We start from the raw sequence: 57,671 nt of genomic DNA, 5'->3' as shown, positions 1-57,671 counted from the left end.
TAGTTCGAACGTATTCCATTCCCCCGGGATTCCGCACCATGGCCAGCCATTCCGTCGAAGACATCAAGCGCAGCAGCCGACTCCTGCGCGGCACCATCGAGGACAGCCTCGCCGACGCCGTGACTGGCGCCTTGAGGGACAGCGACCAGGTGGTCCTGAAGTACCACGGCAGCTACCAGCAGGACGACCGCGACATCCGCGAGGAGCGCCGGCGCGCCAAGCTCGAACCCGCGCACAGCTTCATGATCCGCACGCGCACGCCGGGCGGCGTCATCACGCCGGAGCAGTGGCTGAAGCTCGACGCCATCGCCACCACCTATGCCGAGCGCGGCCTGCGCATCACCACCCGCCAGGCCTTCCAGTTCCACGGGGTGATCAAGCGCGATCTGAAACCCACGATGCAGGCGATCAACGCCGCGCTGATCGACACCCTGGCGGCCTGCGGCGACGTCAACCGCAATGTCGCGGTGGCCGCCAACCCGCTGCTGTCGGCGCTGCACGACACGGTCTACCGTCAGGCCGCAGCGCTGTCGGAGCACCTGCTGCCCAACACCCGCGCCTACTACGAGATCTGGCTGGACGAGGAGCGCGTCGCCGGCGACGAGGGCGAGCCCATCTACGGGGCGACCTATCTGCCGCGCAAGTTCAAGATCGGCTTCGCGATTCCGCCGTACAACGATGTCGATGTGTTCAGCCAGGACCTCGGCTTCATCGCCGTGGTCGAGAGCGGCGAACTCGCGGGCTACAACCTCACCGTCGGCGGCGGCATGGGCAGCACCCATGGCGACGCCGAAACCTACCCACGCCTCGCCGACGTCCTCGGGTTCATTTCTCCCCACGACGTGATCCCCGTCGGCGAGGCCGTGGTTACGGCGCAGCGCGATTTCGGCAACCGCGCCACCCGCAAGCGCGCGCGTCTGAAGTACACGATCGACGAGCACGGGCTCGACTTCTTCCGCAGCGAGGTCGAGCGTCGCTCAGGCGTGACGCTGCAGCCGCCGCGCGCCTTCGAGTTCGTCCACAGCGGCGACCGCTTCGGCTGGGTCGAGGCCGACAACGGCCGCTGGCATCTGACCCTGCGCATCCGCGCCGGGCGCATCCAGGACAGCGCGGATCACCTGCATCTCACCGGCCTGCGCGAAGTCGCCAAGGTCCATCGCGGCCACTTCCGCATGACCCCCAACCAGAACCTGGTGATCGCCGACATCGCGCCCGAGCGCCGCGCCGGCATCGACGCCCTGCTGCGCCGCTACGGCCTGCTCGATGCACTCGAAACCAGCCCGCTCAAGCGCGAGGCGCTCGCCTGCGTGGCCCTGCCGACCTGCGGTCTGGCGATGGCCGAGGCCGAGCGCTATCTCGACGAAGCGCTGAACAAGGTGCAGGCCCTGCTGGATCGGCACGGCATTGGCGGACAGTCAATCCTGCTGCGCATTTCCGGCTGCCCCAACGGTTGCTCGCGGCCGTACCTGGGCGAGATCGCGCTCGTCGGCAAGGCCCCCGGCCGCTACAACCTGATGCTGGGCGCGGACCACCGTGGCCAGCGCCTGAATCGTCTGTACCGCGAGAACATCACCGAGGCCGAGATCCTCGCCGAGCTCGACCCGCTGATCGCGCGCTACGCCGCCGAACGCGCCGAGGGCGAACATTTCGGCGACTTCCTGCTGCGCGTCGACCTGCTGCCGCCGGAACCCCTGCGGGTGCGAAAGGTGCTGGCGGCATGAGCGCGCAGTCCATCCATTTCGAAGCCACGCCAGCGGATCTGGATGCGCTGGTCGCCGCGGCCGCCGACGACGACGGCGCCGCGCTGGACCGTCTGAACCAGTGGCTGGAAGGCCTCGATGCCGACGCGCGCATCCGCTTCGCACTGGAGCACCTGCCCGGCAACCGGGCGCTGTCCTCGAGCTTCGGCGCACAGGCAGCGGTCAGCCTGCACCTGCTGAATCAGCATGTGCCCGGGCTGCCGGTGGTGGTCGTCGATACCGGCTATCTGTTCGCCGAGACCTACCAGTTCATCGACACGCTGACCGAGCGCCTCGGCCTCAACCTGCACATCGTCCGCAGCGCGCGCTCGCCGGCCTGGATCGAAGCCCGCCACGGCCGCCTGTGGGAGCAAGGCCTGGACGGCATCGAACGCTACAACCGCATCCACAAGGTCGAGCCGATGCAGCGCGCCCTGCGCGAGCTGGGCGTCGGCACCTGGTTTGCCGGCCTGCGCCGCAGCCAGTCGCAGAGCCGCAGCAGCACGCCCGTGCTGCAGCGTCGCGAAGGCCGCTTCAAGCTGCACCCGATCGTCGACTGGAGCGACCGCGACGTCGGTCGCTACCTCGCCCAGCACGGCCTGCCGTACCACCCGCTGTGGGAACAAGGCTACATCTCGATCGGCGACACCCACACCACCCGCCCCCTGCTCGACGGCATGCGCGAGGAGGACACGCGGTTTTTCGGACTGAAGCGGGAGTGTGGGTTGCATGAGTGAGAGCCGGGATTGGGGATTCGGGATTCGGGATTCGCAGAGCGCTCCGAGCCGCTCGCTTGAGCCAGCGGTCGAAGCCGCGCTTCGCTCCCCTCTCCCGCCGGGAGAGGGGTCGGGGGAGAGGGGCCGGGCGGAGCACCTGCTTGCGCCTCGCGACAGCCATGCTCTAGAGAATCCCTACCCGGCCCTCGCGCACAGCGCTCGGGCGTTCGCCGACGCACGCGGCATGCCGCGTGGGCGCGTCGCCTCACCCCCAATCCCCAATCCCGGCTCTCAAGGCGTGAAGGGCAGTGCGGAGCGCGCACCCCACAGCAGGCCCGAACCCGCTCTACAAATCCCGAATCCCGAATCCCGAATCCCGGGCGGCCCATCCGAGCTCGACAACGCAAGCGCGGGTGCCACTGCACCTCTTTACCCCCTCTTCCTCAACCTCAAGGGCCGCCAGGTCCTCGTCGTCGGCGGCGGCGAAGTTGCGGCGCGCAAGGTTCTGCCCCTGATCGAATGCGGCGCGATCGTCCGCGTCGGCGCGCCCCAACTCAACGAAGCGCTGCAGAAGCTCAAGGCCGAGGGCCGCATCACCCACCTCGAAGGCGAGTTCCAGGCGCACTGGCTGGACGAGGTCTTCCTCGCCATCGCCGCCACCGACGAGGTCGAAGTCAACCGCGCCGTCGCCGAGGAAGGTGCTGCGCGCAGGCTCTGGGTCAACGTCGTCGACGACACCGAGCTGACCCGCGTGCAGGTGCCGGCCGTGGTGCGCCGCGGCCCGCTGACCGTCGCCATCAGCAGCGGCGGTGCCGCACCAGTACTCGCCCGACAGCTGCGCGAGAAGATCGAACAGTCGGTGGACGAGAGCTTCGGCCAACTGGCCGAGCTGTTGCGCATCCACCGTGCCCGCCTCCGCGCCCGCTTCCCGCACGTGCCCAGCCGTCGCAAGTTCATGGAATCCCTGTGGCCGGGCGAGGTCGGCGAGCTGCTGCGCGCCGCGCGTTTCGACGACGCCCGCGCGCGGCTCGTCGAACTGATCGAAGCCGGCGAACCCGAAGGCTCCCGCGAAGGCTTCGTCAGCCTGGTCGGCGCCGGCCCCGGCGACCCCGGCCTGCTCACGCTCAAGGGCCAGCGCCGCCTGCAGGAGGCCGACGTGATCCTGCACGACCGCCTGGTCAGCCGCGCCGTGCTCGAACTCGCGCGCCGCGACGCCCAGTTCATTGAGGTCGCCAAGGAAGCCGGCACCCACCACACCACGCAGGAAGGCATCCACGCCCTGCTGCTCGAACACGCGCGCCAAGGCAAGCGCGTGGTGCGCCTGAAAGGCGGCGACCCCTTCATCTTCGGCCGCGGCGGCGAAGAGCTCGAACACCTGCGCGCGCACGGCATCGCCTACGAGGTCGTGCCCGGCATCACCGCCGCACTCGCCTGCGCGGCGCACGCCGGCATCCCGCTCACCCACCGCGACCACGCCCAATCCGTCCGCTTCGTCACCGCCCACTGCCGCAACTCGATCGACGCGCTCGACTGGCGCGCGCTGGCGCAGGAGAAGCAGACCCTGGCCGTCTACATGGGCGTCAGCGGCCTCGACACCCTGCGCGAACGGCTGCTGGCTCACGGCCGCAGCGGCCACACGCCGGCCGCGCTGATCGAGAACGGCAGTCGCGCGGAACAGCGGGTGATCCACTGCGATCTGACCAGCCTGCCGGAGACGGCCAAACGCGAGGCGGTGAAGTCACCGGCGCTGCTGATCCTCGGCGAGGTGGCAGCGCTGGGGCGGACGCTGGCGTGGTTTGGGGCGGATGCGCGGACCGTCGCCCAGAGCCGACCCTGCGTGACGCAGGCAAGCGTGCCGCTGCGGATCGACATGCGGGCGTGAGCTTGGTAGTCAGCGCTCCCGCGCGACGCACAGCGAAGGGCCGCTTCGGCTAATCGCAGCGGGGCTGCGCCCCAGGAACCCGCTCGTCGGTGCCGAGCGTCGACCAGTGCCGATGCAAGGGGTTCTCTTCCCAGCCCATGACGTCCCGCTCGTAGCGCCGAAGGGTCGCTTCGTCCACCAGAGTCGGCAAGGGCACACGCAGCAGGGCGTCGCTGGTGCGCAAGGCGTGGCTGAGCCGGATATCCACCGGTGCTTCAGAGCTTCCTTGCTCAAACACCACCAGTCGTCTCGGCGAAGGGATGCCCAGCGCCTGCAGGTCTGCCCGCTGGCCTTTGTCCAGCTCGAACAGATAGGGAGAGTAGCGATTGTCGCGATGACAGCGCCGGAGGAAGTCCAGCCATGCCTGCTGCTCGGCGCTCAGCTGCAGATCCATCCACTCGGCATTCGAGCTTCGACGGTGATCCGTGGCGAGCGACACCGAGGTCATCCCGACGAGCATCCAGAAAGCGAAAAGCACCCAGAGCATCCGCTTCATGCAACTAGACCTTGCGCTGGTGGAGCAGGAGGATCAGAAGCCAGCCGAGCAAAAGCAGGCCAGGCATCAGGATCAGTGTTTCGATGAGCCAGTAGTAGCCGAACAGCAGTGGCGAGCCCTGACAGCTCCCGCAGTCCATGCCGCCATTCTTCACCACGAAGCCGACCCGCAGCAGCCATTTCACAGCCAGGGGCACCAACGCCAGAGTCACCAGAACCATTGCGGGTTTCAACGCACGCAAACTCTCCAACAGAGCGAAGGCGCCGAGCAGTCCGATCGTCGCCAGCGCGAGGGACGCAGCACCAGGTTCTTTCGATCTAGACAAGGCCAGAGAGTACGGCAGCGCGCTCACTACGATGATCCAGATCGCGAAGAGCAGACGCGCCAACCAAAGTGACGCCGGAACGTAGGGTTTCATGGATGAATGCTGCGGCCGAACTGGAAAGGCGGGGTCACCCGCTAAGCGGTGTGACAAGGCAGAAGCGTCAACGACGATTGAGGCAATTCGCGGGCGAGGCATGACGTTTCGCAGCGAGGTGACAGTTTTGTCGACGGCCTAATGGGCGCAGGTCCAGTGCTCAGGTGCCCAGGTGCCCAGGTGCTCACGACGCCCCCGCGACCGATGCGCCGGGCCTTGTCGGGTACAGCGAGATCCCGCCCTTGTGCCGGAGCAGGTCGCGTGTGCGGCCGCGCGATTGCCGAAGCTTTCGATCCGTGAAGACCGGAACCCCTTCGCTCGGCATCCTGTCTGGTCACCCGCAAGCCCCTTCCGGTAACGTACCCGCGCCCCGGAGGAACCCCTTGGAACACACTGCCGCCATCACCGCCCTGCTGCACGCCTGGCGCACCGGTGCTGCCGATGCGGCGCCGCGCTTGAATGCGCACATCTACGATCGGCTGAAGCAGATGGCGCGGCAGCGCTTCCAGGGCGCCGACGTGGTGCTGAGCCCGACCGTGCTGGTGCATGAAGCCGTGGCGCAGATGCTGGGCGCGGAGGTCGACTGGGATTCGCGGGCGCACTTCTTCGCGCTCGCCGCGCTGCAGATGCGCACCGTGCTGGTCGACCATGCGCGCCGCGCCGCCTCGGCCAAGCGCGGCGGCGATGCGGTGGCGGTGACGCTCGACCCCGAGCGCGCGGCGACCGACGACGGTGTGGGCGTGCTCGAAGTCCACGAGGCGCTGGAGCGGCTGGCCGGTGAAGACACGCGCGCCGCGCGTGCGCTGGAACTGACGTATTTCGGCGGACTGGATGCGCGTCAGGTCGGCGGAGTGCTGGGCGTGTCGGTGGCCACGGTCGAGCGCGACCTCAAGTTCGGCCGCGCCTGGCTGCGCGAGGCGATGTCGTGAGCACACCGGGTGCGCTGCGCGCGCTGTTCGAGCGCGTGCAGGGGCTCGGGCCGGCGCAGCGCGAAGCGCTGTATCGCGCTGAAGGCGTCGACGCAGCGCTTGCCGCGCGGGCGGAGGCACTGCTGTGCGCCGCCACCGCGGCCGATTCAAGTCAAGTCGCGCACAAGGACGCGATCGCCGAACGCGTGCGCGGCGCTGCCGCAGCGGCGCTGCGCGGCGCCCTGCCCGAGCGTATCGGCCCCTGGCGGATCCTCGATCTGGTCGGTGAAGGCGGCATGGGCGTGGTGCTGCTTGGCGAACGCGACGACGGTGAGTACGACCGGCGCGTCGCGCTGAAGCTGGTGCGCGGCTATGTGTCGGAGCGCGTGCGCGAGCGTTTCCGCCGCGAGCGCCAGCTGCTGGCTGCGCTGGAGCATCCGCACATCGCCGGGCTGATCGACGGCGGCACCACCGAGGCCGGCGAACCCTGGCTGGCGATGCCCTTCATCGAAGGCCTGCAGCTGCGCGAGTGGCTGCGCGGCGAGCATCCTCCGGCGTTGCGCGAACGGCTGATGCTGTTCGCCACCCTCTGCCGCGCGGTGCATCACGCGCACCAGCGGCTGGTCGTGCACCGCGACCTGAAGCCGTCCAACGTGATGGTGCGCGCCGACGGCGGCCCGGTGCTGCTCGACTTCGGCATCGCCAAGCTGATCGACGACACCGAGGGCGGCGAAACCCAGACCCGCGCGATGACGCCGCGCTACGCCAGCCCGGAGCAGCTGCTGGGCCTGCCGGTCACCACGGCCACCGACGTCTATGGGCTCGGCCTGCTGCTGTACGAGATGCTGGCCGGCGAGGTGCCGGAGCGCGGCGAAGGCGCGCGTGCGGCCAGCACCGAGCTGCCGGCGGCCTCAGCGGCCGCACTGTCGAGCTCCGCCGGGCCGTGGCGCGCCGAAGCGCCGCGTCTGCGCGGCGATCTGGACCGCATCGTCCACCGCGCCGTGCGCACCGATCCCGCCGCCCGCTACCCTTCGGCGCTGGCGCTGGCCGAGGACGTCGAAGCCTTTCTCGAAGGTCGACCGGTACAAGCCGCCGGCCGCCATCGGCTCTACCTGCTGCGCCGCTTCATCGGCCGCCACCGGCTGGGCGTGGCCGCGGCGACCATCGCCGTGTTCGCCGTGGGCAGTGTGTCGCTGCAGTGGAAGCAGGAGCGCGACCGCGCGCTGGAAGCCGAGGCAGCCGCGCACCGCGAAGCTGCCGCCGCGCAGGGCGTGACCGCGTTTCTCGAGGGCCTGTTCAGCGAGCTCGACCCCGGCGTGCATGGTGGCCGCGAGCTTTCGGCGCGGGCGCTGCTGGCGCTGGGACGCGAGCGCATTCCGCCTGCCGCGACTGCCGGCGTTGAGCTGCGCGCGCGGCTGCAGGCCAGCATCGGGCGCATCTACGCGAACGCTGGCGAGACCGACGCCGCGATCGCCCTGCTCAGCGAGGCCGACCCGGTGCTCCAGCGCAGCGCGGATGCGCCGACGCGCATGGCCGCACGCAAGTCCCTGGCCAACGCGCTGAACGTCGCGGGGCGCCATGCCGAAGCCAATCCGCTGGCGGTGACGCTGGCCGCCGACGCCCTGGCGCAGACTCCGCCCGATCGGATGATGGCCGCCCATGCGGGCACCGAGATCGGTATCTCGGCCGAACAGCTCGGCCGCCGCGACGAGGCCATGGCCGCCTTCGCGCGCTCGGAAGCGCTGTTCGCCGCCGAAGGTGCGCAAGGCGAACTGGGCGCGATGCTGCACAACCGCGCCTGGCTGCTGGAGCGCTCCGGCGACTACGCCGCGGCGCTGGCAGGGTACGAGGAAGCAGCGGCACGCAAGATCGCCGTCTACGGCCCCGAGCACCCGCAGGTCGAACCCAGCCAGTACGGCCGCGCCAAGATGCTCTCGCTGCTTGGGCGCTATCGCGAGGCCGCCGACCTGATGCTTGAGACCCTGCCGATCGTCGAGAAGGTCAGCGGCCCACGCTCGGCGCCGATGAGCTTCACCCTGTCGATGCTCGGCTCGATCCACCTCGATCTCGGCGAATTCGCGCAGGCCGAAGCCTTCTACCGGCGCGGACTTGAGGTCGATCGCGCGATGGCCGGCGGCGAAGCCTCGTCCGATGTCGCTCACGCGCTGAACAGCCTCGCCGCCCTGCTTGAAGAACGCGGCGACATGGAGGCCGCCGAAGCGCTGTACCGCGAGTCACTGGCCCTGCGCCGCGAACTGAACCCACCGCGCCATGCCCGCATCGCGGGGCCGCTGCAGAACCTCGCGCGGCTCAAGCTTGAGACCGATCGCCTGGACGAGGCGGCTGAACTCTGCGCGGAAGCGCAGGGCATCCGCCGGCAGGCGCTTGGCGACGCACATCCGCAGAGCCTCGCGGCGCAGCTTCTGTGCGCCAGCATCGATGCACGCGCTGGCCGCGTCGTCGAAGCGGCCGCTGCGATCGGCAGCGTGCAGACCGCGCTGGCCGCCCTCGATGAAGTGCCCGTGCCGCAGCGGCTCGCCCTGCTGCAGGCGCAGGCCGTACTCGCGCAAGCCCAGGGGGACGGCAGCGCCCATCGGCGGCTGCGGGGCGAGGCGCTGGCGCTGGTTGAATCCCTGCATCCGGCAGCGCATCCACGCAGGGCTCGCGCCCAGCTGGCCTTGGCCGAAGCGGACGCCGCAGCTGACGACATCGCGAGCGCTCGCGCCAGGCTTGCCGAGGCAGAGCCGGCGCTGCGCGCCGCCCTGCATCCGCGCAGCCCCACCTTGGCGAAGCTCGACGCCCTGTCGGAACGACTTGCCTCCCGGGCCGCCAACGCAGGCTAGCTCTGCACGCTCGCCATCCCGGAGCACGGGAAATCCGGCGCCCGCGGTGGCGCCAGCAGTTCGTCGCAGGCCTTCTGCAGGACAGGTTCTCACCGCTCTCTGTTGCAGCGCATGGTGACAGTCCCACAGGAGGGTGGTATCACGCCTCTGCCGAAAGCTGATAGCGCTATCAATTAGAGCGCTTTTGTTTGAGCTGGCGATGGTAGCGCTCCCATCCAGTGTGGCAGCGGGGTCGCGAGGCCCCTGCTGGGTTCACCGGCGGCCTGCGCCCGCGCTCAAGGGTTTCCGGCCAGGGCCTGCCAAGTGAAACGTTCGCGCCGGGGGCGGGAGCGAGAGGGCTTTGAGTGTCACCGAAGTGGAGCGCGTGGAAGCCCGCTGATGGCGACCCGGCCGGGACAAGAAGCCGGGCGCTCGAAGAAGGTTCTGTCGCGTAGAGATCAGGCTGCCTGGAGGTGGCCTGAGCGTTCGAGGAGGTCGGGCCGCCGTAGGCGACCCGAGGGGGAGCCCCGGTTGCAAGACGGGGGCAACGCAGCGTTCTCTAGCCCAATGGGGAGTGACAAGAAATGATGATCTGCAGTCGGCAACACCTGTCGGCAGCCCGCCGTAGCGCATGGACTCGAGCTGGTCAGTGCCTGCCCGCTCGGCTGATGGAGGTCTGCCAATGAACCTCGACAGGAAGCGCTTCCGTTCACGCGCCCTTTTCACCTTCGTGAGTGGCGTGCTGGTGATCAACCCGCTCTACGCACAGAGCGATGCCGAGGACGACGACGCGACACGCCTTGACGCCATCGTCGTCAGCGGCATGCGCGGCTCACTCGAGCAGTCGATGGGCGTGCGACGCGACTCCACCGGCATCGTCGATGCCATCACATCGGAAGACATCGGCAAGTTTCCAGACACCAATCTTGCGGAATCGCTGCAGCGCATCACCGGCATTTCGATCGAGCGCCGCGACGGTGAAGGCGCGCAGGTCACCGCGCGCGGCTTCGGCCCGCAATTCAATCTGGTGACCCTGAACGGGCGACAGATCCCAGGCGCGGATGCCTTTGGCGCTCCCGGGCAGGTGCCCATCGGCGGCGTCGATGGCGGCACCCGCGCCTTCAATTTCGCGCAGCTCGCGTCCGAGGCCGTCAGCGGTCTTGAGGTCTACAAGACCGGACAGGCGCATGTACCGAGCGGTGGCATCGGCGCCTCGATCAACATCCTCACCGCGCGCCCCCTGGATCGTGAGGGCCTGGTGGCCAATGCCGGGCTCAAGGGCATGTACGACGAGTCGGCGCCGTTCGACAGGGAGATCACCCCGGAAGTCTCGGGCATCTTCAGCTACGCGAACGACGACAAGACCTGGGGCGTGAGCCTGAGCGCCAGCTACCAGGAGCGTCAGGGCGGCTCGATCCAGGCGACCGAGAACGGCTGGAACGTGCAGCCGTGGACCGGAACCGAGGCCGCCCTGCGCCCGGGTGCGAGCGTGGTCAACCCGCCCGCGATCGGCCAGCTGTACGGCATGCCGAACGACATCCGCTATGCGTTCGCCGACTTCCAGCGCGAGCGCCTGAACGCGCAGGGCGTCCTGCAGTTCGCGCCGACCGACAGCCTCACGCTGACCCTGGACTACACCTACGGCAACAACGAGATCACCGAAGACCGCGGCGAGCAGACGCAGTGGCTGCAGCGCTCCAACAGCTTCACCCATCTCGAGTTCGACACCGGCCAGGCGGTCGCCACGCCGATCTACCTGCGTGACGTGGTCGGCCTGAAGGACTTCGGCCTGGAGCAGCAGCGCAGCATGCAGAAGTACCGGCTGGACTCGCTGGGCTTCAATGCGGTCTGGCGCGCCAACGACGACCTGCGATTCACCGTCGACACCCACCAGTCGAAGTCGCGCAGCCTGCCGAATGATCCCTTCACCGGCGGAGGTTCCACCTTCTTCAGCCTGGCGGGCACCAACAACTGCCAAGCCGGCGGACCCTACTGCGGTGGCGGCTGGGCGCAGGAATTCCGCTTCAACAGCGGCCTGCCGATTGCGTCGCGCACCTGGTATCCGACCATCGCTGACGCGCTGGCCGGGTCCAATGGGGTGCTCAACCCCGATTTCCCCGCCTCGCAGCTGGGCTCGCAGGTGCTGCGCATCAACGCGCAGGCGCAGGAGTCGCGGGTCAAGGCGGGCAAGATCGACGGTGAGTGGATGTTCGATGGCGGACGCTTCCAGTTCGGCGTGGATTCGTCCGACACGCGCATGACCCGTCGCCAGAACAGCGAGATGTACGCAGCGCTCGGCGACTGGGGCGTGGCCAACGCGGGCAACGAGTCGGGCATGACCGACCTGCTGACGCCCTTCAGCATCACCCGTCTGTTCAATGACTTCGGCACCGCCGGCATTCCCACCGGCGCCTGGCGCGGCGACGCCAGTGAGCTGGCGAACTGGGCCGCACAGCGCTACGGAGCGAGCACCCGCGTCAACCCGCAGCTGGCCGCGGACAACGAGATCAACGAGTCCGTGGACGCCGCCTATGTGCAGATCGAGCTCGACGGCGAGCTGGCGGGCAGAACGGTCAACAGCCGCTTCGGTCTGCGCTACGAGCGCACCGACATCACCTCGACTTCGGTGGTGGCGATCCCCGGCGCCATCGAATGGCAGGCGAACAACGATTTCCGGATCGTGCGCTCGGACGCGCTGCAGCCCTTCAGCGAGAAGGCGAAGTACAGCCACCTGCTGCCGAACATGGACTTCAGCATCGACCTCCGCGAAGACCTGAAGGGCCGCGCCTCGTTCAGCCAGACCATGTCGCGGGTGCCCTACGGCAATCTGTACGCGGGGCCGAGCCCCAACCAGCCCACCGGTTCGATCCTGATCAATCCCTCGACGCGGGCCACCGGCAGCGCGCAGAACCCGGCCCTGATTCCGCTCGAAGCGGACAACCTCGACCTTGCGCTGGAGTGGTATTTCGCGCCGTCCAGCTACGTCACCCTGACCTACTGGAACAAGCGCGTCGACAACTTCGTCGGTAATACGGTCGTGCGGGAATCGCTGTACGACCTGCGCGATCCTTCCTCCGGGCCCGACGCGCGGGCGGCGCTCGACTTCCTGCTCAGCGCCAACTGCCGAACCCAGGTGGCCGCAGGAGGCGGGGATGTCGACGCTGCCTGCTCAGCGAACGACACCGCGTTGTTCACCGCCCTGGCCCTGCTCCGCAATCCGGGCACAGGCGGCCTTGCGGCGTACAACGGCACGGTCGCCCAGGTGCTGCAGATGGAGTTCGACTTCGACCTGGTGGGTGAGGCGGACGACCCGCTCTATCTGTTCGACGTCAATCGTCCCGTCAACCAGCGCAAGGCCAAGCTGAGCGGCTGGGAGCTCGGTGGCCAGTACTTCTTCGGTGAAACCGGCTTCGGCGTGTACGCCAACTACACCATCGTCAAGGGCGATGTCGGCATCGACGATGCGGGCGATCCCACCGTGGATCAGTTCGCACTGCTGGGTCTCAGCGACACCGCCAACGCGATGCTGATGTACGAGAAGTACGGCTGGTCGGTGCGCCTCGCCTGGAACTGGCGCGACGAGTACCTGATCCTCGCCAACCAGGGCGGCAGCCGCAATCCGTTCTATGTCGAGGAATACACCCAGTGGGATCTCAGCACCAGCTACCGGATCAACGACCGGATGTCGGTGTCGCTGGAGGCGATCAATCTGACCGGCGAGGACATCCGCTGGCGCGGGCGTTCGTACAACCAGTTCATCAAGCTGCTCGACCAGAGCCCGCGCTACATGCTGGGCTTCCGCTACACCTTCTGAGCTGAGGCCGAGCCGGTTCCGGGCATCCTCGCTGGCGGCAGCGAGGATGCCCGGAGCGCTGCCGAAGCGCGCAAGCGACCGGCATAGCGCAACGCCGGACGCGCTTGCGGGAGCCGGGCCTTCGGTGAGACTTTCAGCCTGCTCGCATCGCCGAGGGAGCCTGCAACTGCAATGGCGCGCTATGAAGTCCTGAACAACGTCGAGCACGCGGATCTTCGCGTGGTCACGCATTTCGGCGCTGCGTATGGCGACTCGGTCGGCATGCTGCCGGCCTTCCCGACGGAGTTCGCCGAGCTGCAGCGCGAGTATCCGATCTTCCTGAAACAGGACGCCGGCTCCGGCGAGTACCAGCCGGTCATCCTGCTGGGCTTCGAGCCACGCGAGAACCTGTTCCTGCATGAGGGGCGCTGGGCGGCGAACTACCTGCCGGGGGCGGTGGCGCGCGGCCCCTTTCTGATCGGCTTCCAGCAGCGCGGCACGGCAGGAGAGCCGGAGACCGAGCCGGTCATCCACGTCGACATGGAGCACCCGCGGATCGGCGCGGATCACGGCGAGGCGGTGTTCCTTCCACACGGCGGGCACAGCCCCTACCTGGAGCACATCATCACCGTGCTCCGCGGCATCCATGGCGGCGCGCAGGCCAGCCGCGTCATGTGCGCGGCCTTCAAGGCGCTGGATCTGATCCAGCCCGTGCAGCTCGACGTCCGCTTCGACAGCGAGCACGGCGTCAAGGTCGGCGGGCTGCACGGTATCGATCGCCAGCGACTGGCCGCTCTGGCACCGACCGAGCTGCACGCGCTGCACCAGGCGGGCTGGCTGGAGGGCGCACACCTGATGCTCGCCTCGCAGCACAACGTGCGTCGGCTGCTGGCCGAGAAGCAGCGCAGGCTGCGCACGCCCTCGTCTCCTTCGTCCACAGCGGAGCGCGTCGCCTGATGCGGACGGCTGGCCCATGATCGAAGGCGCCATCGAACTGCGCTCTGTTGCTGCGGTGTCTCCGGCAGAGCTGCCGGTGGGCGCCCTGCTGGCGGCCGGCGAGCCGGTCGTGCTGCGCGGTCTGGTGAGCAACTGGCCCCTGGTGCAGGCCGGCCGGAGCTCGACCGCGGATGCCTTCGCCGCGCTGCTCGCCCACTACAACGGGCGTCCCGTCCAGTACTCGCACGCCGGGCCGGAAGCGCGCGGCCGACCCTTCTACAGCGAGGACTTCAGCGCACTCAATTGCGAGGTGCGGCGGGGTGATCTTGCGGCCGTGCTGGAGGCCATCGCGGCTGGACTCGAATCCGATGCGCCGGACATGTACTACGTGGCCTCGCTGCCCGTGGACGCCTGTTTCCCGGGCCTGCGCGCGCACAACGATCTCGACTTCGCGGCTCAGGGCGTGGATGCGCCACCGAGCATCTGGATCGGCAATCGCGTGACCGCGTCCTGCCACTACGACGCGCCCAACAATCTGGCCTGCTGCGCCGTCGGGCGTCGGCGCTTCACCCTGTTTCCGCCAGACCAGATCTGCAACCTCTATCCCGGCCCACTCGACCCGACGCCGGGTGGCCAGGCGGTCAGCGTGGTCGACTTCGCGGCGCCTGATCTGCAGCGCTATCCACGCTTCCGCGGGGCGATGGCGGTGGCGCGCTCGGTCGTGCTCGAAGCCGGCGACGCGCTCTTCATTCCCAGCCTGTGGTGGCATCACGTCGAAGCGCTGGACGGCTTCAACGTGCTGATCAACTACTGGTGGAGCAGCCATCCCGCCTGGATGCCAACGCCCATGCATGCGCTCTACCACGCGCTGTGGACGCTGCGCGATCGCCCGGAGGCCGAAAAGCGCGCCTGGCGCGAAGTCTTCGACTACTACGTGTTCGGCCCCGCCGATCGCGCCGGGGCGCACCTGCCGCCAGCGGCCCGCCATGTGCTGGGGCCGATCGACGAAGCGCTCGCGCGCCAGCTGCGCGCGATGCTGATCAGCAAGCTCAACCGATGACGGCGACGCCGTCCGCGAGTCGCCTGCCGCAATCGCGCGCAGCCCGCCTTCGACTGGAGTGCACCGATGGCCGATGAAGCGCGCAGGGTCCGCAGGGTCGTGATTGCCGGTGGCGGCACCGCCGGCTGGGTCGCAGCCTGTGCCTTGAGTCACCAGTTCCGCGATCTGCTCGACATCACCCTGGTCGAATCCGAGCAGATCGGCACGATCGGCGTGGGCGAGTCCACCATTCCGACCATCCGCACCTTCCATCGCCTGCTGCAGATCGACGAGCGCGAGTTCATGCGCGCCACCGCCGCCTGCTTCAAGCTGTCGATCAAGTTCAGCGACTGGGGCCGCGAGGGCGAGACCTATATCCACCCCTTCGGCCGCACCGGGCTCGGCACATGGGCCTGCGAGTTCCATCATTTCTGGTTGGACAGCCTGCGCCGTGGCCAGCGCTCCGATCTCGCTGACTACTGCCTGGAGGCGGTCGCCTCGCGCGCGGATCGTTTCGCCTTGACCGGTGCCGCCCAGGGTAATGCCGCGAGCTGGTCGACGCGCTGGGAGTCCGCGCAGTCGGGCCCCGGGCAAGGGGAGCTGAGCTATGCCTACCATCTCGATGCCGCGCAGTACGCCGCCTTCCTGCGGCGACGCGCCGAGCGGCAGGGTCTGGTGCGGGTGGAAGGCAAGATCCGCGAAGTGCGCCAGCATGCGAGCAGCGGCGACGTCGCCGCCCTCGTGCTGGACAGCGGCCAGGTCATCGAGGGCGATCTGTTCATCGACTGCACGGGCTTCCGCGGGCTGCTGATCGAGCAGACCCTGAAGACCGGCTACGAGGACTGGACCCATTGGCTGCCCTGCGATCGCGCGGTGGCCATGCAGACCGAGTCCGTCGGGCCCGCCGTGCCCTACACCCAGGCCAGCGCGCACGGCGCCGGCTGGCGCTGGCAGATCCCGCTGCAGCATCGCGTCGGCAACGGCTGGGTGTTCTGCAGTCGCTACATGTCCGACGACGAGGCCGGCGCGCGCCTGCGGGCGGCAACCCAGGGCGCCGCCCTGCGACCGCCCATGGTGGTGCCCTTCGTGACCGGGCGCAGGCGCCAGGTCTGGAATCGCAATGTCGTCGCCCTGGGGCTGTCGAGCGGCTTCATCGAGCCGCTGGAATCCACCAGCATCCATCTCGCCCTGAGCGGCGTGGCGCGACTGATCCACATGTTCCCCTTCGCCGGCATCGAGGACTCCCTGGTGCGGCGCTACAACGAGGCGAGCCGGGCGGAAGCCGAGCACGTGCGCGACTTCATCATCCTGCACTACCACGCCAACCAGCGCGACGAGCCGATGTGGCACGAATGCCGCGCCATGGGCCTGCCGGATTCACTGGCACATCGCATCGCCCTGTTCCGCGATCGCGCCCACGCTTGGCAGGGCGAGGATGAGCTGTTCCGGGTCGACTCGTGGACGCATGTGATGCTCGGGCAGGGCATCGTCCCGCGCGCGCACCACCCGCTCGCCCGCGCCCTGCCCGATGCGGACCTCGCTCAACTGCTGGCGGCGATCCGACAGCCGATCCAGCGTCGCGTCGACTCGATGCCGAGCCATCAGGCCTTTCTTGAGCGCTACTGCCCGGCCGAGCGACTGCGCTGAGCCTCGCGCGGCCGCAGGCAAGATGGCCTGCGCGCCGCGCGCTGCGCAGATGGCTGCGTCAGTGTTTGATCAGGGCCGCATGCGGCCCCAGCATCGCGCCCACGAAACCGCCCGCGACATCGGTGCTGAGGATGCGGCCGTCCTGAACGTCGCCGATCGGCACCGGACCTTCGCCGAGGTCATAGGTGAACCGGTAGTCGGCATCCTCGCCTGCGACCTGCAGCAGCAGCGGCTCACCCTCGGCAAGCTCGACCTCGGCCACCGTGCGCGTTTCGCCGGCCGCGCGCTTCTGCAGCTGCAGCCTGCGGCCGGCCTCGCTCCGACGCAGACTGAGGTAGTACCAGTGATCCTCGTTCTGGAAGGCCAGCAGCCCGGCCGAGATCGCGGTGCTTTCCGGAGTGGCGATGCGCAGCTCGGCCTCGAACGCCAGATGCTGCTGGCGGCGGCCCAGAAAGGCAGGCCGGCCGCTGCCTTCCAGCCGGTCCGACTGGGCACTCAAGCGCAGCCAGCCCGACTGATCCTTCAGTGAGGCCCAGTCCTGACTGGGGCCGCGCAGGCTGAGCCAGGCGCGGTCCATCTGCGGGCCGTCGAAATCGTCCCGCCATTCGAAGTTGCCGCTGAGCGGCGCCTGCCTCGTCGCGCCCTGCATCGCCTTCGGCGCGGGCAACACGCTGGGAATCGGCCTGCCTTCGGGCAGGATGTGCGGCCAGCCCTCGCGCCACTCGACCGGCAGCAGGAAGGTCTCGCGACCGGTGTTGTAGTGCACTTCGCCATAGGTGCGGCTCGACAGGAAGGTCGCCCACCAGCTGCCGTCCTCCATCTGCACCAGATCGGCATGACCGGCATTGGTGATCGGGTGCGGGCGGGCCGGATCGAGATCGCGCTGGGTCAGGATCGGATTGTTCTCATAGGGCACATACGGCCCCCAGACCTCGCGACTGCGCAGCACGACCTGCGAATGCTGCGGGCCGGTGCCGCCCTCGGCGCAGACCAGGTAGTACCAGCCGTCCACCCGGTAGATGTGCGGCCCTTCGATCCAGATCGGATTGGTCGAGGGATCGACGCCGCCGTCGATCAGCACCCGGCGCGGGCCGAAGGGCGTGTTCGTCTTCAGGTCGAAGGCCTGCATCCAGATCGCGCGATGGCCGTCGTAGCGCGGTTCGCCCTCGGGCGGACCGTTGTTGAGCACATAGGCCTGGCCGTCGGCATCGACGAACAGCGAGGGATCGATGCCTTCGATGCCGGGCAACCAGATCGGATCCGACCACGGCCCTGCTGGATTCTTGGCGGTGACCAGAAAATTGCCGCCGTTGTCGACCGCGGTGTTGAAGACGTAGAAGGTGCCCTCGTGGTGTTCGATGGTCGGCGCGAACACGCCGCGGGAAACGCCGAGTCCACTGAAGTCGAGCTGTTCCGCGCGATCGATGACGCTGCCGATCTGGGTCCAGTGCACGAGATCGCGGCTCTCGAACACCGGAATGCCGGGGAACCAGACAAAGGTCGAGTGCACCAGGTAGTAGCGGTCACCGACGCGGGTGATGCTGGGGTCCGGATGGAAGCCGGCCAGGATCGGGTTACGGAAATGGCCCTCGGGCAGCGGCTGCTCGAACACGGCGTCGCGGCCGACGTAGCGGAAATGGTCGAACAGGGCGGACTGCGCGGCGGCTGACTGCGCGGCGATCAGCGCCACACAGGCCGCCAGCAGCGTGCGCATGCGCGTGGGTCTACGAAGACCGGACGAGGCGTGGTCGGACAGTGTGTGCATGGATTCATTCCTCGGCGGCGTCGAGCGTGATCGGCAGTTCGAAAGGCTGCGCAGGCAGGCCCGCGCTGTCGAACAGGGTGATGACCGGGTTGTCGGCCCAGGCATGGCGCACATGGGTGGCCTGTGCGGCGTTGGCGGCGCGCAGATCGCGCAGATGGAGGTGTGTGCCGTGCACCCCGGCCTGCGCGTAGCGGCACTGCAGCGGGGCCCGGTCGAGTCGCAGGTCCGTCTGCGGCGCCGCCGCGTCGCTGCTCGCCGTGCACAGCTCGAAGCCGATCGGATGCTCGGCGCCATGGCTGAGCAGCGCGCCGCTGACCTGGCCGAACTGCAGGCGCACGTGGCCATCCTCACGCCACGCGCGGACCGGCTGCGGGCCGCTCGGCGCAAGTGCGCTCTCGGCGTAGACGAGATGTCGCGCCAGCCGCGCCAGCCGCCGCCCCAGCTCCTGTTTGTTCGGCGGATGAATGTCGTAGCGGTCGCCGAGATCGACCGCGGCTGCGATGCCGTAGCGCGGGTCGCTGGCCGCATGGCGACGCTGCACCTCGCGCAGTTCGGCCCAGCCGCTGTCGGCGGGCGCCGTCGGCGGCGCACCGAAGCCGGCCAGCTGCACATTGAGCCAAGGCAGCGGCGCCTTGAAACGCTGCCGCCAGTCGGCGATCAGCGTCTTCAGCAGGTCGGCATAGGCCGCGGCCTCGAAGGTGTTGGACTCGCCCTGGTACCAGACCACGCCGCGCAGTCCGTAGGCGCCAAGCGGCGCGATCATGCCGTTGTAGAGCGTGGACAGTCCGGCCGCGCTCTGCCAGGGCGCGCGCGGCGGCGAGCCGGCGGCGCTCGCCTTGCGCCAGCGCCAGCCGCGATCGAGCGCCACGCGCGTGCCGTCCTGGAGAACCAGGGCGTGGGCGCTGGCGGGCCCGGCCAGGCCGCCGTCCCGCCAGGTGTCGAGCACATTGACGACGATGCGGTTCTCGCCGGCGCGCAGCAGACCCGGCGGCAGCGCGTAGCGACGCCCTTCGCCGGGTGCGTACAGGCTGCCCACCACGCGACCGTTGACCCAGGTGACATCGGTTTCGTCGGCGGCGCCAAGCTCCAGCACGGCGCGCTGGCGGGCCTGCGCGCGCGTCAGCCGCAGGCCGCTGCGATACCACAGCATGCCGTCGTAGGCGGCGAGCTCCGGCACGCCCCAGCGCTCCCAGGCGCCGAGCTCGGCGGGCGCATCGGCCCAATCGGCGTCTTCGCGGAAGCTGGTCGACCACGGCGCATCCGTCGGCCCCCGGCTGCCGTGCCGACGCCACCACCCGGTCCAGCGTTCGCCCCAACGCGCAGCGCCTGCGGCCGGGTCCACGGCATAGCGCTGTAGGGCGTCGAGTTCATCGTCGTGCTCGCCCTGCGCCGACAAGGCCTCCGCGCTGATCCAGGCCTGGATGCGCGAGCCCCCCCACGCGGCGACGATCAGGCCCATCGGCACGTCGACCTGCCTCTGCAGCTCGCGGGCGAAGTAGTAGCAGGCCGCCGAGAACTCGCCGACCGTCTCGGGCCGCGTCAACTGCCACGCCGCCGAGTGCGTGAACGTGTCCGCGGGGCGGAGCGACGCCGCCTCGGGCACCGTGAACAGGCGGATCCGGTCGTTCCGCGCCTGTGCGATCTCGCTGTCGGCGTCCAGACTGCGGCGCACCGGCAGCACCATGTTCGACTGGCCCGAGCACAGCCAGACGTCGCCGATCAGCACATCCTCGATGCGCTGCACGCGAGCGCCAGATCGCACTTCGAGCGCGTGCGGCCCACCGGCCGGCAGTGCGGGCAGCTCGGCCCGCCAATCGCCCTCTGCATCGGACTCGACCTGCAGGGTGCGCGCGCCCAAGCGGATCTGCAGCGACGCGCCCGCGTCCGTGTGACCGTACAGCCGGATCGGCGCATCGCGCTGCAGCACGGCGTGGTCCTGGAAGATCGGCGCGAGCAGGCTATCGGCGGCAGCGTCCGCGGCCGCTGCGCTCACACAGGCGCACAGGGCCAGCAGCACGGTCGGCCAGCGCGTGAGCACCCATCCGCGGCCATGGCATCCTGGCGCTGCGGTCGGCGCGAACGACACCGCATCGCTCGCGCCCTGCCCGCCGTCGCCGGGTTCCATCGTTCTCGCTACCATGAGAAAACGCTCCCGCAGCACCGGCTCGCCCCGCTGCAAAGAAGAAGCGAGGCCTGGGCCACCCACGGCGCAGGCCACCCTACCCACAGGACATCGCGTTGCAGACCAAACGTTCGATCCGGCGCAAGAGCAGTGCCGTCACCATCGACGAGGTGGCGCGGCTGGCGGGGGTCTCGCCGATGACCGTCTCGCGCGTCATCAACGGCCACGGCAGCGTGCGCGACAGCACGCGCGAACGGGTGCAGCGAGCAATCCAGCAGCTCGACTACACGCCGAACCTCGCGGCGAGCTCGCTGGCCACCGCGCAGGCCACGCGCATCGCGCTGATCTACTCCAACCCCAGCACCGCCTACCTGAGCGAGCTGCTGATCGGCGCGCTGCGCGCCGCCGCGCGCACGGCCGCGCAGCTGGTCATCGACACCTGGGCCGACCATGACGCGGCCGCCGAGCAGGCCGCCGCGCGCGCGCTCGCACGCACGGTCTCGGGCGTGATCCTGCCGCCGCCGCTGTGCGAATCGCTGCTGGTCGAAACCGAGCTCGCCGCGGCCGGCGTACCGGTGGTGGCGATCGGCTGGGGCGCGGAGGGCCTGGACATGCCGCGCGTGCGCATCGACGATTTCGAGGCCGCGCTGGAGATCGTCCGCCATGTGATCGGCTTCGGCCATACGCGCATCGCCTGCATTCTCGGTGATCCGAACCAGATCGCCAGCCGGCGCCGCCAGGAAGGCTTCGAAGCCGCACTCGCGCAGGCCGGCATCGCGCTCGATCCGGCCCTGGTGCGGCAGGGTTACTTCACTTATCGCTCCGGCCTCGATGCGGCCGAGTACCTGCTGTCGCTGCCGCAGCCGCCGACCGCCATCGTCGCCGCCAATGACGACATGGCTGCGGCGGTGGTCTCGGTGGCCCACCGTCGCGGCCTCGACGTTCCGCGCGATCTGTCGGTGGTCGGCTTCGACGACAGCTCGGCCGCCACCACGGTCTGGCCCGAGCTGACCACGGTGCGGCAGCCGATCGCCGCGATGGCGGATGCCGCGCTCGAGGTGCTGCTGCGCCTGCTGCGCCAGCGCGAGGGCGAGCCGCGCCGGGCTGAAGACGTGGTGCTGGCGCATGAGCTGATCGTGCGCGGCTCGGTGGCCGCACCGCGCAGGCCGGCCGCGGGCTGATGCCGGCGCTTCGCTTCCGCTGCGGCAGCCTCGCGCGGCCGGCATCGGCCTAGCCGAGCAGGAACTGGTTCAAGAGGTTCTCGTAGCGCTCCTGCTTGCCGCTGCGCTGCACGGGCTCGCCCAGTTCGCCCGCCAGCCCCGCGAGGTCGGCCAAGCCCAGGCGCCCCTCGGCGAAGTCACGACCGCGACCGCTGTCGAAGCTCGCATAGCGCTCGGCGCGCCAGCTCTCCCAGGGCGAGCGCGTGAGCAGCGCATGCGCCACTTCAAGCCCGCGCGCGAACGCATCCATGCCGCCGATATGGGCCAGGAACAGATCCTCGGCATCGGTCGACTCGCGGCGCACCTTGGCGTCGAAGTTGAGCCCGCCCGCGCCCAGCCCACCCTGGCGCAGCACCACCATCATGGCGCCGACCGTGTCGTAGAGATCGACCGGAAACTGGTCGGTGTCCCAGCCGTTCTGCGCATTGCCGCGGTTGGCGTCGATGCTGCCAAGCAGGCCGTGATCGGAAGCCACCTGCAGGTCGTGCTCGAAGGTGTGTCCGGACAGGGTTGCGTGGTTGGCTTCGATGTTGAGCTTGAAGTCGCGCTCCAGGCCATGGCTCTTGAGGAAGCCGGCCACGGTCGCCGAATCGAAGTCGTACTGGTGCTTCATCGGCTCCATCGGCTTGGGCTCGATCAGGAACACACCCTTGAAGCCGATGCTGCGACCGTAGTCGCGGGCGGCCGCGAGGAAGCGCCCCATATGGTCGAGCTCGCGCTTCATCTGGGTGTTGTGCAGGCTGGCATAGCCCTCGCGACCGCCCCAGAACACGTAGTTCTCGCCGCCGAGTTCAACCGTGGCGTCCAGTGCGGCCTTCACCTGCACGGCCGCGCGCGCGACCACCGCGAAGTCCGGATTGGTGGCCGCGCCATTCATGTAGCGCGGGTGCGAGAACAGATTGGCGGTCCCCCACAGCAGCTTGACCCCGGTCGCCTGCTGGCGCTGCTTGGCCAGCTGCACCATGTGCTGGAGATTGGCCCGGTACTCGCCGATGTCATCGGCATCCGGCGCCAGGTCGATGTCGTGGAAGCAGTAGTAGGGCACGCCGAGCTTGGTCACGAACTCGAAGGCCGCATCCAGTCGCGCTTCGGCCCTGGCCATGGCGGTGTCGGCCTGGTCCCAGGGATAGCGGCGCGTGCCGGGGCCGAAGGGGTCATGCCCGGCGTTGCAGAAGGAGTGCCAGTAACAGACGGCGAAGCGCAGATGCTCGGCCATGCTGCGACCACCGATCAGGCGCGTCGCGTCGTAGTGCTTGAAGGCCAGCGGATTGTCCGACTGCCGACCCTCGAAGGGGATGCGGCCGATGCCGGGGAAGAACTCGCGGGCGCCGACGTAGGGGCTGTGCATGGCGGATGTCCTTGGGGCTTGAGGAAGAGAGCGCCGCGCTTCAGGGTCGGGCGTCGCTGGTGGGCGTGGTCGCATGCATGCGGCGCATGCAGTCGAGCCATTCGAGATAGCGGCGATAGTGGCTGCGATACGCCTCGCTCGCTTCCGCCTGGGGGCGCGCCGAGCGCTGCGGATCCAGGCGCACGTGCTCCTGCACGGTCGCCACGAGGCTGGTCGTGCTGTCACCCTCGGCGCGGCGCTGCGACCACAGCGCCTGCAGCGCCGCGCCAAAGGCGGCGCCCTCGGACTGCTCGGGCACATCGACCGGGAGGTCGAACACGTCGGCGACCATCTGTCGCCACACCGGACTGTTGCTGCCGCCGCCGGTCAGCCGGATCGAGTCGAAAGCGAGGCCCGCCGCATGCAGGGCGTCGAAGCCGTAGCGCAAAGCGAAGGTCGCGCCCTCCATGGCGGCCCGGTAGGCGTTGGCGGCGTCCAGATTGTTCGCGTCCATGCCGAACAGGGCGGCGCGCGCCTGCGGCAGATCGGGCGTGCGTTCACCGTTGAAGAAGGGCAGCAGGGTCAGGCCGTTCGCGCCGGGCCGGGTGGCGGCCAGCAGGGCATCGCCATCGCGCGAGGAGAAGCCGAAGGCGCGTGCGATCGACTCGGTGGCGAGCGTGCAGTTCATGGTGCACACCAGCGGCAGCCAGCCGCCCGTGGAGGAGCAGAACGCCGCCCAGCCCGCTGCGTCGTCCACCACCGGGCGCTCGGCGCAGGTGAACAGCGTGCCCGAGCTGCCGAGACTCATGCTCAGCACGCCGGGCGCCACATTGCCGGTGCCGATCGCCGCCATCATGTTGTCGCCGCCGCCAACGCTGACCCGAACGTGCCTCGGCAGACCGAGTTCCTCGGCACTGGTCGGCGCGAGCGGGAAGCCGGCGTCCGGCGGCAGCAGGGGCGGCAGGCAGCGGCTCAGGTCGCGCTCGGGCGCTGTCGCCTGCAGCAGGGCCTCGGACCACGTGCGTGTGCGCACGTCGAGCCAGCCGGTGCCCGAGGCATCGCCGAATTCCATCCAGCGTTCGCCGGTCAGCCAGAAGTTCACGTAGTCATGCGGCAGCAGGATCGTGTGGAGCCGCGCATAGGCCTCAGGGCGATGCTTGCGCGTCCAGCTCACCTTGGATGCGGTGTAGCCGGCCAGGATCGGATTGCCGGCCAGCGCCACGCAGGCGCGGGCACCGCCAACCGCCTGCATGATCTCGGCGCACTCCTGCTGCGTGCTGGTGTCGCACCACAGCTTGACCGGCGCCAGCACCTTGCCGGCGGCATCCAGGGCCACCAGGCCATGCTGCTGCCCGGACACGCCGATCGCTACCACCCGCCCGCGCACGGACGCCGACAGACGGGAAAAGCAGGCGCGGATCGCGTCGATCCACCATTCGGCGCGCTGCTCGCGGCTGCCGTCCTCGCCCGCGCTCATCTGCAGGGGCTGGCCATGCAGGGCGAGGATGCGCCGCGTCTGCGGCTCGAAGACGAGCAGCTTGACGCTCTGGCTGCCGACATCCAGGCCGACGTAGAGCTCACCCTTCGCTGCCGTCATCGGTGCACGCTCCTGCGCTCGGTGCTAGCGCTATCATTTCTGGTCGAACAAAAGAGCGCCGGAACGACATGGGCGCCCCTGCCGAGTTCGGCGATTTGGAGGGAAGCCACGCTGGGTCTCATGCCTGCGCCCATGACCAGCGCATCCAGGCGCGCAGGCGTCCGCCGGCAGGCAGGTGACAGCGCTGCGGCTGCAGGTTGAAAGCGTCCGGCGGGCCCGTCTGCGGCTCCACGCAGGTCGCCTGCGGATGGCCGTCGTAGATCACCCAGTGGTCGCAGTCGGACTCGATCTGCAGACATTGCCCCTGACGCTCGATGCCGATCGGCCCGCGATGGACGAAGCAGTCATCCCAGGGCGGCGGCGGTGCGGGCTGCAGCGGCAGGGTGGCGATGCCATCGGCATCGCGCGGGTAGTAGCGCTGCGGAACGAACTGCAGATGCTCCGGCTTGAGCAGCCACGGGTGCCAGCCGATCACGGCCGGCAGCGCGCGCTCCTCCGCCGCGAGTTCGAGTTCGAGCCGCAGGCTGTCGCCTTCGATCCGGATCCACTGCCGCGCCTGTCCGCCGAAGGGCCAGCGCGCGTCGCGCGGCAGCTGCAGGCCTAGGCTCAACGCGCCAGGCTGCAGTGACAGCACTCGCCATGGCAGGGCGAAGCCAAGCCCGTGAATCGCATGGGCATCGAAGTTGCGTGTGAGTTCGATGCGGCGATCTTCGAACTGGAAGGCGCCACCGCGCAGGCGGCCCGCCCAGGGCAGCATCGGATAGCAGCCCCAGCCGATCGTGCTGTCGTTGTCCGGCGCGTGCCCGTGCAGCCATTCGCGCCCCTGCCATCGCACACTTGCGATGCGCCCCCCTGCCTCTGGCGCGATCTGGACGCGCAGCTGGGCGTCGCCGATCTCAACCAGCGCGCCCGGCGGCATCGGTGCACGCGCATCGAACCGATCGAGCGGATCGGGCAGCGCGATCATGGCCGGCTCAGCCCGGGCCATACGGGTGCACCGTGCGGATGCGGCCGTCGGGGAGATGCTCGAGCTCGGTGCACTTGATGCACCGCAGGTGATCCACGCCCTCCGACAGCGAAGCATCGTGGTAGTACAGCCACCAGCGGCCCTCGAACTCGACGATTGAGTGATGCGTCGTCCAGCCCAGCACCGGCGTCATCAGCACGCCCTGCCAAGTGAAGGGGCCGTAGGGTGAATCGCCGATGGCATAGCAGAGGGTGTGGGTGTTGCCGGTCGAGTAGGACAGGTAGTACCGGCCGCCGTGGCGATGCATCCACGGCCCTTCGAAATAGCGGCGCGCGTGGTCATCGGCGCGCAGTGCCCGGCCGTCGGCATCGAGGATCCGCAGCTCGCGCGGCGCTTCCGCGAACTGCAGCATGTCCTCAGTCAGACGCGCGATCCGCGGCCCCAGGGCCGCCGCTGCGCCCATGGGTTCAGCATGCAGGGGCGAGTGCTGGTTGTCGCGGTACTGCTGCAGCTGACCGCCCCAGACGCCGCCGAAGACCATGTAGTGCGCGTCGTCGACATCGCGGAATACCGCCGGGTCGATCGAATAGCTGCCGCGGATCGGCTCGGGCTCGGCGATGAAGGGCCCTTCCGGGCGATCGCTGCAGGCGACGCCGATCTGGAACAGGCCATCGGCGCGCTTGGCCGGGAAGTACAGGTAGTAGCGGCCGTCACGCTCGGCGGCATCCGGCGCCCACATCTGCCGATCCGCCCAGGGCACATCGCGCACATGCAGTACGCAGCCGCAGTCCACCGCCTCGCTGTCGGGCGAGTCCTGGCGGAAGACGTGGTAGTCCTCCATCGCGTACTGGTCGCCGAGATCATTGGCGGGCACGCCCGCCTCGATGTCGTGCGAGGGATAGATGTAGACGCGTCCTTCGAACACATGCGCCGACGGGTCCGCCGTGTAGACATGGCGCACCAGCGGTGCCGAGATGGCCTTAGCGATCAGGTCTGCAGGCGGTCGGCCGGTCGGATTCGTGCTCACGCGGCCCCCTGCGCCAGCGATTCGCGGGCCGTTCGCTGCTCGACCAGCTCACGCTCGATCCGTGATTCCAGGGTCTTGTCGATCTTGTAGAAGTAGAGCAGGCCCACGCAGATCAGGAAGGGCGTTGACGCCAGCACGCTGACCGCAAGGCGGATGCCGTCGACGGTCTGCTCGGACTGCTCGGCCGCCCCTGCTTCATAGCCGTAGGTGGCGAGGATCGCCGCGACCAGGGCGCCGCCGACGCTCAGGCCCACCTTGAGGCCGCACAGCATCGCCGAGAAGATGATGCCGGTGGCGCGGCGACCGTTGCGCCACTCGGAGTAGTCGGCGACATCCGCGATCATCGCCCACAGCAGCGGTATCGTGATGCCGTAGAAGAAACCGTGCAGGATGTGCGAGACGAAGACCAGGGCGATCGCGTCGGGCGGAAACGCCACGAACACCAGCAGGAACAGGGTCGACACGAACAGCGCCGCGCCAAACACGTTGCGCTTGCCGAAGCGGTCGGCCAGCCGACGCGAGAAGCCGATGCCGATGATCATGCAGAGGATGCCGCCGGCATTGAACAGACTGAAGGCCGAGGTCGCCGAGTCTTCGGGCCACTGGAAGCCGACCAGGCCGAGGTCGATCAGCAGGCTGTTCAGGCCCGCAATCACCGCATTGAAGCCGATCGACTCCAGAAAGCACGCCTGTGCTGCGGCATCCAGGTAGTACTGGAAGTAGTAGACGTAGGTGCCGCCCTTCAGTGCCAGGGTGATGAACACCAGCACGGTCAGCAGCAGCATGATCATCCACGGCTGGTTGCGCAGCAGATCACCAAGATCTTCGCGCACGCTGGAGGCCTGCTCCGGCGGCGGCAGCACGCGCTCGCGGGTCAGCAGAAAGGTGAGCAGGAAGAACACGGTGCCGACCACGGCGAAGATCGCCATGACCTTCTGGAAGCCTTCCACCCGATCGCCGTCGCCAAGGATCAGCACCAGCGGCAGCAGCAGCACCTGGATCACGAACTGGGCAATCATCACCGCCACGAAGCGGTAGGACGACAGGCTGTTGCGATCGCTCATGCTGCCGGTGAGAACGCCCGACAGCGCCGAGTAGGGCAGGTTGTTCGCGGCATAGACCAGCACCAGCAGGGTGTAGGTGCTGAGCGCGTAGATGACCTTGCCGGTCTCATCGAAATCGGGCGTGCTGAAGGCGAGCAGGGACAGCACGCCGAACGGCACTGCCGTCCACAGGATCCAGGGCCGGAACTTGCCCCAGCGCGAGCGCGTGCGATCGGCCAGCAGGCCTACCATCGGGGTGAACACGAACGCGCCCAGCAGACCGACGAAGAAGATGATGCTGGCCGCCGTCGAAGCGGGTATCCGGTAGACGTCGGTGTAGAAGAAGGCGAGGAAGGTCACCAGGGTCTGGAAGATCAGGTTGGCCGCCAGGTCGCCCAGGCTGTACCCCAGCTTCTCGCGGACGCTGAGCGGTTCGGTCGCCGGGTGGGTCTGCATGTGGATCCGTTCTCCCCTTGCGTGCGGCAGCTGTGGCGATGGGCCGGAGCGAGTCGGCGCTCTGCGTCAGGCCCAAGGCCCCCCGCAGCACGGCCCCCACCAACCTGCCCCACCGACACGCTGGCCGCAGGCTGCCCGGCGCGAGGCCAGACCGATCATCGCCGAGCCATCAAAAAAACCGCGAGTGAGGCCTGTACGAAAGCGCTGTGCAGGCCCACTCACGGACGGGGAGCGGAGGGGCGCTCACTAAAGTCACGGGCCAAAGGTAGCGCTACCATTCCCGCGGCGCACGCTGCGCAGCAACATGGAAAATGGCCGTTACTGTGCTAATGGTAGCGCTAGCATCGTGCGGACCTTCAGGCGGCCACGTGGGTCAGCGAGCGACTGCCTGCAGGTGTCCGTCCGAACCTGCAACCCGCAGACAGCAAGCGGCCACGGAGCGCTGGGGTCGGCTCGCCGTCGCGGGCCTAGACCGCGCGCTGGGTCCCGTTGACGCAGCGGGCCCGCCTTGGCACGGGAGCCACCGATGAGCCTGCCTTCAAGCCCTGACATCCGCCTGCTGGCCCGATTGTTCCTTGGCCTGTGGCTGCTGGCGCTGCCGCCGGGAATCGCCGATGCACAGCCTCTGGCCCAGGATCAGGCGAAGTTTCTGGGCGCCGCATTCAGCCCGCCCCAGCGCGAGGGCTTCGCGCAGTACTGGAACAAGCTCAGCCCCGAGAATGCCGGCAAATGGGGTGAAGTCGAGGCCGTGCGCGACGTCATGGACTGGACGGCGCTGGACGAGGCCTACCGGTATGCACGCCAGCACGGCATGCCCTTCCAGTTCCACGTGCTGGTCTGGGGCAACCAGCAGCCGGAGTGGATCCGTCATCTGCCGGGCGACGAACAGCGTGCCGAGATCGAGCAGTGGTTCGCTGCGGTCGCCGAGCGCTACCCCGACATCGAGATCGTCGAGGTGGTGAACGAACCCCTGCACGACCCGCCCTGCAGCGATGACGTCGACGGCGGCAACTACTGCGAAGCCCTCGGCGGCGCCGGCGAGACCGGCTGGGACTGGATCATCGAGAGCTTCCGGCTCGCACGCCAGCACTTCCCGCGTGCGCAGCTGCTGTTGAACGACTACAGCATCACCAACAGCCCCGACAACACCCGACGCTATCGGGAGATCGTCGATCTGCTGCAGGCGCGCGGGCTGATCGACGCGGTCGGCGTGCAGGGCCATGCCTTTTCGACCAGCTGCGAGACGCCGGTCGAGGTGCACCGCGCCGCGCTCGATCTGCTGGGCGCAAGCGGCCTGCCGCTGTACGTGACCGAGCTCGACATCGACGGCCACACCGATGCCGACCAGCTGGCGCACTACCAGCGGATCTTCCCGCTGTTCTGGGAACACCCCTCCGTGGCCGGCATCACCCTGTGGGGCTTCCGGCCCGGTCTGTGGCGACAGGAACAGCGGGCTTATCTGATCGATGAAGGCGGCCGTGAGCGCCCTGCCCTGCGCTGGCTGCGCGATTACGTGGCCGGCAGGGTGCAGGCCAAACCCGAGCCCTGCCCCGCGCCCGCCAGCGTGCTCGATCGCCCCATCACCGGCGCACTCGCTCTGATCGAGAACGGCCGCCCCTTGCCGCTGCTGATCGACGCCGAAGATGTTGAAGCCGTGCAGCGCGCGGGGGCGGCGGTGCGCAGGGATCTGCAGGCGCTGGCCGGCGCTGAACCGCTCGCCGACTCACCGCACGCGATCATCGCCGGCACCCTGGGGCAGAGCCCGCGCATCGATCGCATGGTGGCCGCCGGCAAGCTCGAAGTGGACGACCTGGCGGGACGCTGGGAAGCCTATTCGCTGCAGGTGGTCTACCAACCCGAGGACGGCATCGAGCGCGCCCTGGTCATCGTCGGTGCGGATCGGCGCGGCACCGTGTTCGGTCTGTACGAGCTGGTGCGCAGGCTGGGTGTATCGCCCTGGACGTTCTGGGCCGACGTGCCGGTTCCTCAGCGTGCACAGGCCTGGGTGAGCCCGGGCCGCCTGCTCGATGCACCGGCCGTGCGCTACCGCGGCATCTTCATCAATGACGAGGAGCCCGCGCTGGGCGAATGGACGCGCGCCACCTACGGCGGCAGCAACCATCGCTTCTACGAGCGCGTGTTCGAGCTGATCCTGCGGCTCAAGGGCAACTATCTGTGGCCGGCGATGTGGGGCCGCGCCTTTTACGATGACGACCCGCAGAACGCCGCGCTCGCCGAGGCGATGGGCGTGGTCATCGGCACCTCGCACCATGAGCCGATGATGCGCGCGCACGTCGAATGGGCCCGCTATGGCCAGGGCCCATGGGACTACACGCGCAATGACGAGCGCCTGCGCGGCTTCTGGCGCGAGGGTATCGAGCGCCTGCAGGGGCGGGAGGCGGTGGTCACGCTAGGCATGCGCGGCGATGGCGACGAAGCCATGAGCGATCACACCGCCACCGACCTGCTGGAACGCATCGTCGCCGACCAGCGCAAGATCATCGCCGAGGTCAGCGGCCGTGCGCCCGAGCACACGCCGCAGGTCTGGGCCCTCTACAAGGAAGTTCAGGACTATTACGACGCCGGCATGCGGGTGCCGGATGACGTCACCCTGCTGTTCGCCGACGACAACTGGGGCAACATCCGGCGCCTGCCGACACCGGGCTCGACCCGCGCCGGTGGTTACGGGGTCTACTACCACTTCGACTACGTCGGCGACCCGCGCAACTACAAGTGGCTCAACACCAATCAGATCGAGCGCAGCTGGGAGCAGATGCGCCTGGCCTGGAGCCATGGCGTGGACCGGCTGTGGATCGTCAACGTCGGCGACATCAAGCCGATGGAGCTGCCGATCAGCGTCTTCCTCGACCAGGCCTGGGCGCCGGAGCGCATGGATCTGCAGGCGCTGCGGAGCTATCCGGCGCGCTGGGCGGCTGAGCAGTTCGGGCCCGAGCATGCGGAGGAGATCGGCGAGATCCTGAGCCGCTACGGACAGTACAGCGCGCGCCGCAAACCCGAGCTGCTGGATGCCGACACCTACAGCCTCCTGCACTTCAACGAGTCCGAGCGGGTGCTTGGCGAATGGGCCGATCTGGTCGCTCAGACGCAGCGCATCGCTTCCAAGTTGGCGCCCTCGCAGCGCGCCGCCTGGTATCAGCTCGTCGAGTACCCGGTGCTGGCCCTCGACAACCTGCATCGGCTGTATGCGGCGGTGGCGCGCAACCGGCTGTATGCCGCCCAGGGTCGCGCCTCGGCCAATGCCTGGGCGGAAGAAGCACGACGTCTGTTCGCCCGCGATGCCGAACTCGCGCGCGTGTACGAGCAGGACATCGCCGAGGGCAAATGGACCGGCATGATGTCGCAGGCGCGCATCGGCTACACCCACTGGCAGCAGCCCGAACGCAACGTGCTGCCGGCGCTGGCGACGGTCGATGTGCGCGCGTCGGGCACCCTGGGCGTGCAGGTCGAGGGCGATCCGCGTGGCTGGCCGCAGCCGGCGCGCCGCGCCGTGCTGCCGGCGCTCGATCCGTTCACGGCGCGCACGCGCCGCGTCGAGGCCTTCAACCGCGGCGCGCAGGCGCTGCGCTATACCACGTCGAGTTCGCAGCCCTGGCTGCGCATCCATCCCGAAGCGGGGGCGATCGAGGATGTGGTGGCCCTGAGCGTCGAGGTCGACTTCGCCCAGCTGCCGCCCGGCGAGCACCGTGGCCAGATGGTCGTGCGCGGCGACGAGCTGACCGCGGTCACGATCGAGGTTCCGGTGCAGGTGCCGAGCGGAATCGATGAAGCGCGCGGATTCATCGAAGGCGATGGCCATGTCGTCATCGAAGCCGCCCACTTCGACCGCGCGACAGCCCCTGCGGGGATGGCCTGGGAGGTGATCCCGAACCTCGGCCGCACCCACGCCGGCGTCACGACCGTGCCGCCGAACGCCGCCGCCGTACAGCCCGGCGGCGACAGCGCGCGACTGGAGTACGCAGTGCATCTGCATGCCGAGGGCGAGGTCGACGTTCGAGTGCATCTGTCGCCCACGCTCGACCTGCAGGGCAGCGGCGGCCTGCGCTATGCGGTGTCGATCGGCGACGAGCCGCCGCAGATCGTACGCCTGCAGCTCGAACCCAGCCCCGGCCATCCGCACTACCTGGCCTGGGAGCAGGCCGTCGCCGACAACGTCTACGTCGGCCGGAGCCGGCACCGGGTCAAGGCGGGGCCGCAGATGCTGAAGCTGTGGCGGGTCGATGCCGGCCTGGTGTTCCAGCGCATCGAGCTGTGGCGCGGCGCGCCGCCTGCGAGCTGCCTCGGCCCGGTCGAGAGCCCGCGTCTATGAGCAGGCCAGCAGCGTGGGAAGTGCTGGAGCGTCTTGATGCGCGTGGAGTGCAGCCATGAATCCAAGGGTTTGGATTGCAGTGCGCGCGGCGCTGCTTGCAGCCTGCCTGTGCGTGCCGCTGCTCACGCATGCCGAGGCTCGGGCGACCTCGGAGTCGATCTCCGCGCCGACGCTGCGAGAGGCCTATGCCGGAGCCTTCAAGCTCGGCGTTGCGGTCAATCACGCGATCGTCGCCGGCGAGGATCCGCATTCGCGTGCCCTCATGCTTGAGCACTTCAACGCGCTGACCGCCGAGAACGTGATGAAGGCCGAAGTGCTGCAGCCGCGGCCCGGCGAATTCGACTTCGCCGCGGCCGACGCCTTCGTCGAGTTCGGCGATGCGCACGGAATGTTCCTGGTCGGCCACACCCTGGTCTGGCACAACCAGACGCCAGCCTGGTTCTTCGAGAGTTCGGAGGGTCTGCCTTTGCCGCGGGCGCAGGTGATCGGCCAGCTGCAGGACTACATCGCCACCGTCGCCGGCCGCTACGCCGGGCGCGTGCAGGCCTGGGATGTGGTGAACGAAGTCATCGCCGAGGATGGCAGCTATCGCCGGACCCGCTGGGTCGAGGCGATCGGTGATGGCGACACCCTGGTGCGGCTGGCCTTTGCCGCCGCCGCCGAGGCTGCGCCCGAGGCCGAGCTCTACTACAACGACTTCAACACCTGGCGACCCGAGAAGCGCGCCGGCATCGTGCGCATGGCGAAGATGCTGCAGGACGCCGGTCTGCGTATCGACGGCATCGGCATGCAGGGCCACTGGGGCCTCAACTACCCGCCGCTCGAAGAGATCGAAGCCTCGATCGAAGCCTTTGACGCGCTCGGCCTCAAGGTGATGATCACCGAACTCGATATCGACGTGCTGCCGCTGACCCGCGAAGGCCAGGTCATCGGCACTGTCCTGCAGCACCCGCAGTTCCAGCTGCCCGAGTTCAAGCGCTATCTCGACCCTTGGCCGCAGGGGCTGCCACCCGAGGTCGAACAACAGCTCGCGGATCGCTATGCCGAGCTGTTCGCGCTGTTCCTGCGGCACGTCGACGCGATCGATCGGGTCACCCTGTGGGGCGTGCACGATGGCATGTCCTGGAAGAACGACTACCCGATCCCGAATCGCCGCAACTACCCGCTGCTATTCGATCGGAAGCGGCAGCCGAAGCCCGCGCTGTCGGCCGTGCTGCAGGCCGCAGGCGCGCGGCTGCCGCCTTGAGCCCGCTCACCCCGTCGGATCCGAAGCCGACTGCTGCAGCCAGGTCCGCGGCGACATGCCCATGATCTGCCGGAACACCCGCGACAGCGAGCTGTGGCTGGCATAGCCCAGTTCGTCGGCAAGCAGGCCCAGCGGCCGCCCCTCACGCAGTCCTCGGCAGGCCAGCGCGATGCGCCAGCGCGCGAGGTAGTCGGCCGGGGTCTGCCCGGTCACGCGGTGGAAGCGCTCGGCGAATGCGCTGCGCGACAGCTCGGCGGCGGCGGCCAGACGCTCCAGATTCCAGGCCGCGCCCGGCTGCTCGTGGATTGCGGTCAGCGCGCGCGCCAGCCGTGGATCGGCGAGACCCGCGAGCAGGCCCACCTGGATTCCGCCGTGATCGATCAGCCAGCGCAGCAGCTGCAGCAGCACGACCTCGAACAGGCGATCCGCCAGCAGGCGGTGTCCGCAGCGGACCTGCTCGGTTTCCCTGAACAGCAGGGCCAGGCTGTCCTGCAGGCCATCGACGCGCTGCAGCGGCAAGCACAGGAAGGGCGGCAGCGCCCGCACCAGCGGATGCGCCTCGCCGCCCTCGAACGCCAGCTCGGCGCAGACGAAGTCGCTGCCTTCTGCGGGTGTGGCGAAGCGATGCGCGAGCGGCCGCGGGTAGAACAGCAGGCTGGGCTGCTCGACCCGCAGTCGCGCCGGCGCACCGCTGCCGCGCGCATGCAGCACCTCCAGCGCACCGGCCCGCAGTACGTGCAGGAAGCCGCGCCCGGGTTCGGGCTCAAAGCTGGACAGCCCGCACAGCGCACCTTCATGGAACAGGCGGGCGCGCACGCGGAAGCGCTCCAGCAGGGCGGACAGACGGTCGACGGGCGGCAAGGCGCGAGCGGAGGACATGGAGCGAGGCTATCCAGACTGATTGCAACAAAGTGTGGATGATCTGCCCCCTCTTGCCGCCAGCCCGGCCCCACTCTTTCGCTGGCGCACCGGGTCCGCAGTCCACGGCATCTGCCCGGTGGCTTTCGTTCTGACCAGGGAGACGCACCCATGCGACGGAGCACCCGCGCCGGACATCGGCTGGCCGGCCTGTGGCTCGGCCTCGCCAGCAGCGCCACGGCGGGCGCACAGCAGCTCTTCGATGACGGCTTCGAACCCGGCCCCGTGCGTGTGGTACCGGCCACAGCAGTCGCGCCCTGGCCCGTCCTGCATGTGGTGGACGCCCTCCACTTCAGCCAGCGCAGCGGGCTGTCGACCGTCTGGGGCAGCTACTGGGAAACCAGCGAATCGATCTTTGGCGTCGACCATGTCGAGCAGAGCCAGGAGCTCGGCAGTCCGCTGGCGGCCAACGAAGTGCGCTACGCCGACCTTGACCTCGGCGACGGCGTGGATTCGCTGATGCTGCGCATCTCGCTGCCGCAGGGAAGTACTTCCGGTGCGCGCGTGGAGGTCCGCGCGGGCAGCGCCGAAGGTAGCCTGCTGGGCCGCTGCGCGCTGGCGCCGACGGGTGGCGCCGAAAGCTATCGAACGGTTGGCTGCGCGCTCGATCCGACGCTGGCCCGCGGCCGCCAGCCTCTGGCATTCCGCTTCCTGCAGGCGCCAGCCAGCCTGCGCTTCAACTGGTTCGGCTACTACGCCAGCGGCACGCTGCAGGCGATCGACACCCTGCAGAAGCGCCAATCGCAGGCCATGCAGAACGCCCCGGCACCGGTGCTGCCACAGGCCGGACAGCCGGTGCGCAGCCGCGACCAGCTGCCGCCGGCAGCGCAGCCGCGCGCACACAGTTTTGGCGCGTGGTCACCGGGCCGGAGCTGGGAGTGCCCGCAGTGGATGCACGACAGCTATTGGGTGGCCGGCGCCGACGGCAAGGTCTACCCGACCTGGCACCCGCCGGTCGACTTCGATCCCGACAGCGGCCGCTACTGCAGCTACGGCCACGAGCACGGCGACGACCCGCGCGGGTCCGAAGCCTTCGCGATCGGCGGGCTGCCGCCGTTCGGCTATGTCGCCGAGCAGCATGCGCCGGGCAACCCGGCGCAGCAGCGGCGCGAGGACCACGTCGGCCACAAGGTGCTGGTGGCGAACAACTGGCAGATGTACCGCGCCAGCGATGGACGCGGCGAGCGCTGCGACGTGGTGGTCAAACTGCACATGGGCACGCATTCGCCCGATGCGCTGGTCAACACCGCCCACGAAGTGTTCGTGTCCGGACAGTGCGAAGGCCAGCAGCCCTTCGATGTCCGCCACTTCGCGCTGTTCGGCGCCGCCGGCAGCTTCAAGGAGGCCGAGGCCCCGGGCTGTGGCCAGCAGATCGTGCCGGCGCTGGCGCCGCAGCCGGGCAATCAGCCGATGGGCGGCATCCATCGCGCCATTCCCACGCGCGACTGTTTCCTGCGGGGCGCAGCCGGCGATCAGGCCCAGCATGTGGGTGCGCGCACCGTCGAGTTCTGGCTGAGCAGCCTGCTCGGTGGCGACCTGTACGCGGCCGTGCACAACCCGGCGCGGCTGTATGACCCCGGCACGCCGGCACGGATCAGCCGCACGGTCGAGCTCTGCTACCTGGCGAACCACCCGCTGGCAGCGACGCTCGCTTGCCAGGCTACGGTGGCTGCGAGCCCGTCGCCCGTGGCCTGGGACGATCCGCGCTCGTTCTTTCGCGGCAGCCGCCACTTCGGCCACCATTTCTCGGCCCTGCGCTTCGCCGATTCGGCCAACGGCGTGCTGTACACCAACGTCTACGGCCAGAACGCACGCGCCGCACCCGACCCTGCACAGGGCATCACCGTGCGCCAACGCGTTCCCACCAGCGGCTTCTACTTCCGCGTCGACGGGCAGCTGAGCCTGTTCCCCGATGTCGACTACGGCGCCGGCGGCCGCAACGGCGTGCGCGCGCCGAACTGAGCCCGATGCCGGCAGCCTCACGCTCCATTGGCGCAGCCAGCGTCGGCCCGCAAGCCGTGCGGCGACGCCTGCTGATCGCCCTGGGTCTCTGGCCGTGCTTCGCGGGCTGCGCCCGGCAGGCAGCGACACTGCGCGCGCGCTTCGCAGTTCCGGGCTGGGGCGAGGTCACGCTCGATGCGCGCCGCGGCGGCGACTTCCGTCTGCACGCCGCCCTGGGCGGAGTCGAGACCTGGGTACTGGGCGACGCGATCCATCTGCTGAGCGCACCCTCGCTGGCATTTGCCGGCGAAGCCAGGATCTACCGCGTCGGCCGGCTGCGCGTGCCAGCGCCGGCAGCCGACGCACTGCCGCCGCTGCTGCCTCGTGCAGTGCAGGCGATCGACCGCGCGCTGCCCGCAGTGACGGCGGACATCGAGTGGCCCGACGGGCGGGGACGCGTTGATCGCTTCCAGCTCGGCCATGCGCCCGGGCTGGCGCGTGCGCAATACGTCGCCAGCGCTGGCCTTGCCGCCTCCATGGACATGGATCTCTGCGGCGGCGCGGTGCAGCGCCTGCTCGCCCTGTGGCCAGCGCAGCTGATCGCAGGCGATCTGGCCGTGCTCGGCAGCGACTCGGGATTGCGACTGCTGGAGCTCGCGGACGGCGATGCGGCGCCGCTGCGTCTACCGTTGGACTCGACGGTCGAGGACTATCGACCCTTCGGCAGCTGAGGGCGATTCCGGACGCACGGTAACATTACGGAGATCTTTCGTATCTATAGGTTTTCATCGGCGCAGCAGACTGCGTGGACCGCGGCGACATCCCGTCGCCGTTTTCCACGCATGAGGTGTCCGATGCTTCGCTCCCTTCTCCCTGCCGCAGCCTGCCTGCTGGGCCTGGTCCTGCAGCCCTCCTTCCTGCACGCCCACGAAGGCAGGCACCACGGTGGCCTCGCCACCGAACCGGCCGAGGCCGTGCGTCCGGCCTTCGACATCGTCCACACCCGTATCCATGTCGAGGACCGGGTCGCGGTCTTCCACATGGCGGTGTCCGGGCGCGCCGGCGAGAGCCGCCCCAGCGCCAGCGGTCAGCTGGCCGGCAGCACGGTGTTCTCCTACGTCTGGCCGACCACGCTGGATCCGTCCACGGTGGGCTTCGAGCGCGGTGCCGGCCTGCTGGCCTTCGCGGTCACCGCGCATCCGGACTTCGACGACACCCCGCTGTTCGACGAGAACGGCGACGGCGATCGCGGCAACGACGGCGATCTCTGGCACTCGCACTGGGTGGTGTTGAGCCCCGACGAGGCCTGCGGGCCCGGCGCGCTGAAGGTGGTCGACATTCCCGAGGGCGCCAAGCCGCGTCTGCCGCGCACCTGGCCGGGCCTGCCCATCCTGATCGACAGCCCCGGCTACAGCCCGGTCTTCACCGGCGACAGCCTGGAGGTGCGGGTGCCGTTCGACGACCTCGGCGCGCTGGAGGGCCTGCGCTTCGACGGCGTCACCGCCGCGCTGCGGGTCAATGCCAGCGTGCACGCGCCGCTGCTGTGCGTGGTCGACGTGTTCAAGACCGGCTCGGGCGATCTGTCGCTGCCGGCGGCGATCGAGCGTTGAGGAGACGCTCATGCACACCCGCCTCGCGAATCCCCTTGGCCTGATCCCCGCCACCATCGCCACGCCCGCGCCGCCGCTGCAGGTGGCGCAATGGTTCCATGCCGACACCGACCTGGCGCTGGATGCGCTGCGCGGCCGCGTGGTCGCCCTGCACGCCTTCCAGATGCTCTGCCCCGGCTGCGTCGGCCATGCGCTGCCGCAGGCGCAGACCCTGCAGCGCCTGTTCGCCGGATCGGATCTGGTCACCCTCGGCCTGCACAGTGTGTTCGAGCACCACGCGGCGATGCGCCCGGAGGCGCTGGCCGCCTTCCTGCACGAGTACCGCATCGACTTCCCGGTGGCGGTGGATGCGCCGGTGGCCGGCAGCCCGCTGCCCGCCACCCTGCAGCGCTACGGCCTGCGCGGCACGCCCTCGCTGGTGCTGATCGACCGCGCGGGCCGCCGACGGCTGCAGCACTTCGGGCGCATGGAAGATATCGCGCTCGGTGCCGCTGTCGGCGCCCTGCTGGCGGAAGACGGCGGCAGCGCGGTCGCGGCCCAGGACCAGGCTGCAGCGGCGGATGCGGCCGGCTGCAGCGCGGAAGCCTGCGCGATCTGAGCGCGTGGAGGCCGCGGGGGCGCGCATGCGAACATGCCGCCCCCGTGCAGCCGATGTCCGCCCATGTCGCCCTGGCCGATCCTGTTCATCAACCTCGACCGCGACGCCGAGCGCTGCGCACGCATGCAGGCCGAGTTCGCGCGGCACGGGCTGCAGGGCGAACGCCTGCCCGGCGTGCTCTGGACGGCGCTGCCGCAGACCGAGCAAGACGCGCTGTACAGCCCGGCGTTGAACGCGCGTGGATTCCACAAGCCGCTGGTGAACGGCGAGAAGGGCTGCTACGCGAGTCATCTGAAGGCCTGGCGCTGGCTGCTGGATTCGCCGCATGAAGCCGTCGTGGTGCTGGAGGACGACGTGCGCCTGCGGCCGGACTTCAAGGCCGTGCTGGCGGCGCTGGCAGCCAGTGACGCGCGCTGGGACATGGTCAAGCTGATCGGCCGCGCCGAGATCGGCAAACGCGAGAAGGCGGCAACAGATACGCCTTTGTGCGAGGGGCATACGCTGCTGCGCTACCGGCGCGTACCCAGCCTGACGGCTGGCTATGTCATCCGCCGCCGCGGCGCGGAGAAGCTGCTGGCCACGCGCCTGCCCTTCGGCCGACCGGTGGACGTCGACCTGCGCTACTGGTGGGAATCGCAGGGCCTGGCGATGCGCGGCGTGTCGCCTGCCGTGATCGAGCTGGACGAGACCAGCCAGGACAGCAGCATCGGCGCCAAGGTCGACGAGCGCCGCCTCGGCACCAAGCTGCGCAAGGCCTGGCTGCGCACGCGCTACACGCTGGCGAACGCGCTCGCGCGGGAACAGGCCTAGTCGCCGCCGCGATGCGCGAGATCCTTGCCTACCGCGTCGAGCACGAGCCGGAGCTGCTCGCCCTGCTCGCGCGCGAGCCCGACTGGCGGGAGTTCATGAGCGCCGAGGGCCTGCCGCGCTTCCGCACGGCCCTGCGCGACACCCTCACCCTGGTCTGTTTCAACGACGGCCGCGTCTGCGGCTACCTTCGCGCCCTGGTCGATGGCTTCGGCGTCTACGTCAGCGAGCTCTACGTCGCCCCGGCGGCGCGTCGACGGGGCCATGGCCGCGCCCTGCTGCAGCACCTGCGTGATGCGCATGCCGGCCAGGACGTGTTCGTGCTTTCGGATGAGGACGCGTACTACGAAAAGCTGGGCTGCGCGCGGGTGGGCTCGGTGTTCAGGCTGTAGCACGCATGCGCTGCCGCACAGCCTGTCCTGCATCAGCACTTTTCGCGCCTTCGACACTTGAGCGGGCGCGGCGCCTGACGCATCCTGCCGCCTCCATCCATTTTTGATTGGGCCACCGCATGAACGAGTCGCGCGACTACCTTGAACTGACGTTTCGCTCCGTGTCCTGCTTCGGCAACGATGGGCGGCTGGATGCCGCCGAGCTGGACGAGCTGATCGGCATCGCCGAGCGCGATGGCCGCATCGATGCCAACGAGATGCGCGTGCTGAAGAACATCATCGACCGCATCCGTCCGGACGAAATTGACGCCGCGATGAAGTCGCGCCTCGACGCGCTGTCCGCCAAGCTGCGCGAAGCGAAGGGCTGATCGCGGCAGCGGCAGGCACCGGCGCGGCCCGGCCGACGCATGCCGCACTCGAGATTCGGGATTCGGGAGCGAGGAGGCGCGCTTGCGGACCACGGGTCCGCGCGCCGAGGAGCGCCCGAGCACTGCGCGCGAGGGCCGGGATTCGTTGGAGCAGGGCGCGGCGAAGGTTCTATCCACGCCCCGACATAGGGTGGGCCCTGGCCCACCGTGAGCTCCACACCCGCTTCGGTACAAGGTCGCTCGCGGATCACCGCACCCGATGCGTGGCCCGAAAACCGCGGCGTGCGAGGCGAATGCACCCGCGGCAACCCGGGATCAACAATCGAAAGACAACTGGTCCAGCGAGCGCGGAGGCCATGGTGGGCCAGGGCCCACCCTATGGGCCTTGCGAGAGGCTCAAGGCCCCGCAAGGCTTCCGCGAATCCAGGCCCTCGCGCACAGCGCTCGGGCGCTCCTCGGCGCGCGGACCGTGGTCCGCAGGCGCGCCTACTCGCTCCCGCTTCCCGGCCTCAGCGCACCAGATGCCACTGGGTCTGCCGACCGGCGAGATAGGTCACCCGCTCGCCGTCGAACAGCGCGCCCTGCTCCAGCTTGATCTGCACCCACTGGCCATCCCACTCGGGCACAGGCGCCTTGATGTTGCCTTCGATGGCGTACACCGTTGACGGATACAGCGGCCAGTCGCCCTGCACCGGCGTCGGCCCCTGGTTATCCCACATGCCGATGGTCGGGCCCGGCGCGTGGCCGAACATGCCCAGTGCGTGCGTATAGGTGCTGCTGACGATGCCCGCTTTCTCGGCCGCTGCGCGCGTGCGCGCCAGCACTTCGTTGCCCGGGCGACCGGTACGGTATTCGGCGGTCAACAGATCCTGCCAGCGGTTGCCGACACGCAGGGCCTGCTGCAATCCGGCGGGCACTTCGATTTCGCCCGCGCGCAGCACGTAAGCCATTTCCTGGGTGTCGGTGCAGAGCTTCAGGTAGCAGATGCCCACATCGGTGTGCAGCACATCGCCGGGCTGGATCACCCCGCTGATGCCGCAGAAGGGGTTGTCCTGCTCGCAGGCCACGCCCGGGCGCTGCAGGTTGACGTAGGGCATGAACCAGATCGGCAGCCCCAGCGCCTCGAAGCGCTCGCGGATGTACCAGGCGACGTCGTCGGTCGTGGTCACGCCCGGCGTGATCACCCGGCTGCTGAAGGCCTCGCTGATCACGCCGCGGGCGATGCCCATGATGTGCGGATACACCGCGAGCTCGGACGCGCTGCGCGTCTCCAACCAGCGGATCACCAGGGGCTCGGCCGGCACCAGGCGCTGCTGCAGCTCCGGCGGCAGCACGTCCAGCAGCTGTGCGTGGAGGCCCTGCGTCAGCCCGTCCGCCACCGGCCACTCGCGCGAGACGTTGATGCCGATGCGCTCAGGCTCGCGCTCGGCGATCAGCGCGCCCAGCGCCTTCCACTGTTCGGCGAGATCACCACCGGCCCAGGCCGACTCGTAGGGCGCGCCCAGCGGATAGCGGTTGACGCTGAGCTTGTCGACGCTGCCGTCGGCCTTGCGGTGGAACACCAGCATGGTGGTGCGGCGCGCCGCGAAGCTCGGCTGCGGCACCAGCGAAAAGTACACCGGATCTTCGGCGTACTCGCGGTTGATGACCAGCCACATGTCCAGATCGGCCTCGGCCATCAGTCGCGGCAGCAGCTGCTCCAGGCGCTCGGTCAGCATGCGGTTTTCGGGCTCGATGCGCGCCCGCGGCGGCAGCACGCCGTAGTCAGCCGCACCGGCGATGACGCGGCCCTGGGCAGGCTCGGCATCGCGCGCGCTGGCGCTGCCGACCACAGCCAGGGCGGCCGAGAGCGCAGCGGTCAGCAGCAGGCGGGAAGTCACAGGGGCGCGGACGGTGGTCATGCAGGAACCTCGGCAGACGATGAAGGCCACCAGCCTGCCACAGGCCGCTCGCTGCCCGACCTGCCAAAGCGCACGGTCGATCGCCAGGCCCGCGGGCCTTCAAGTGCAGCCCTGGGTGACGGCGGGTGCAGCAGGCCGCCGCGAACTCCCGCCCGGCTGCGCCGAACGCGCTGCGCAGCCGGTCGGTGACTGGCTCAGCTCATGCCCAGCTCGCGCACCTCGACTCCGCCCCCCTGCATGCAGGGCATCTTCGCCGCCCAGGCCAGGGCTTCATCGAGACTTCCGACCTCGATCAGGTAGTAGCCGCCCAGGGTTTCGCGGGCCTCGGCGAAAGGCCCGTCGATGGGTTCACCGGCCTTGCCCCCGGCGAAGCGCACGGTGCGCGCGGTGGCGACCGGCTTGAGCTCAGCGCCGCCGCGGATCACGCCGGCGGCCTCCATGTCCTTGCCATAGGCCTCGTGGGCGGCATAGCAGGCCTGCCAGTCGGCCTCGGTCCAGCTCGCGCAGTCGGCTTCGTCGCCATAGATCAGCAGGATGTAGTTCATCTCGGCATTCCTTTTGAGGACCTGCGGGCTGCAGGCCGGGATGGTCGCAGCAGCGCGGCGGGTTTCGACATTTTGCGTCTCGGCCCCTGCCGTCACCTCGCAGGAGCCGCGCTGGTCCACCCGGAAGACAGAACTCCGCGCCACGGGCGCGGGGTTCGTACGAGATCGGATCAACGCGCCGGAGAAATGCAGACCTCGGTCGCTGGCCTGCCGGCTTCGCGAATCCCGAATCCCGAATCCCCAATTCCCGCTCTCGACCTCAACTGCGCCGCCGCGGCCGATAGTCCGACAGCGCATCGACCACGCTGTCCAGGCGCGGCTCGACCGACTCCAGCGCCTTGATCTCGGCGTTCAAGGTGGTGAAGTCGACGCGCTCGCGCCAGCCCGCGCCCAGCGGGCGCTGGTCACCCACCGCATAGGCGCGCACGCCGAGCTGCACCGAATAGAGCGTCGAGCTCTGACCGTAGTACTGCAGCTCCTGCGAGCCGATCGGCTCGGCGCGCACCACCACCACCGCCGCGGCCTGGCGGCGGATCTGGCGGAACAGCTGCGGCAGCGGCGCGCCGCCATCGACATCCAGCAGCTCGCTGTCGACCACGTCGAAGCCCAGCCGGATCAGCTGCTCCTCGATGCGCTGGCGGGCCGGGCCGGTGATCGCCGAGTCGCCCAGCGCGACCACGGCGATGCGCGGCGGTGGCGGCGGCACCTGGCTGCGCGGCGGCTCGGCGCTGGCGACCTGCGCGGCCTTCGGCGCGGCCGGCACGGCGACGCTGTTCGGCGCACCGGCTGAGGGCGTTGCCTGCGCGGTGGTGGCGCTTGCCGTGGGTGCAGCCGCCGCCGTCGTCGGCGCGACGGGCGCCGCCGGACTGCCGCCGGCTTCGACCGCGAGCGTGGTCGGCGCCGATGCGGCGGTGCTGGCGGCGGCCAGCTGCGCGCCGTCCGGGCTCGCAGGCACCGCAATCGCGGTGCTGGCGCTGGCCGTTGCGGCGGTGTCGGCGGCGATCAGCTCGGCCGTGCCCGTCGCGGTGTCATTGCTGACCACCGGCGACAGCGCCGGCACCGCCGCGCTGTCAGGCGCCATCGCGCTGCTCGCGGTGGCCGCATTGCTGCTGCCGATCGGATTGCTGGCGCGGCCGGCGGCCACGCCGTCGGAGTAGCTGCTGCCGACGAAGCCGTCGTAGAAGCCGCTCACCAGGTTCATCAGCGGCGCGCGGAAGGCGAACACGCTGCCGGCGACGAGCAGGGCGAGGCCGGCAGCAATGCCGAGCGCCAGCTTGCCGCCACCGCCGCGCTTCTGTGCTTCCAGCACCGAGGGTCGCGCCGGGGCGCGGGCGCGGGTCGCGCCATCCGTGGCGGGCGCAGGCGCGGACAGCGGCACCGGCGGCGGCGCCGAAGCCGGCGCGGGCGTCGCGACACCGACACCGGCGGCGCTCACCACCGGCGGCGGCGTAGGCGCGCGCTTGGGCTGCGAGATCGGCGTCGGCGCGCCGATCACGGTCGCATCGGAGATCGCCGGCCGCGCGGCCGGCAGCCGGAGCGCGCCGGTCTGCGCCACCAGCGGATGCGCCTGCAGGGCGGCGGCAAGGTCGTGGCAGTTCTGGAAGCGGTCGGCCGGGTCCTTGGCCAGCATCTTGGCCAGGATCGCCGCCGCCTGCGGATCGACCGCCTCGTTCAGCTGGCGAACGTCCGGAATCTCGGCCTTGACCACCTCCAGCATCAGGCCCAGCGGGCTCTCGTCGGAGAACGGCGTCTTCCCGCTCAGCATCTCGAACAGCACGATGCCCAGCGAGAACACATCGGAGCGCTGGTCCACCGGCTTGCCGAGACACACCTCGGGCGAGAGATAGCCGGGGGTGCCGACGAACTCGCCGGTGCTGGTGAGCTTCTTCGACAGATCCTGGGTGGCGAGCGCGATGCCGAAGTCGGCGATCTTGACCTGCCCGCGGGTGGACAGCATCAGGTTGCCGGGCTTGATGTCGCGGTGGATCACTCCGGCATCGTGCGCGGTGGCCAGGCCCTGCGCGGTCTGGTGCAGGATCTTCAGCGCCACTTCCGGCTGCAGGCGACCCTCGCGCTTCAGCAGGCCCGACAGCGAATCGCCCTCGACGAACTCCATCACGAAGAAGGGCTGGCCGTTCTCCTGGCCGATGAAGTAGATCTGGATGATGTGTGGGTCGTTCAGCGCCGCCATCGAGCGCGCCTCGCGCAGGAAGCGCTCGACCAGCTGCGGGTCGTGCGCCAGCGAGGGCGAGAGCTCCTTGATCGCGACGAAACGGTTCAGCGCCGGCTCGAAGCCCTTGTAGACGACGCCCATGCCGCCGCGGCCCAGCTCCGCGACGATCTCGTAGTGGCCGAGGTGGGTCTTCATGGTCGCCTCCTGGGGCGACGGGATGGTAGCGGTCATCGTAGCACCGGCCTTTGGCGCGGACTCCGCGGGATGCGGGCCTTGTGCCGGGTAGTACGAAGTCCGGCGATGCAACACGACATCGCGGGCAGCGGCGTTGGCGGGCGTTCATTCGCGCGGGTTCGGCACGCGCCGCGCGCCCGTCCCACCGCGGCCAGCGCCTACAATGCCGGGCCAGTCCACGCACCGGAGCCCCCCATGGAAGCCAAGACCACCGACCTCTGTGACACCTACGGCGACGCCCTGCGGGTGGTCGAGGAGCCGCTCTCCGACTTCGGCGGGATCATCGCCTTCGGCGGCCCGGTGCATACGATCCGCGCCTACGAGGACAACAGCCTGGTGCGCGCGGCGCTGTCAGAGCCCGGCCAGGGCCGGGTGCTGGTGGTCGACGGCGGCGGCTCGCTGAAGCGCGCGATGCTCGGCGACGAGCTGGCCGCGCTTGCGGTCAAGAACGATTGGGAAGGCATCGTGCTGTTCGGCTGCGTGCGCGACTCCGCCGCGCTGGCCGAGCTGGAGATCGGCATCAAGGCGCTGGGCACCTGCCCGCGCAAGACCGACAAGAGCGGCCAGGGCCTGCGCGATGTGCCGGTCCGCATCGGCGGCGTCGACATCCGCCCCGGCGACTACTTGTATGCCGACGAGGACGGCATCGTGGTTTCGGCCAAGCGGCTGCAGGAAGCCGGCTGAGTCGGCCCGGCACGGCACGGCCGTCGCCTCTGTCAGCGCTGGACGGAACCCGCGATAGACTCGGCGCTCCGGGCCGCAGCGTCGGGGGCGCAGCACCGTGTCGGAGCCACTACCAACGGACCCGCCTGCATGCGGGCGCGAGGCCGAGCCGGCGGATGTGCTGTTTGCCGCGGTGTACGAGCGTCTCAAGGCCATGGCCGGCAGGCGCCTGGCCGGCGATGCCCCCGCCACGCTGCAGACCACTGCGCTCGTCCATGAGCTTTACCTGCGCATGCAGGCTGTGGGCGAGCTGCAGTTCGCCCATCGCGCGCAGTTCTTCGCCTATGCCGCGCGCGCCCTGCGCCACCTGCTGAGCGACCGCGCGCGCGACCGCCTGCGCCTGAAGGCCGGGCACGGCTGGGTCGCTGTCACCCTCGAAGCCGATGATCTGCCGCTCGCGCTGGTCAGCGCCGAGGAAACCCTGGCGCTCGATGCCGCGCTGCGTGCCCTGGCAGAGGTCGACGCGCGCGCGGCGCAGGTGGTCGAGCTGCGCTACTTCGCCGGCCTGTCGCTGGAAGCCGTAGCCGAGACCCTGGGCGTGGCCCGGCGCACGATCGACCGCGACTGGCGCTTCGCACGCGCCTTCCTGCATGCGCGTCTCGACTGACATGCGCGACGGCCCGCACCCACCGGCAGGCTCACGCGCGCTGCCGCGGCGAACTGCCGCCCCCGCCGCCGCCAAGACCAAGGAAGCAGGTCATGCACGGGCTTGAGCGGACCGGGCTGCCGCCGGACCCGCAGCGACTGCGCGCGCTGTTCGATGCGGCGCTGGAGCTGCCGGAGAGCGCGCGCGATGAATGGCTCGAAGCCACGGTGGCGGATGCCACCGAGCGCGCCGCGCTGCGGCGCCTGCTGGCGGCCGATGCAGGCCGTGGCCCGCTGGACCTGCCCGCCGAGCAGCGCGCCGAACAGATCGGCGAGGCCAGCGAGCGCTGTCTCGATGCCTACGTCGGCCAATCGATCGGGCCCTACCGGCTGATGCATCTGCTCGGCCAGGGCGGGATGGCGGCGGTGTTCCTGGCCGAGCGCGCGGAAGCCGGCTTCCGGCAGCAGGTCGCGATCAAGCTGCTGCGTCGTGGACTGTTCTCGGAGCTCGAACATCGCATGTTCCGCCGCGAGCGGCAGGCGCTGGCCGCGCTATCGCATCCGAACATCGCCCATCTGCTCGATGGCGGCGTGACCGCGGCCGGCGTGCCCTTCCTGGTGCTGGAATACGTCGACGGCGTCGCCATCACCGAGCACGCCGCACGTACGCGGCTGGATCTCAGCGCACGGCTGCAGCTGTTCTGCGTGGTCTGCCGGGCGGTGCAGGCGGCACACCGGCAGCTGATCGTCCATCGCGACATCAAGCCCTCCAACATCCTCGTCACCGCCGAAGGCGAGGTGAAGCTGCTGGACTTCGGCATCGCCAAACTGCTTGACGAGGGCGAAGAGCTTGCGACCGGCACCGGGCTGGCGCCGCTGACGCCCGGCTACGCCGCGCCCGAGCAGCATGCGGGTGGAACGATATCGACCGCGACCGATGTGTTCGCGCTCGGCGTGCTGCTGCATGAGCTGCTGCTGGGCCAGCGCCCCGATACCCGCGAGCGCAGCCGGCGCGCCTCCGCCGACGCCCATCGCGCGACGCGCGCGGCGCCGCTGTCACCGACGGCCCTGCGGGTGGCGCTGCGCGGCGACCTCGACAACATCCTGCAGATGGCGATGGACCCGGACCCCGCTCGTCGCTACGCCTCGGCCGGAGAGCTGGCCGACGACATCGAGCGACACCTGCAGGCGCGGCCGGTCCGCGCGCACCCACCGGCCCGCAGCTACCGCCTGCGCAAGTTCCTGCGCCGCCATCGCACCGGCGTCGTGCTGTCGCTGCTGCTGCTGTGCGCGAGCTTGGCCGCCATCAGCACGGTGCTGTGGCAGGCCGAACTGGCGCGCCAGGAAAGCGCCCGCGCCAAAGCGGTCAGCCAGTTCATGCTGAATCTGTTCCAGGGCGCGCGCGCCAGCCTGCCGCGTGAGGACCGCCTGAGCCCCGAGCAGCTGGTCGCCGAAACCCGGCGGCAGCTTGCCGCCAGCAGCGAGCTGGATGCGCCCACCCAACTCGCGCTGTATCGCGCGGTGGCCGAGGTCGCCCTCTCCCTGTCGGCCTATGACGAGGCCGAAGCCGTGCTGGCGCAGGCTGAGGCCCTGCTCGCCCATGACGCCGAGCCCGCGGCGCTGGAGGGGCTGCGCCTGATCCGGGCCGACGCCTGGCAGCAGCAGGGCCAGCACGAACAGGCGGCGACCAGCTTGCGCGGCCTGCTGCCGCGACTGCGCGCCACCGACACCGGCCAGGCGCTGCGCGCGCTCGGCGTGCTGGCGCAGGCTGAATTCGCGCTGGGCAGGCCGGAGACGGCGATCGAACTGCAGCATGAAGCGCTGCAGCTCGCGCTTCAGCAGCATGGCGAGGGCAGCGAGGACGCGCTGCTGGCCGGGCTGGAGCTCGGCAACCTGCTCGCCGCCAGCCAGCGCTATCCGCAGGCGATCGAAACGCTGGAGCCGCGGCTGCAGCGCTGGCGGGCGCGCGGCCTTGCGGAAGACGATCGCTACGTCCGGGCGCTGTCCAGCCTCGCCCAATCCAAGGACGGCATCGGCGATCTCGACAACAGCGTGGCGCGCCTGCGCGAGCTGCTGCAGCTGCGCGAACGCATCCACAGCGCGCCGCACGCGGCGATCGCCCGTGCCCAGCGCGCCCTCGGCCAGGCGCTTGCCCGCGGGCCTGGCCCGGAAGAGGCGTGGCGCCTGTTCGATGCCGCGCTGGCGATGCAGCGCATCGTGTATCGGCGCGGCCACCTGGAAATCGCCGTCACCCTCGATGCCATGGGCGCGCTGGCCAGCGCCCAGCAGCGCGAGGACGATGCCATCGCGCTGTACCAGCAGGCGCTTGCACTCTGCGCCGTGCTGGACGCCCGCGATGACGTGTGCGCGCGTTCGCGCAACAACCTCGGCCAGGTGTTCTACCGCGCCAATCGGCTGGACGAGGCCGAGGCGGCGATGCGCGAGGCGCTGGCCGAGCGGCGCCGCCTGTTCGGCAACGACCATCCGACCGTGGCCTACTCGCTGTCGACCCTGTCCAACGTCGCAACCCGGCGCGGGGACTATGCCGGCGCGCAGACGCTCTCTCGTGAAGCCCTCGATCTGCTCGAACGGATCGGCCACGGCCGCTCGCGCGAGGCGGCGCTGATCCGCCATGGCTATGCCCAGTCCCTGCACCTGGGAGGCCGCTCGCAGGAAGGTCTGGCCGAGATCGACCGCACCTACGCCGACTGGCGCGCGCGCGAGCCCGAGGGGCGTACGCGCGCCGTGATGATCCTGGTCGACCGGGCGCGGATGCAGCGCGACATCGGCGACCGGGAAGGCCTGCAGCAGACCTTCCAGGACATCGAGGCACTGCAGGTACCGGCGGCCGACCTGCCCGAGCGCACCCGCCAGGCCATCGCCGCACTGCGCGACGGCTGACTTCGGGCGCGTCGCCGCCGGGTATCGCGCGCGGATCGACCGCGGCATGTCGCAACTCCGGCGCAAACGGCGTTCATCGAGGCACACCCCTTCGAGGTCCCGCCGATGACGACGCTGCGCATGCTTGTCCCCTGCCTGTCGCTCCTGCTCTGCTTCAGCAACGCATCATGGGCCGCGACCTTCCGGGTCGGTGTCGGTACAGGCTGCACCCATGCAAGCATCCAGTCGGCGCTGGACGCCGCGGCGGCGGCTCCCGGCAACGACACGGTGCTGATCACCCGCTCCGCCAGCTGGACCGCACAGGCCCTGGTGACGAGCGTGGCCGGCGAAGCCCTCGAACTGCGCGGCGGCTATCCGAGCTGCGCCGACGCCAGCGGCGACGGCGGCCGCACGACAATCAGCGGGGCGGGCGGCAGTGCCGCCTCGGTGCTGCGCATCGGCACGCAGACAGCGCAGGCCCGGGTCAACCTGGTCGACCTGGAGCTGAGTGGCGGCGACGCCGTGGGCACCACCGCGACCGGAAACGGCGGCGGCCTGTACTTCAGCGGTCCCGGCCAGCTGCAGACGCTGCGCACCCTGATCAGCGGCAACCGCGCTACCCGCGGCGGCGGCATCCACGTCGCCGGCAGCAACGGCGTCAGCCGGATCGTGCTGGGCGCCGGCTCGCAGGTCATCGGCAACACCGCCAGTTCGGACGGCGGCGGCATCTACCTGGACCAGGCGGTGCTCGAAATGCACGCCGCCGACAGCCTGCTGTTCAACAATGAGGCGGAGGGCAGCGATGGTCGCGGCTACGGCGGCGCGCTGTTGATCCGCGCCGCCGCCCACTCGGCCTCGGCCAGCCTGCGCGGCGCAGGCGCCAACGGGCTGGCCAAGGTACAGGGCAACCGCGCCCGCTACGGCGGCGGCGCAGCGGTTCTTGCCGACCCCGGCAGCGGTGAGGTGGCCCTGCTGGAAGCCGCGGCCAGCCAGCGCACGGCCTTCCAGTCCAACAGCGCGGAGGTGGCCGGCGGCGCGATCTATCTGCGGCCCTTCGATTCGAGCCAGAGCAATCAGCTTGCCCGCGCTCGACTCGCGAACGTGCGCGTGTTCGACAACATCGCGCCCGACGGCGCCGCCGTCTATGTCGACCAGGACCTCCAGGCCAGCGGCGAAGGCGCGGGCGGCGAGCTGGAGATCGACCATGGGGCGCTCGCCCCGCTGTGTCCCGTCGGCGAGTTCTGCTCGCTGATCGAGGGCAATGCCACGCTCAACGGCGCCGGACTGCAATCGCACGGCGCGCTGATCCGGGTACGCGAATGGGGCAGCCTGCGCATCGCCGGCAGCACGCTGGAGGTGGTCGAGCGCGGCGGCCCGTGGATTCGCGACAACCGCGTGGGCCAGCTGTTCCGCGGCGATGCCTGCCTGATGAGCCTCAACAACGCCCTGATCAGCGGCAACACCGTGAGCGCCCACGTAGTCAGCGGCAACTGCCCGCTGTTCGATCTGGGCGATCTGACCATTGCCGGCAACACGATCTCCGGCTCGGCCATCTTCAATCTGCAGGGGGCCGCCAGCCTGCGCCGCTCGGTGCTCTGGCAGCCGGGCAAGCTGTCGATGCAGGGCACGGCAACGCGCGATGTGGTCGACGTGGTCACCCAGGAAAGCGCGTCCATCGACACCGGCTTCCTCGCCTTCGTCACCCAGGCGGATCCGCGCTTCGTCGACCCCGCACGCGACGACTATCGCCTGCGGGCCGGCTCGCCGGCGCTCGACTACGCACCCGCCACCAGCAATGCCGACCGCGACGCGCGCGGACAGGCGCGTGATGTCGACCTGCCCCTCCGCGCGAACTTCCCGCGCGGGCCGCGCGACCTCGGCGCGCTCGAACGGCAAAGCCTGGCGCCGCTGATACTGTTCGGCGACTTCGACCTCAGCGGCGACCTCGGACTGTGGCCTGAAGTCACCGCCGGCGCCTCGGTCTGGAGCAGTGCGCAGAACGCGACCACCACTCCCGGCTCCGGCGCGATCCAGGCGAGCCTGGGCAACATCCCGCAGGCGCGGGTCAGCGTGCGCCAGCAGTGCGTGCACCTGCCGGGCCCGGGCCGCTATGCGCTGAACGGCTGGGGCCGCTCGGTCGGCGCCACCATCAGCACGCGCGACTCCGTCCTGCTGCACTGGCAGCTGCGCCACAACGGCGGAGAGGGCTGCACCCAAGGCAGCGCTGATGCCTCGGGCGACCATTTCCTCACCAGCAGCACGAGCTGGACGCAGCCGGCCACGCCCGCCGAGATCCAGCTGGCGGAAGCCGCATGGACACCGGACAGCTCGCTGACGGTCAGCCTTGTGGTGGTTGACGTGGGGATCACCAACCCGCCCGCGATCAACGGCTGGTTCGACGGCATCAGCCTCGCGGTCAGCCCGATCGGCAGCGAGCTGTTCCGCGACGGCTTCGAGTAGGCGGCCCTGCCGTGTCGGCGCGCAGGGCGCGCTAGTCTGGCGCCATGGAACGACCGACGCTTGTACGCCTGCTCCTCGGGTGCGCGCAGTGCGCACTGCTGCTGTGCCTGCCGGATCAGCCCGTGCTGGCTGCGCCTGGCCCGTCCGGCGCGACGCTGGTCGCGGCCGCGCGCGCGCAGGTCGGCATCACCCTGGGCTACGACGGCAGCTACCGTCGACTCGACTATCCGGGCGGCGATGTGCCCATCGAAACCGGTGTCTGCACCGATGTCGTGGTGCGCGCCTTCCGGATCCTGGGCGTCGACCTGCAGGTGGCCGTGCACGAGGACATGCGCGCGCACTTCGCGCGCTACCCGCAGCACTGGGGCCTGCGCCGGCCCGACCGCAACATCGACCATCGCCGCGTGCCCAACCTGGAAACCTGGCTGCGTCGACAGGGCGCGGCGCTCAGCGCTTCCGACGATCCCGCCGACTACCAGCCCGGCGACATCGTCAGCTGGCGCCTGCCCGGCGGCCTGCCGCACATCGGCATCGTCTCGGACCGGCATGTCGATGGCCGGCCGCTGATCCTGCACAACATCGGCGCTGGCGCCCGCGAAGAGGACATCCTGTTCGCCTACCCGATCGAAGGCCGGTTCCGCTGGCTGCCGCCTGCTCTTGATGACTGATCGGCGTGGGCGGGATTGGGGATTGGGGATTGGGGAGCGAGGAGGCGCGCTTGCGGACCACGGGTCCGCGCGCCGAGGAGCGCCCGAGCGCTGTCCGCGAGGGCCGGGGTTCGCGGACGCCTTGCGGGGCCTTGAGCCTCTCGCAAGGCCCATAGGGTGGGCCCTGGCCCACCATGGGCTCGACCCTCGCCCCGCTAAACGTTCAAGCCGCGTCTCGCTCCAACACCCGCGCAAGGTTCGAACCACATCCATGTCCGGATCCGGCGAGTCCAAACGCCGCGGGCGCCTTAGTCTGTGCGCATGCCGCCGATCCCGCCCCCGCCCGATGCCATCTGCGAACAGGCCCGCCTGTCGCGCGATGCGCGCTTCGACGGCCTGTTCTTCACCGCCGTGCGCTCGACCGGCATCTACTGCCGACCGGTCTGTCCGGCGCCCGCACCGCGGCCGCGCAACGTCCACTACTACGCCACAGCCGCTGCCGCCGAGGCGGCCGGCTATCGCCCCTGCCTGCGCTGTCGGCCCGAGCTCTCACCCGCTGCCGGCCCCTGGCGCCGCGGCGAGGCGGTGCTGGGCCGCGCGCTGCGGCTGATCGAGCAGGGTGCGCTGGAAAGCGCTGGCGTACCGGCGCTGGCGGAGCGGCTGCACGTCGGCGAGCGCCAGCTGCGCCGTCTGTTCGCCAGCGAGCTCGGCGTCTCGCCGCTGCAGGTCGAGACCACCCGCCGCCTGCTGTTCGCCAAGCAGCTGCTGAGCGAGACCGCGCTGCCGGTCACCGAGATCGCGCTGGCCTCGGGCTTCGCCAGCCTGCGCCGCTTCAACGCCGCCTTCCTGCAGGCCTACGGGCTGGCGCCAAGCCGGCTGCGCGGCACGCGCCTCGACGCCCCCGTCGAGGCGACCGAGCGACTGGTGCTGCGCCTGAACTACCGGCCGCCCTACGACTTCGCGGCGCTGCTGGCCTTCCTGCGTTCGCGCGCGCTCGATGGCCTGGAGCGCGTCGATGCCGAGGCCTACGCCCGCGCGATCGAGTTCGGCCGCGACGCCTGGCTGCGCGTCTCGCGCTGGCCGGGCGGAGAGAGCGCCCTGCGCCTGGAGCTGCATGCCGTGCCTGCCGGCCATCTGCGCGAAGTCGTGCAGCGGGTGCGGCGGATGTTCGACCTTGACGCCGAGCCCGCGGCGATCGAATCGGTGCTGGCGCGCGATCCGCGCCTGGCGCCGCTCCTGCGCGCCCGTCCGGGCCTGCGCCTGCCCAGCGGCTGGGACGGCTTCGAGATCGCGGTGCGCGCGGTGATCGGCCAGCAGATCAGCGTGGCCGGCGCGCGCACCCTGACCCAGCGGCTGCTGGAGCGCTGCGGCCAGACGCTGCCCGAGCCGATGCAGGCGCTGGGCTTCCGCCACCGCTTTCCGACCGCATCCGAGCTCGCGACAGCGGATCTCGACGGGCTGGGCCTCACCGGCGCGCGTCAGCGCACGCTGCGGGCGCTGGCGCAGGCCGTGGTCGAAGCCCGCCTCGATTTCGATCCGGCCCAGCCGCTGGTGCAGTTCGTCGAGCGCTGCACCGCCCTGCCCGGCATCGGCCCGTGGACGGCGCACTACCTGGCGCTGCGCGCGCTGGGCCAGCCGGATGCGCTGCCCAGCGGCGATCTGGTGCTGCAGAAGGCGCTGCCGAACGACGGCAGCCGCGCCAGCGCGGCGGCGCTTGCGTCGCGCGCCGAAGACTGGCGCCCCTGGCGCAGCTACGCGGTCATGCACCTGTGGCGCGCCGCCGCCGAAGGAGACTGAGATGGACATCTGCTGGATCACGATCGACAGCCCGATCGGCCGCCTGAGCCTCGCGGCGAGCGCCTCCGCGCTGCATGCCATCGAGTTCGAGAACAACCGCCATCCGCAGGCCCGTGCGGACTGGATCGCGGGTGAGACTCCCCTGCTGCGGCAGACGGCGCTGCAGCTGCACGAGTACTTCGACGGACGACGCCAGTCCTTCGAGCTGCCGCTGGCGCCGCAGGGCACCGACTTCCAGCGCGCGGCCTGGCAGGCGCTGTCCGCAATCCCCTACGGCGAGACGCGCAGCTATGCGCAGCAGGCGGCAGCGCTCGGCAGGCCGACCGCCACGCGCGCGGTCGGCGCGGCCAACGGCCGCAATCCGCTGCCGATCGTGCTGCCCTGCCACCGGGTGATCGGCGCCAACGGTGCCCTCACCGGCTTCGGCGGCGGCGTCGAGGTCAAACGCTGGCTGCTGGCGCATGAGGCCAACGCACGCTTCGCGCTGACCTGAGGCGCTGCACGAAGCGCATCAATCGCGAAACTGGCGATCCAGGAAGAACAAAGCCCCGCACGGTGGCGGGGCTCTGTTCCTTACTGCGACAAGGTCAACCCATCATCCGCGCCGCCGCAGCTGCAGGCCTGCCATGCCCATCATCAGCAGCATCAGGCTCAGCAGGGCCCAAGGCGCGTCCGCCGGAATCACGGCCGGTCGCGGGTTCGACGGCGGCGTCGGGCCGACCGAGTCTTCGTTGTTGTTGTCGATCGGATCGAACTGGTCGCCGCGAACCGTCGCCACGTTGCGGTAGTTGCCCGTAGCGCGCACGCGGACCTGCATCACCAGCGTCTCGACCTGGCCCACCTCGAGGCTGCCCACCGTCCACAGCGGCGCGGTGTAGCTGCCCTGGCTCGGCGTGGTGCCCAGCAGCTCGAAGCCCGAGGGCAGCGCATCGGTGACCACGACATTGGTCGCCGCGTCCGGGCCGTTGTTGCGCACCTGCACGCTGAAGTTGATCACCTGGCCGAAGCTCGGCGTCATCTGGTCGACCGTCTTGATCACCTGCAGATCGGCCAATGCCAGCGGATGCGTCGTGGTGCAGGGCGAGCAGATCGGATCCGGGTCGCCGCCGTTGCCGCTGATCGTCACGCTGTTGTTGACCGTGCCGGTGGCGCCCGTCTGCACAGTCGCGGTGTAGCTGAGGCTGTAGGTGCCTGTCGCCGTTCCGCTCGGCAGGCTGCAGACCAGTGGCTCACCTGCCGAACAAGTGAACGGGCCAGCGGTCACCGCACCCCGCAGCAGGCCCGGACCGAGGGTATCGGTCAGCTGGAAGGCCGCCGTCAGCGGCGCATCCGACACGGTCGCCTGCAGGGTGTAGGTGATCGTGGCACCGACCACCACCAGGCTGCCGCTGGCCGGATTGGCCGTCTTCGCCAGCGTGACGTTCGGGCCCAGAACAGGCGTGTCGATCGTGCTGGTGCAGCGCGGTGCTGCCGGGCAGCCCGGATCACCGCCGCCGCCGACACTGGCCGTGTTCTGCACGCTCGGGATCGCAGCCGCCGTCGGCGTCACCGGGATCACGAAGCTGACGCTGTCGTTCACCGCCAGGCCCGCTGCTATGGTGCAGGTCACCGACTGGCCTGCGGCCGAGCAGTTCGCCGGCGGCGTGCCCAGGGTCAGGCTGGCCGGCACCACGTCAGTCACCGTCGCCACGGCCGTCGTCGCCGCACTGCCGGTGTTCTCGACAGTCAGCGTGTAGCTGGCCGGGGTGCCGACCACGAAGCTCGCGGCGCTCGCCGTCTTGGTGATCGTCAGCACCGGCGCGTTCACCGGCGTGTCGATCGTACTCGTGCAGCGCGGCAGGCCCGGACAGCCCGGATCGCCGCCGCCGCCGACGCTGGCCGTGTTCTGCACGCTCGGGGTCGCAGCCGCCGTCGGCGTCACCGGGATCACGAAGCTGACGCTGTCGTTCACCGCCAGGCCCGCTGCTATGGTGCAGGTCACCGACTGGCCTGCGGCCGAGCAGTTCGCCGGCGGCGTGCCCAGGGTCAGGCTGGCCGGCACTGTGTCGGTCACCGTCGCCACCGCCGTCGTCGCCGCCGTACCCGTGTTCTGCACGCTCAGCGTGTAGCTGGCCGGCGTGCCGACCACGAAGCTCGCGGCGCTCGCCGTCTTGGTGATCGTCAAGGCCGGTGAGTTCACCGGCGTATCGATCGTGCTCGTGCAGCGCGGCAGGCCGGGGCAGCCCGGATCACCACCGCCGCCCACGCTGGCCGTGTTCTGCACGCTGGGGATTGCAGCGGCCGTCGGCGTCACCGGGATCACGAAGCTGACGCTGTCGTTCACCGCCAGGCCCGCTGCGATCGTGCAGGTCACCGTCTGGCCTGCGGCCGAGCAGTTCGCCGGCGGCGTGCCGAGCGTCAGGCTCGCCGGCACCACGTCGGTCACCGTCGCCACCGCCGTCGTCGCCGCCGTACCCGTGTTCTGCACGCTCAGCGTGTAGCTGGCCGGCGTGCCGACCACGAAGCTCGCGGCGCTCGCCGTCTTGGTGATCGTCAGCGCTGGCGCGTTCACCGGCGTGTCGATCGTGCTCGTGCAGCGCGGCAGGCCCGGGCAGCCCGGATCACCGCCGCCGCCCACGTTGGCCGTGTTCTGCACGCTGGGGATTGCAGCCGCCGTCGGCGTCACCGGGATCACGAAGCTGACGCTGTCGTTCGCCGCCAAGCCCGCTGCGATCGTGCAGGTCACGGTCTGGCCTGCGGCCGAGCAGTTCGCTGGCAGGGTGCCCAGGGTCAGGCTCGCCGGCACCACGTCGGTCACCGTCGCCACCGCTGTCGTCGCCGCAGTGCCGGTGTTCTGCACGCTCAGCGTGTAGTTCGCGGCGGTGCCGACCACGAAGCTCGTCGTGCTCGCCGTCTTGGTGATCGTCAGCGCCGGCGCGTTGACCGGCGTGTCGATCGTGCTCGTGCAGCGCGGCAGGCCGGGGCAGCCCGGGTCGCCACCGCCGCCCACGCTCGCCGTGTTCTGCACGCTCGGAGCCGCGGCCGCCGTCGGCGTCACCGGGATCACGAAGCTGACCGTCGCATTCACCGCAAAGCCCGACGCGATCGTGCAGGTCACCGTCTGAGCCGCGGCCGAGCAGTTCGCCGGCATCGTGCCCAGGGTCAGGCTCGCCGGCACCACGTCGGTCACCGTCGCCACCGCCGTCGTCGCCGCGCTGCCGGTGTTCTGCACGCTCAGCGTGTAGCTCGCCGGGGTGCCGACCACGAAGCTCGCCGCACTGGCCGTCTTGGTGATGGTCAGGGCGGGTGAGTTCACCGGCGTGTCGATCGTGCTCGTGCAGCGCGGCAGGCCCGGGCAACCCGGATCACCGCCGCCGCCGACGCTCGCCGTGTTCTGCACGCTGGGGATTGCAGCGGCCGTCGGCGTCACCGGGATCACGAAGCTGACGCTGTCGTTCACCGCCAGGCCCGCTGCGATCGTGCAGGTCACCGTCTGGCCGGTCGCCGAGCAGTTCGCCGGCATCGCGCCCAGGGTCAGGCTCGCCGGCACCACGTCGGTCACCGTCGCCACCGCCGTCGTC

The 57,671-nt window shown here is 69.9% G+C and carries 40 protein-coding genes and 1 pseudogene; 27 read left to right on the top strand and 14 right to left on the bottom strand.

The genetic code is table 11. From position 1 onward, the window contains the following. Positions 1–38 precede the first annotated feature (38 nt). The 3 genes from cysI to cysG all read left to right on the top strand — a co-directional run bounded on the left by cysI (position 39) and on the right by cysG (position 4,337). Positions 39–1,721 (top strand): assimilatory sulfite reductase (NADPH) hemoprotein subunit, encoded by a 1,683-nt coding sequence (gene cysI / locus Q0654_RS16940; protein ID WP_298856051.1) that lies wholly within the window; start codon positions 39–41, stop codon positions 1,719–1,721. Then, positions 1,718–2,476, top strand: coding sequence for a phosphoadenylyl-sulfate reductase (locus Q0654_RS16935; RefSeq protein ID WP_298856049.1), 759 nt, complete (start codon positions 1,718–1,720; stop codon positions 2,474–2,476). The genes cysI and Q0654_RS16935 overlap by 4 nt, the downstream gene beginning before the upstream one ends. Positions 2,477–2,828: 352 nt before the next feature. Continuing rightward, complete coding sequence (gene cysG, locus Q0654_RS16930; RefSeq protein WP_298856119.1) at positions 2,829–4,337, top strand: siroheme synthase CysG; 1,509 nt, start codon at positions 2,829–2,831, stop codon at positions 4,335–4,337. 49 nt (positions 4,338–4,386) lie between these two features. Here the strand turns inward: cysG and Q0654_RS16925 are convergent, their stop codons facing one another. Together Q0654_RS16925 and Q0654_RS16920 are read right to left on the bottom strand one after the other, a co-directional pair. Further along, complete coding sequence (locus Q0654_RS16925) at positions 4,387–4,872, bottom strand: hypothetical protein (RefSeq protein ID WP_298856047.1); 486 nt, start codon at positions 4,870–4,872, stop codon at positions 4,387–4,389. A gap of 4 nt (positions 4,873–4,876) precedes the next feature. After that, positions 4,877–5,290, bottom strand: a complete 414-nt coding sequence (locus tag Q0654_RS16920; protein WP_298856045.1) for a hypothetical protein — start codon at positions 5,288–5,290, stop codon at positions 4,877–4,879. 383 nt (positions 5,291–5,673) lie between these two features. Between Q0654_RS16920 and Q0654_RS16915 the strand changes: the two genes are divergently transcribed. The 6 genes from Q0654_RS16915 (at position 5,674) to Q0654_RS16890 (ending at position 16,435) form a co-directional block, all read left to right on the top strand. Continuing rightward, positions 5,674–6,219, top strand: coding sequence for an ECF-type sigma factor (locus Q0654_RS16915; protein ID WP_298856043.1), 546 nt, complete (start codon positions 5,674–5,676; stop codon positions 6,217–6,219). Further along, positions 6,216–9,041 carry a serine/threonine-protein kinase gene (locus Q0654_RS16910; protein ID WP_298856041.1) on the top strand — a complete coding sequence of 942 codons (2,826 nt, stop codon included), beginning with the start codon at positions 6,216–6,218 and terminating at the stop codon, positions 9,039–9,041. The genes Q0654_RS16915 and Q0654_RS16910 overlap by 4 nt, the downstream gene beginning before the upstream one ends. A 661-nt stretch (positions 9,042–9,702) precedes the next feature. Beyond that, entirely contained in the window at positions 9,703–12,834 is a 3,132-nt protein-coding gene (locus Q0654_RS16905) for a TonB-dependent receptor (RefSeq protein WP_298856039.1), read from the top strand. 171 nt (positions 12,835–13,005) lie between these two features. Beyond that, a complete protein-coding gene (locus Q0654_RS16900) occupies positions 13,006–13,770 on the top strand; it encodes a SapC family protein (protein ID WP_298856037.1) in 765 nt (254 codons plus the stop codon). A 16-nt stretch (positions 13,771–13,786) separates the two neighbouring features. Next, the gene (locus Q0654_RS16895) at positions 13,787–14,809 is read left to right on the top strand and encodes a cupin-like domain-containing protein (RefSeq protein WP_298856035.1); all 1,023 of its coding nucleotides are present in this window, start codon (positions 13,787–13,789) and stop codon (positions 14,807–14,809) included. 66 nt (positions 14,810–14,875) lie between these two features. Next, positions 14,876–16,435 carry a tryptophan halogenase family protein gene (locus tag Q0654_RS16890; protein WP_298856033.1) on the top strand — a complete coding sequence of 520 codons (1,560 nt, stop codon included), beginning with the start codon at positions 14,876–14,878 and terminating at the stop codon, positions 16,433–16,435. A 58-nt stretch (positions 16,436–16,493) separates the two neighbouring features. Here the strand turns inward: Q0654_RS16890 and Q0654_RS16885 are convergent, their stop codons facing one another. Beyond that, on the bottom strand, positions 16,494–18,149 hold the full coding sequence (locus tag Q0654_RS16885; RefSeq protein WP_298856118.1) for a glycoside hydrolase family 43 protein: 1,656 nt from the start codon (positions 18,147–18,149) through the stop codon (positions 16,494–16,496). Between the two features lie 55 nt (positions 18,150–18,204). Further along, positions 18,205–20,340: a sialate O-acetylesterase gene (locus tag Q0654_RS16880; RefSeq protein ID WP_298856031.1), complete on the bottom strand. Its 2,136-nt coding sequence runs from the start codon at positions 20,338–20,340 to the stop codon at positions 18,205–18,207. 98 nt (positions 20,341–20,438) lie between these two features. Between Q0654_RS16880 and Q0654_RS16875 the strand changes: the two genes are divergently transcribed. Beyond that, positions 20,439–21,503 (top strand): LacI family DNA-binding transcriptional regulator, encoded by a 1,065-nt coding sequence (locus Q0654_RS16875; protein WP_298856029.1) that lies wholly within the window; start codon positions 20,439–20,441, stop codon positions 21,501–21,503. A gap of 49 nt (positions 21,504–21,552) precedes the next feature. Here Q0654_RS16875 and xylA read toward each other — a convergent pair whose 3' ends face one another. The 5 genes from xylA to Q0654_RS16850 form a co-directional block, all read right to left on the bottom strand. After that, a complete protein-coding gene (xylA, locus tag Q0654_RS16870; protein ID WP_298856028.1) occupies positions 21,553–22,890 on the bottom strand; it encodes a xylose isomerase in 1,338 nt (445 codons plus the stop codon). Positions 22,891–22,930: 40 nt separating this feature from the next. Further along, positions 22,931–24,466: a xylulokinase gene (gene xylB / locus Q0654_RS16865; protein WP_298856027.1), complete on the bottom strand. Its 1,536-nt coding sequence runs from the start codon at positions 24,464–24,466 to the stop codon at positions 22,931–22,933. A 118-nt stretch (positions 24,467–24,584) separates the two neighbouring features. Next, complete coding sequence (locus Q0654_RS16860; protein ID WP_298856026.1) at positions 24,585–25,433, bottom strand: aldose epimerase; 849 nt, start codon at positions 25,431–25,433, stop codon at positions 24,585–24,587. A 7-nt stretch (positions 25,434–25,440) separates the two neighbouring features. Then, positions 25,441–26,460 carry a glycoside hydrolase family 43 protein gene (locus Q0654_RS16855; protein WP_298856025.1) on the bottom strand — a complete coding sequence of 340 codons (1,020 nt, stop codon included), beginning with the start codon at positions 26,458–26,460 and terminating at the stop codon, positions 25,441–25,443. Then, on the bottom strand, positions 26,457–27,959 hold the full coding sequence (locus tag Q0654_RS16850) for an MFS transporter (protein WP_298856024.1): 1,503 nt from the start codon (positions 27,957–27,959) through the stop codon (positions 26,457–26,459). The genes Q0654_RS16855 and Q0654_RS16850 overlap by 4 nt, the downstream gene beginning before the upstream one ends. A gap of 586 nt (positions 27,960–28,545) precedes the next feature. Between Q0654_RS16850 and Q0654_RS16845 the strand changes: the two are divergent. The 3 genes and pseudogenes from Q0654_RS16845 to Q0654_RS16835 all read left to right on the top strand — a co-directional run. Continuing rightward, positions 28,546–29,478: pseudogene (locus Q0654_RS16845) on the top strand (endo-1,4-beta-xylanase); the annotation flags it as partial. A 258-nt stretch (positions 29,479–29,736) separates the two neighbouring features. Beyond that, positions 29,737–32,286, top strand: coding sequence for a glycosyl hydrolase 115 family protein (locus Q0654_RS16840; protein WP_298856116.1), 2,550 nt, complete (start codon positions 29,737–29,739; stop codon positions 32,284–32,286). A 55-nt stretch (positions 32,287–32,341) separates the two neighbouring features. Next, the gene (locus Q0654_RS16835) at positions 32,342–33,532 is read left to right on the top strand and encodes an endo-1,4-beta-xylanase (RefSeq protein WP_298856023.1); all 1,191 of its coding nucleotides are present in this window, start codon (positions 32,342–32,344) and stop codon (positions 33,530–33,532) included. A gap of 6 nt (positions 33,533–33,538) precedes the next feature. Here the strand turns inward: Q0654_RS16835 and Q0654_RS16830 are convergent, their stop codons facing one another. Then, the gene (locus Q0654_RS16830) at positions 33,539–34,411 is read right to left on the bottom strand and encodes an AraC family transcriptional regulator (RefSeq protein ID WP_298856022.1); all 873 of its coding nucleotides are present in this window, start codon (positions 34,409–34,411) and stop codon (positions 33,539–33,541) included. Between the two features lie 150 nt (positions 34,412–34,561). Here Q0654_RS16830 and Q0654_RS16825 point away from each other — a divergent pair, with 150 nt between their 5' ends. From Q0654_RS16825 to Q0654_RS16795, 7 genes are all read left to right on the top strand, one after another. Further along, the gene (locus tag Q0654_RS16825) at positions 34,562–36,412 is read left to right on the top strand and encodes a carbohydrate-binding protein (RefSeq protein ID WP_298856021.1); all 1,851 of its coding nucleotides are present in this window, start codon (positions 34,562–34,564) and stop codon (positions 36,410–36,412) included. A 5-nt stretch (positions 36,413–36,417) separates the two neighbouring features. Beyond that, positions 36,418–37,122: a hypothetical protein gene (locus Q0654_RS16820; RefSeq protein ID WP_298856019.1), complete on the top strand. Its 705-nt coding sequence runs from the start codon at positions 36,418–36,420 to the stop codon at positions 37,120–37,122. Between the two features lie 123 nt (positions 37,123–37,245). Further along, a complete protein-coding gene (locus Q0654_RS16815) occupies positions 37,246–38,001 on the top strand; it encodes a hypothetical protein (protein WP_298856017.1) in 756 nt (251 codons plus the stop codon). Between the two features lie 10 nt (positions 38,002–38,011). Next, positions 38,012–38,599, top strand: coding sequence for a TlpA family protein disulfide reductase (locus Q0654_RS16810; protein WP_298856015.1), 588 nt, complete (start codon positions 38,012–38,014; stop codon positions 38,597–38,599). A gap of 63 nt (positions 38,600–38,662) precedes the next feature. Then, positions 38,663–39,409, top strand: a complete 747-nt coding sequence (locus tag Q0654_RS16805; RefSeq protein ID WP_298856013.1) for a glycosyltransferase family 25 protein — start codon at positions 38,663–38,665, stop codon at positions 39,407–39,409. Positions 39,410–39,420: 11 nt separating this feature from the next. After that, positions 39,421–39,798 (top strand): GNAT family N-acetyltransferase, encoded by a 378-nt coding sequence (locus tag Q0654_RS16800; RefSeq protein ID WP_298856012.1) that lies wholly within the window; start codon positions 39,421–39,423, stop codon positions 39,796–39,798. 119 nt (positions 39,799–39,917) lie between these two features. Further along, a complete protein-coding gene (locus tag Q0654_RS16795) occupies positions 39,918–40,166 on the top strand; it encodes a hypothetical protein (protein ID WP_298856011.1) in 249 nt (82 codons plus the stop codon). A 509-nt stretch (positions 40,167–40,675) separates the two neighbouring features. Here Q0654_RS16795 and Q0654_RS16790 read toward each other — a convergent pair. The 3 genes from Q0654_RS16790 to Q0654_RS16780 form a co-directional block, all read right to left on the bottom strand. Further along, a complete protein-coding gene (locus tag Q0654_RS16790; RefSeq protein ID WP_298856010.1) occupies positions 40,676–42,067 on the bottom strand; it encodes a M24 family metallopeptidase in 1,392 nt (463 codons plus the stop codon). A 194-nt stretch (positions 42,068–42,261) separates the two neighbouring features. After that, on the bottom strand, positions 42,262–42,612 hold the full coding sequence (locus Q0654_RS16785) for a YciI family protein (protein WP_298856009.1): 351 nt from the start codon (positions 42,610–42,612) through the stop codon (positions 42,262–42,264). 259 nt (positions 42,613–42,871) lie between these two features. Then, positions 42,872–44,980: a serine/threonine-protein kinase gene (locus Q0654_RS16780; protein ID WP_298856008.1), complete on the bottom strand. Its 2,109-nt coding sequence runs from the start codon at positions 44,978–44,980 to the stop codon at positions 42,872–42,874. A gap of 234 nt (positions 44,981–45,214) precedes the next feature. Here Q0654_RS16780 and rraA point away from each other — a divergent pair, with 234 nt between their 5' ends. From rraA to Q0654_RS16745, 7 genes are all read left to right on the top strand, one after another. After that, positions 45,215–45,703, top strand: a complete 489-nt coding sequence (gene rraA / locus Q0654_RS16775; protein ID WP_298856006.1) for a ribonuclease E activity regulator RraA — start codon at positions 45,215–45,217, stop codon at positions 45,701–45,703. A 97-nt stretch (positions 45,704–45,800) separates the two neighbouring features. Next, on the top strand, positions 45,801–46,349 hold the full coding sequence (locus Q0654_RS16770) for an ECF-type sigma factor (RefSeq protein ID WP_298856005.1): 549 nt from the start codon (positions 45,801–45,803) through the stop codon (positions 46,347–46,349). Between the two features lie 92 nt (positions 46,350–46,441). After that, the gene (locus tag Q0654_RS16765; RefSeq protein WP_298856004.1) at positions 46,442–49,228 is read left to right on the top strand and encodes a serine/threonine-protein kinase; all 2,787 of its coding nucleotides are present in this window, start codon (positions 46,442–46,444) and stop codon (positions 49,226–49,228) included. A 120-nt stretch (positions 49,229–49,348) separates the two neighbouring features. Next, positions 49,349–51,667 (top strand): hypothetical protein, encoded by a 2,319-nt coding sequence (locus Q0654_RS16760; RefSeq protein WP_298856003.1) that lies wholly within the window; start codon positions 49,349–49,351, stop codon positions 51,665–51,667. 122 nt (positions 51,668–51,789) lie between these two features. Beyond that, positions 51,790–52,335: a DUF1287 domain-containing protein gene (locus Q0654_RS16755; protein ID WP_298856002.1), complete on the top strand. Its 546-nt coding sequence runs from the start codon at positions 51,790–51,792 to the stop codon at positions 52,333–52,335. A gap of 300 nt (positions 52,336–52,635) precedes the next feature. Beyond that, positions 52,636–54,111, top strand: a complete 1,476-nt coding sequence (locus tag Q0654_RS16750; protein ID WP_298856001.1) for a DNA-3-methyladenine glycosylase 2 — start codon at positions 52,636–52,638, stop codon at positions 54,109–54,111. A 1-nt stretch (position 54,112) separates the two neighbouring features. Next, the gene (locus tag Q0654_RS16745) at positions 54,113–54,604 is read left to right on the top strand and encodes a methylated-DNA--[protein]-cysteine S-methyltransferase (RefSeq protein WP_298856000.1); all 492 of its coding nucleotides are present in this window, start codon (positions 54,113–54,115) and stop codon (positions 54,602–54,604) included. Positions 54,605–54,706: 102 nt separating this feature from the next. Here Q0654_RS16745 and Q0654_RS16740 read toward each other — a convergent pair. Further along, positions 54,707–57,671, bottom strand: a 2,965-nt coding sequence (locus tag Q0654_RS16740) for a DUF11 domain-containing protein (protein WP_298855999.1), incomplete at its 5' end; no start/stop codon positions are given.

Source organism: uncultured Aquimonas sp., from assembly GCF_937888285.1.
GTDB lineage: Bacteria > Pseudomonadota > Gammaproteobacteria > Xanthomonadales > Xanthomonadaceae > Aquimonas.
This window is presented reverse-complemented; position numbering and strand designations above follow the sequence as displayed.

What these genes read in the sequence shown, in the direction of transcription:
- Q0654_RS16920 (WP_298856045.1), bottom strand. Translation starts at nt 5,290, where the DNA reads ATGAAACCCTACGTTCCGGCGTCACTTTGGTTGGCGCGTCTGCTCTTC.
- Q0654_RS16895 (WP_298856035.1), top strand. Translation starts at nt 13,787, where the DNA reads ATGATCGAAGGCGCCATCGAACTGCGCTCTGTTGCTGCGGTGTCTCCG.
- Q0654_RS16825 (WP_298856021.1), top strand. Translation starts at nt 34,562, where the DNA reads ATGCGACGGAGCACCCGCGCCGGACATCGGCTGGCCGGCCTGTGGCTC.
- Q0654_RS16905 (WP_298856039.1), top strand. Translation starts at nt 9,703, where the DNA reads ATGAACCTCGACAGGAAGCGCTTCCGTTCACGCGCCCTTTTCACCTTC.
- Q0654_RS16800 (WP_298856012.1), top strand. Translation starts at nt 39,421, where the DNA reads ATGCGCGAGATCCTTGCCTACCGCGTCGAGCACGAGCCGGAGCTGCTC.
- Q0654_RS16765 (WP_298856004.1), top strand. Translation starts at nt 46,442, where the DNA reads ATGCACGGGCTTGAGCGGACCGGGCTGCCGCCGGACCCGCAGCGACTG.
- Q0654_RS16795 (WP_298856011.1), top strand. Translation starts at nt 39,918, where the DNA reads ATGAACGAGTCGCGCGACTACCTTGAACTGACGTTTCGCTCCGTGTCC.
- Q0654_RS16890 (WP_298856033.1), top strand. Translation starts at nt 14,876, where the DNA reads ATGGCCGATGAAGCGCGCAGGGTCCGCAGGGTCGTGATTGCCGGTGGC.
- Q0654_RS16785 (WP_298856009.1), bottom strand. Translation starts at nt 42,612, where the DNA reads ATGAACTACATCCTGCTGATCTATGGCGACGAAGCCGACTGCGCGAGC.
- Q0654_RS16750 (WP_298856001.1), top strand. Translation starts at nt 52,636, where the DNA reads ATGCCGCCGATCCCGCCCCCGCCCGATGCCATCTGCGAACAGGCCCGC.
- cysI (WP_298856051.1), top strand. Translation starts at nt 39, where the DNA reads ATGGCCAGCCATTCCGTCGAAGACATCAAGCGCAGCAGCCGACTCCTG.
- Q0654_RS16810 (WP_298856015.1), top strand. Translation starts at nt 38,012, where the DNA reads ATGCACACCCGCCTCGCGAATCCCCTTGGCCTGATCCCCGCCACCATC.
- Q0654_RS16935 (WP_298856049.1), top strand. Translation starts at nt 1,718, where the DNA reads ATGAGCGCGCAGTCCATCCATTTCGAAGCCACGCCAGCGGATCTGGAT.
- Q0654_RS16805 (WP_298856013.1), top strand. Translation starts at nt 38,663, where the DNA reads ATGTCGCCCTGGCCGATCCTGTTCATCAACCTCGACCGCGACGCCGAG.
- xylA (WP_298856028.1), bottom strand. Translation starts at nt 22,890, where the DNA reads ATGCACAGCCCCTACGTCGGCGCCCGCGAGTTCTTCCCCGGCATCGGC.
- Q0654_RS16840 (WP_298856116.1), top strand. Translation starts at nt 29,737, where the DNA reads ATGGTGGCCGCCGGCAAGCTCGAAGTGGACGACCTGGCGGGACGCTGG.
- Q0654_RS16820 (WP_298856019.1), top strand. Translation starts at nt 36,418, where the DNA reads ATGCCGGCAGCCTCACGCTCCATTGGCGCAGCCAGCGTCGGCCCGCAA.
- Q0654_RS16790 (WP_298856010.1), bottom strand. Translation starts at nt 42,067, where the DNA reads ATGACCACCGTCCGCGCCCCTGTGACTTCCCGCCTGCTGCTGACCGCT.
- Q0654_RS16925 (WP_298856047.1), bottom strand. Translation starts at nt 4,872, where the DNA reads ATGAAGCGGATGCTCTGGGTGCTTTTCGCTTTCTGGATGCTCGTCGGG.
- Q0654_RS16835 (WP_298856023.1), top strand. Translation starts at nt 32,342, where the DNA reads ATGAATCCAAGGGTTTGGATTGCAGTGCGCGCGGCGCTGCTTGCAGCC.
- xylB (WP_298856027.1), bottom strand. Translation starts at nt 24,466, where the DNA reads ATGACGGCAGCGAAGGGTGAGCTCTACGTCGGCCTGGATGTCGGCAGC.
- Q0654_RS16885 (WP_298856118.1), bottom strand. Translation starts at nt 18,149, where the DNA reads ATGCGCACGCTGCTGGCGGCCTGTGTGGCGCTGATCGCCGCGCAGTCA.
- Q0654_RS16815 (WP_298856017.1), top strand. Translation starts at nt 37,246, where the DNA reads ATGCTTCGCTCCCTTCTCCCTGCCGCAGCCTGCCTGCTGGGCCTGGTC.
- Q0654_RS16780 (WP_298856008.1), bottom strand. Translation starts at nt 44,980, where the DNA reads ATGAAGACCCACCTCGGCCACTACGAGATCGTCGCGGAGCTGGGCCGC.
- Q0654_RS16860 (WP_298856026.1), bottom strand. Translation starts at nt 25,433, where the DNA reads ATGATCGCGCTGCCCGATCCGCTCGATCGGTTCGATGCGCGTGCACCG.
- Q0654_RS16880 (WP_298856031.1), bottom strand. Translation starts at nt 20,340, where the DNA reads ATGGTAGCGAGAACGATGGAACCCGGCGACGGCGGGCAGGGCGCGAGC.
- Q0654_RS16830 (WP_298856022.1), bottom strand. Translation starts at nt 34,411, where the DNA reads ATGTCCTCCGCTCGCGCCTTGCCGCCCGTCGACCGTCTGTCCGCCCTG.
- Q0654_RS16850 (WP_298856024.1), bottom strand. Translation starts at nt 27,959, where the DNA reads ATGCAGACCCACCCGGCGACCGAACCGCTCAGCGTCCGCGAGAAGCTG.
- rraA (WP_298856006.1), top strand. Translation starts at nt 45,215, where the DNA reads ATGGAAGCCAAGACCACCGACCTCTGTGACACCTACGGCGACGCCCTG.
- Q0654_RS16900 (WP_298856037.1), top strand. Translation starts at nt 13,006, where the DNA reads ATGGCGCGCTATGAAGTCCTGAACAACGTCGAGCACGCGGATCTTCGC.
- Q0654_RS16745 (WP_298856000.1), top strand. Translation starts at nt 54,113, where the DNA reads ATGGACATCTGCTGGATCACGATCGACAGCCCGATCGGCCGCCTGAGC.
- Q0654_RS16760 (WP_298856003.1), top strand. Translation starts at nt 49,349, where the DNA reads ATGCTTGTCCCCTGCCTGTCGCTCCTGCTCTGCTTCAGCAACGCATCA.